47 protein-coding genes, 1 tRNA gene and 1 pseudogene (2 of these 49 cut by a window edge) are annotated in these 57671 nt (G+C 73.5%); 30 read left to right on the top strand and 19 right to left on the bottom strand.

All coding sequences use genetic code 11. The features are described from left to right. Positions 1 to 53, top strand: partial view of a hypothetical protein gene (locus tag AB0927_RS01780; RefSeq protein ID WP_366665465.1) — the 3' end only. Its footprint begins 1300 nt before the window's first position; only the last 53 of its 1353 coding nucleotides appear in the window; the start codon falls outside the window, past its left edge; it ends in the stop codon at positions 51 to 53. Here the strand turns inward: AB0927_RS01780 and AB0927_RS01775 are convergent. Next, positions 20 to 541, bottom strand: coding sequence for an NUDIX domain-containing protein (locus AB0927_RS01775; protein ID WP_366665464.1), 522 nt, complete (start codon positions 539 to 541; stop codon positions 20 to 22). The genes AB0927_RS01780 and AB0927_RS01775 overlap by 34 nt on opposite strands. Positions 542 to 755: 214 nt before the next feature. On the opposite strand from AB0927_RS01775, the gene amcB reads away from it, so the two are divergent. The 4 genes from amcB to AB0927_RS01755 all read left to right on the top strand — a co-directional run bounded on the left by amcB (position 756) and on the right by AB0927_RS01755 (position 3620). After that, positions 756 to 1910, top strand: coding sequence for a cyclophane-forming radical SAM peptide maturase AmcB (amcB, locus tag AB0927_RS01770; protein ID WP_366665463.1), 1155 nt, complete (start codon positions 756 to 758; stop codon positions 1908 to 1910). Further along, positions 1907 to 2098, top strand: a complete 192-nt coding sequence (gene amcA, locus AB0927_RS01765) for a multiple cyclophane-containing RiPP AmcA (protein ID WP_366665462.1) — start codon at positions 1907 to 1909, stop codon at positions 2096 to 2098. The genes amcB and amcA overlap by 4 nt, the downstream gene beginning before the upstream one ends. 76 nt (positions 2099 to 2174) lie before the next feature. Beyond that, entirely contained in the window at positions 2175 to 2861 is a 687-nt protein-coding gene (locus tag AB0927_RS01760; protein ID WP_366665461.1) for a pentapeptide repeat-containing protein, read from the top strand. Between the two features lie 27 nt (positions 2862 to 2888). Next, complete coding sequence (locus AB0927_RS01755) at positions 2889 to 3620, top strand: hypothetical protein (RefSeq protein WP_366665460.1); 732 nt, start codon at positions 2889 to 2891, stop codon at positions 3618 to 3620. Between the two features lie 54 nt (positions 3621 to 3674). Here the strand turns inward: AB0927_RS01755 and AB0927_RS01750 are convergent, their stop codons facing one another. After that, entirely contained in the window at positions 3675 to 3962 is a 288-nt protein-coding gene (locus AB0927_RS01750; protein ID WP_366665459.1) for a hypothetical protein, read from the bottom strand. Positions 3963 to 4109: 147 nt separating this feature from the next. On the opposite strand from AB0927_RS01750, the gene AB0927_RS01745 reads away from it, so the two are divergent. The 3 genes from AB0927_RS01745 to AB0927_RS01735 are packed head-to-tail and all read left to right on the top strand — an operon-like array spanning position 4110 to position 6720. Beyond that, a complete protein-coding gene (locus tag AB0927_RS01745; protein ID WP_366665458.1) occupies positions 4110 to 4643 on the top strand; it encodes a PadR family transcriptional regulator in 534 nt (177 codons plus the stop codon). Positions 4644 to 4660: 17 nt separating this feature from the next. Continuing rightward, positions 4661 to 5359, top strand: a complete 699-nt coding sequence (locus AB0927_RS01740) for an ABC transporter ATP-binding protein (RefSeq protein ID WP_366665457.1) — start codon at positions 4661 to 4663, stop codon at positions 5357 to 5359. After that, positions 5356 to 6720 carry an FtsX-like permease family protein gene (locus tag AB0927_RS01735; protein ID WP_366665456.1) on the top strand — a complete coding sequence of 455 codons (1365 nt, stop codon included), beginning with the start codon at positions 5356 to 5358 and terminating at the stop codon, positions 6718 to 6720. Before AB0927_RS01740 ends, AB0927_RS01735 begins: the two co-directional genes overlap by 4 nt. Before the next feature lie 73 nt (positions 6721 to 6793). Here the strand turns inward: AB0927_RS01735 and AB0927_RS01730 are convergent, their stop codons facing one another. Continuing rightward, on the bottom strand, positions 6794 to 7330 hold the full coding sequence (locus AB0927_RS01730; RefSeq protein ID WP_366665455.1) for an HNH endonuclease: 537 nt from the start codon (positions 7328 to 7330) through the stop codon (positions 6794 to 6796). Between the two features lie 301 nt (positions 7331 to 7631). On the opposite strand from AB0927_RS01730, the gene AB0927_RS01725 reads away from it, so the two are divergent. From AB0927_RS01725 to AB0927_RS01670, 12 genes are all read left to right on the top strand, one after another. After that, positions 7632 to 8759, top strand: a complete 1128-nt coding sequence (locus AB0927_RS01725) for a mechanosensitive ion channel family protein (protein ID WP_366665537.1) — start codon at positions 7632 to 7634, stop codon at positions 8757 to 8759. Positions 8760 to 8911: 152 nt separating this feature from the next. After that, positions 8912 to 9529 (top strand): Uma2 family endonuclease, encoded by a 618-nt coding sequence (locus tag AB0927_RS01720; protein ID WP_366665454.1) that lies wholly within the window; start codon positions 8912 to 8914, stop codon positions 9527 to 9529. A 99-nt stretch (positions 9530 to 9628) separates the two neighbouring features. Then, on the top strand, positions 9629 to 10849 hold the full coding sequence (locus tag AB0927_RS01715) for an ROK family transcriptional regulator (protein ID WP_366665453.1): 1221 nt from the start codon (positions 9629 to 9631) through the stop codon (positions 10847 to 10849). 38 nt (positions 10850 to 10887) lie between these two features. Beyond that, positions 10888 to 12207, top strand: coding sequence for a 6-phospho-beta-glucosidase (locus tag AB0927_RS01710; protein ID WP_366665452.1), 1320 nt, complete (start codon positions 10888 to 10890; stop codon positions 12205 to 12207). Then, positions 12198 to 13196 (top strand): BadF/BadG/BcrA/BcrD ATPase family protein, encoded by a 999-nt coding sequence (locus AB0927_RS01705; protein ID WP_366665451.1) that lies wholly within the window; start codon positions 12198 to 12200, stop codon positions 13194 to 13196. Before AB0927_RS01710 ends, AB0927_RS01705 begins: the two co-directional genes overlap by 10 nt. 253 nt (positions 13197 to 13449) lie before the next feature. After that, on the top strand, positions 13450 to 14820 hold the full coding sequence (locus AB0927_RS01700) for a hypothetical protein (RefSeq protein WP_366665536.1): 1371 nt from the start codon (positions 13450 to 13452) through the stop codon (positions 14818 to 14820). Positions 14821 to 14834: 14 nt separating this feature from the next. Beyond that, entirely contained in the window at positions 14835 to 15860 is a 1026-nt protein-coding gene (locus tag AB0927_RS01695; protein ID WP_366665450.1) for a glutamate ABC transporter substrate-binding protein, read from the top strand. 41 nt (positions 15861 to 15901) lie between these two features. Beyond that, complete coding sequence (locus AB0927_RS01690) at positions 15902 to 17176, top strand: hypothetical protein (protein ID WP_366665449.1); 1275 nt, start codon at positions 15902 to 15904, stop codon at positions 17174 to 17176. Further along, positions 17173 to 19680 carry a tetratricopeptide repeat protein gene (locus AB0927_RS01685; RefSeq protein WP_366665448.1) on the top strand — a complete coding sequence of 836 codons (2508 nt, stop codon included), beginning with the start codon at positions 17173 to 17175 and terminating at the stop codon, positions 19678 to 19680. Before AB0927_RS01690 ends, AB0927_RS01685 begins: the two co-directional genes overlap by 4 nt. Positions 19681 to 19683: 3 nt before the next feature. Continuing rightward, complete coding sequence (locus AB0927_RS01680; RefSeq protein WP_366665447.1) at positions 19684 to 21090, top strand: PP2C family serine/threonine-protein phosphatase; 1407 nt, start codon at positions 19684 to 19686, stop codon at positions 21088 to 21090. An 80-nt stretch (positions 21091 to 21170) separates the two neighbouring features. Next, positions 21171 to 22517: a VWA domain-containing protein gene (locus AB0927_RS01675; protein ID WP_366665446.1), complete on the top strand. Its 1347-nt coding sequence runs from the start codon at positions 21171 to 21173 to the stop codon at positions 22515 to 22517. Positions 22518 to 22575: 58 nt separating this feature from the next. Further along, positions 22576 to 24255, top strand: a complete 1680-nt coding sequence (locus tag AB0927_RS01670; protein ID WP_366665445.1) for an FHA domain-containing protein — start codon at positions 22576 to 22578, stop codon at positions 24253 to 24255. Between the two features lie 18 nt (positions 24256 to 24273). Here AB0927_RS01670 and AB0927_RS01665 read toward each other — a convergent pair whose 3' ends face one another. Beyond that, positions 24274 to 25251: a methyltransferase domain-containing protein gene (locus tag AB0927_RS01665; protein WP_366665444.1), complete on the bottom strand. Its 978-nt coding sequence runs from the start codon at positions 25249 to 25251 to the stop codon at positions 24274 to 24276. A gap of 69 nt (positions 25252 to 25320) precedes the next feature. Here AB0927_RS01665 and AB0927_RS01660 point away from each other — a divergent pair, with 69 nt between their 5' ends. The 4 genes from AB0927_RS01660 to AB0927_RS01645 all read left to right on the top strand — a co-directional run bounded on the left by AB0927_RS01660 (position 25321) and on the right by AB0927_RS01645 (position 32936). After that, positions 25321 to 25725, top strand: coding sequence for a globin (locus AB0927_RS01660; protein WP_366665443.1), 405 nt, complete (start codon positions 25321 to 25323; stop codon positions 25723 to 25725). Between the two features lie 223 nt (positions 25726 to 25948). Continuing rightward, positions 25949 to 29182: an FtsX-like permease family protein gene (locus AB0927_RS01655; RefSeq protein ID WP_366665442.1), complete on the top strand. Its 3234-nt coding sequence runs from the start codon at positions 25949 to 25951 to the stop codon at positions 29180 to 29182. A 1-nt stretch (position 29183) separates the two neighbouring features. Then, positions 29184 to 31913 (top strand): FtsX-like permease family protein, encoded by a 2730-nt coding sequence (locus tag AB0927_RS01650; RefSeq protein WP_366665441.1) that lies wholly within the window; start codon positions 29184 to 29186, stop codon positions 31911 to 31913. An 81-nt stretch (positions 31914 to 31994) separates the two neighbouring features. Beyond that, on the top strand, positions 31995 to 32936 hold the full coding sequence (locus tag AB0927_RS01645; protein WP_366665535.1) for an ABC transporter ATP-binding protein: 942 nt from the start codon (positions 31995 to 31997) through the stop codon (positions 32934 to 32936). 85 nt (positions 32937 to 33021) lie between these two features. Here AB0927_RS01645 and AB0927_RS01640 read toward each other — a convergent pair whose 3' ends face one another. The 3 genes from AB0927_RS01640 to ettA are packed head-to-tail and all read right to left on the bottom strand — an operon-like array spanning position 33022 to position 35807. Then, complete coding sequence (locus AB0927_RS01640) at positions 33022 to 33714, bottom strand: hypothetical protein (protein ID WP_366665440.1); 693 nt, start codon at positions 33712 to 33714, stop codon at positions 33022 to 33024. Further along, a complete protein-coding gene (locus tag AB0927_RS01635) occupies positions 33711 to 34136 on the bottom strand; it encodes a thioesterase family protein (RefSeq protein ID WP_366665439.1) in 426 nt (141 codons plus the stop codon). The genes AB0927_RS01640 and AB0927_RS01635 overlap by 4 nt, the downstream gene beginning before the upstream one ends. A 6-nt stretch (positions 34137 to 34142) precedes the next feature. After that, a complete protein-coding gene (gene ettA / locus AB0927_RS01630) occupies positions 34143 to 35807 on the bottom strand; it encodes an energy-dependent translational throttle protein EttA (protein ID WP_366665438.1) in 1665 nt (554 codons plus the stop codon). A 292-nt stretch (positions 35808 to 36099) separates the two neighbouring features. Between ettA and AB0927_RS01625 the strand changes: the two genes are divergently transcribed. Continuing rightward, positions 36100 to 36651, top strand: coding sequence for an RICIN domain-containing protein (locus AB0927_RS01625; protein WP_366665437.1), 552 nt, complete (start codon positions 36100 to 36102; stop codon positions 36649 to 36651). 45 nt (positions 36652 to 36696) lie between these two features. Here AB0927_RS01625 and AB0927_RS01620 read toward each other — a convergent pair whose 3' ends face one another. The 4 genes from AB0927_RS01620 to AB0927_RS01605 all read right to left on the bottom strand — a co-directional run bounded on the left by AB0927_RS01620 (position 36697) and on the right by AB0927_RS01605 (position 42994). Continuing rightward, a complete protein-coding gene (locus AB0927_RS01620) occupies positions 36697 to 38049 on the bottom strand; it encodes a TQXA domain-containing protein (protein ID WP_366665534.1) in 1353 nt (450 codons plus the stop codon). 263 nt (positions 38050 to 38312) lie between these two features. Then, positions 38313 to 38789, bottom strand: a complete 477-nt coding sequence (locus AB0927_RS01615) for a single-stranded DNA-binding protein (RefSeq protein WP_366665436.1) — start codon at positions 38787 to 38789, stop codon at positions 38313 to 38315. A 236-nt stretch (positions 38790 to 39025) separates the two neighbouring features. Further along, on the bottom strand, positions 39026 to 41137 hold the full coding sequence (locus AB0927_RS01610; protein WP_366665435.1) for a GTPase: 2112 nt from the start codon (positions 41135 to 41137) through the stop codon (positions 39026 to 39028). Between the two features lie 246 nt (positions 41138 to 41383). After that, positions 41384 to 42994: a dynamin family protein gene (locus AB0927_RS01605; RefSeq protein ID WP_366665434.1), complete on the bottom strand. Its 1611-nt coding sequence runs from the start codon at positions 42992 to 42994 to the stop codon at positions 41384 to 41386. Positions 42995 to 43268: 274 nt separating this feature from the next. On the opposite strand from AB0927_RS01605, the gene AB0927_RS01600 reads away from it, so the two are divergent. Next, a tRNA-Arg gene (locus AB0927_RS01600) sits at positions 43269 to 43344 on the top strand. Positions 43345 to 43538: 194 nt separating this feature from the next. On the opposite strand, the gene AB0927_RS01595 is transcribed toward AB0927_RS01600, so the two are convergent. Next, the gene (locus tag AB0927_RS01595) at positions 43539 to 44075 is read right to left on the bottom strand and encodes a hypothetical protein (protein WP_366665433.1); all 537 of its coding nucleotides are present in this window, start codon (positions 44073 to 44075) and stop codon (positions 43539 to 43541) included. Between the two features lie 294 nt (positions 44076 to 44369). Here AB0927_RS01595 and AB0927_RS01590 point away from each other — a divergent pair. Further along, positions 44370 to 44675: pseudogene (locus AB0927_RS01590) on the top strand (hypothetical protein); the annotation flags it as partial. Positions 44676 to 45160: 485 nt separating this feature from the next. Then, a complete protein-coding gene (locus tag AB0927_RS01585) occupies positions 45161 to 46918 on the top strand; it encodes a hypothetical protein (protein ID WP_366665432.1) in 1758 nt (585 codons plus the stop codon). Positions 46919 to 47581: 663 nt separating this feature from the next. On the opposite strand, the gene AB0927_RS01580 is transcribed toward AB0927_RS01585, so the two are convergent. The 4 genes from AB0927_RS01580 to AB0927_RS01565 form a co-directional block, all read right to left on the bottom strand. Next, the gene (locus AB0927_RS01580) at positions 47582 to 49639 is read right to left on the bottom strand and encodes an ABC transporter ATP-binding protein (protein WP_366665431.1); all 2058 of its coding nucleotides are present in this window, start codon (positions 49637 to 49639) and stop codon (positions 47582 to 47584) included. Beyond that, on the bottom strand, positions 49636 to 50439 hold the full coding sequence (locus AB0927_RS01575; RefSeq protein WP_366665430.1) for an ABC transporter permease: 804 nt from the start codon (positions 50437 to 50439) through the stop codon (positions 49636 to 49638). The genes AB0927_RS01580 and AB0927_RS01575 overlap by 4 nt, the downstream gene beginning before the upstream one ends. After that, positions 50436 to 51386, bottom strand: a complete 951-nt coding sequence (locus AB0927_RS01570) for an ABC transporter permease (RefSeq protein ID WP_366665429.1) — start codon at positions 51384 to 51386, stop codon at positions 50436 to 50438. Before AB0927_RS01570 ends, AB0927_RS01575 begins: the two co-directional genes overlap by 4 nt. A gap of 266 nt (positions 51387 to 51652) precedes the next feature. Continuing rightward, positions 51653 to 53257, bottom strand: coding sequence for an ABC transporter substrate-binding protein (locus AB0927_RS01565; protein ID WP_366665428.1), 1605 nt, complete (start codon positions 53255 to 53257; stop codon positions 51653 to 51655). Between the two features lie 93 nt (positions 53258 to 53350). On the opposite strand from AB0927_RS01565, the gene AB0927_RS01560 reads away from it, so the two are divergent. Then, positions 53351 to 54349, top strand: a complete 999-nt coding sequence (locus AB0927_RS01560; protein ID WP_366665427.1) for a zinc-binding dehydrogenase — start codon at positions 53351 to 53353, stop codon at positions 54347 to 54349. A gap of 67 nt (positions 54350 to 54416) precedes the next feature. Continuing rightward, on the top strand, positions 54417 to 55313 hold the full coding sequence (locus tag AB0927_RS01555) for an alpha/beta hydrolase (protein ID WP_366665426.1): 897 nt from the start codon (positions 54417 to 54419) through the stop codon (positions 55311 to 55313). Here the strand turns inward: AB0927_RS01555 and AB0927_RS01550 are convergent. The 3 genes from AB0927_RS01550 to AB0927_RS01540 form a co-directional block, all read right to left on the bottom strand. Then, positions 55262 to 55555: a muconolactone Delta-isomerase family protein gene (locus tag AB0927_RS01550; RefSeq protein WP_366665425.1), complete on the bottom strand. Its 294-nt coding sequence runs from the start codon at positions 55553 to 55555 to the stop codon at positions 55262 to 55264. The genes AB0927_RS01555 and AB0927_RS01550 overlap by 52 nt on opposite strands. Before the next feature lie 148 nt (positions 55556 to 55703). Continuing rightward, positions 55704 to 56723 (bottom strand): MsnO8 family LLM class oxidoreductase, encoded by a 1020-nt coding sequence (locus AB0927_RS01545; RefSeq protein WP_366665424.1) that lies wholly within the window; start codon positions 56721 to 56723, stop codon positions 55704 to 55706. Beyond that, on the bottom strand, positions 56720 to 57671 hold the 3' portion of the coding sequence (locus AB0927_RS01540) for a phosphotransferase family protein (RefSeq protein WP_366665423.1). 137 nt of this gene lie beyond the right edge of the window; 952 of the gene's 1089 nt are visible here — the last part of the coding sequence; its start codon lies beyond the right edge, outside the window — the gene reads right to left on this strand; it ends in the stop codon at positions 56720 to 56722. Before AB0927_RS01540 ends, AB0927_RS01545 begins: the two co-directional genes overlap by 4 nt.

Here is a 57671-nt window from a genome sequence, read left to right as displayed (position 1 = left end):
GCGTGAACGGGGCCGGCGGCTACGCCTGGGCCCGCTCGGAAGCGACCGGATAGTTCAGCAGGGCGAAGCGTGCCAGCGAGCGGACCTGCTCGAAGGTAGGCAACGTGGCGATGTCCTCCAGCCCGAACCACCTGGCCTCGTGCACCTCCTCCAATTGCGCTTCCACCGCCTGCTCGCCGGTATCCTCCTGGCGGCACACGTAGAAGAACTGGACCAGAGCCGGAGTGGCAAACCCCTCTCGCTCGATGTCCGTGTAGAACGGCACCGGCTCAGGGGTGGCGTTGTCGTCGGCAGGATGGATGACGGGCTGGCTGGAGATCGCCTCCACCAGTAGACCGGTCTCCTCTTTGAACTCCCGTACGGCGGTGCCGGCGAACGACTCACCTGGCTCGATGTGCCCGCCGGGAGGAACCCACTTGTCGAAGCGGTTGTGGTGCACAAGGAGAACTTTGCCGCGCTCGACGAGATAGCCCGAGCAGATGTACACCAGGCCGACGTCACGGGCGGTCCAGCCGTCATGGATCAGAATCGAGCGAGGCACGCTCGCCACGATAGCCCACTCTCCGGCTCTCTAACTGATCAGTGAAAACCAGGACTTGGGTGAACGTCAGCCCACTGCGGATGACACGTCATCACCGGTGACATCGCAGTGTCATCGGGTGCACGTCGTAACAGGACGGAGAGTTGGCGCATGCCCGCCGCTGCCAGGACGGCCACGGCGGGCAGAGTCCTGTTCGGCTAGGGAAAGGACCGCGATGCGTACCCGCAGTCCCGGTCGACGCGCCCGCTACGACCGATGGTTCACGGCCCCGCAGACCGTGGTTGTCCAGCCCACGACCTGGTGCAACCTCGACTGCCGCTACTGCTACCTGCCCTTCCGCAAGCGCAAGCACCAGATGCGCCCGGACGTCGCCGCCGCCCTGGCGACGTCGGTCGCCGGACTCACGGCTGACGACAGCCCGCCCATCGGGATCGTCTGGCATGGCGGGGAGCCCCTCTCGATCGGCACGCACACGTTCGCGGCGCTGCTCGCCCCCTTCGAGGACCTGCGCCGAGCGGGCCGCGTGCACCATTACGTACAAACCAACGCCACCCTGATCACCGACACCTGGTGCGAGCTGCTGACCGCGTACGACATCCGTGTGGGCGTGAGCATCGACGGCCTCGCCCGCATGAACAGCGACCGGCTCGACCTGCATGGCAAGCCCGCCTTCGACCGGATCCTCCGTGGCATCCGATGCCTGCGCGAGCACGGCATCCCGTTTTCCGCGATCTCGGTCGTCACGGCCGAGTCCATCACCAGGCCCGAAGAGCTCCTGCAATTCCTGGCCGAGCTGGGCTGTCGCTCGGCGGGCGTCAACATCGAGGAGATCGAAGGCGTCAACACCGGCCGAGCGGCGCCCACGCCCGAACAGGCCGAGGAATTCTGGCGCCGCACCCTCACCTGGAGCCGCTCCCATGGCGGCCGCCTGCGCGTCCGAGAACTCGAACGCCTCGCCGAATATCTACACCTGATCCGCACCGGACAGCGCACCGCATGGGACGAGCGGCGTCTCGATCCGATCCCCACCGTCTCCGTAACCGGGGACGTGGTACTCCTCTCCCCCGAGTTCGCGGACACCACCGACTCCGGCTACGACGACTTCCGCGTCGGCAACGTCCTCCAGATGTCCCTGTCCGAGATCATGAGCGCCGCTCACCGGGTCAGATACGTCCGCGACTTCCTCAGCGGTCTGGACCGCTGCCAGGCGGAGTGCGCGTTCTTCGACTTCTGCCGGGGTGCGCAGGCCGCCAACCGTTACTTCGAGAACGGCAGCCTGCGGTCCACCGAGACCAACTACTGCCGGGTTTCCCGACAGGCCCTGATCACGGCCCTGTCCACCCTTGCCGCCAAGGAGAAAGCAGCATGACGCTTCTCGACGGATTGACCACCTCCGACGCACCCATCGTGGTGGACTTGATCTCTGCCCATGTCGCCCCGGTCTCCGAGGTCACCGGCACAGCGTGGGACAACCGGCCCACATGGGACAACTGGCAGAAGAGCCCCGCGCCCTTCGACAACCGACCCACGTGGGACAACTGGAACAAGACCAAGTGACCTACCGCTCGGGGCGCGCCCGCGCGAAGGCGCGCCACGGGCGTCGTACAGGCCCACCTCGCTGGAAGGCATCTCGATGGGAAACCGCACGATCCGCCGTACGAGCGTGACCCTGCCCTCTCTCGACGAGCCCGGCCTGTACCTGTCCAACGTGACCTCTCTCGAAGGCGGACGCGGCAGGGTCACGGACTTCCACTACGGCGACATCGATCTGCGCGCCCTGGAACTGGCCGACACACACCTCGTCAGCGGACGAGTGACCGGGCTCAGGACCCAGCGCACCCGGCTGGAGGAGCTACGTATCGACTCGGTCGAGTTCACCGGCTGCGACCTGGCCTCCCTGCACTGGTCCGGCTCCAGGGTCACTCGCACCGTCTTCCGTGACTGCAAGCTGATGGGCGCCATGCTGGAGGACGTCACTCTCGGCGATGTCCTGTTCGACAACTGCAAGCTCGACTACAGCACCCTCACTCGCGTCCGGGCCGTCGGGCCGGTGATCTTCTCCCGGTGCTCGCTGCGTGAGGCCGCGATCGACGCGGCAGACCTGAGCACAGCAGTGTTCGACGACTGTGATCTGCGGCTGACCGAGTTCAGCGGCGGCAAGTACCGCGGACTGGATCTGCGGGGCAACGACCTCTCCCAGCTCCGCGGCCTGGCTTCACTCAAGCAGGTGATCATCGACCGCGGCCAGACGCTGCAACTGGCCGAAGCGCTCTCCGCAGAGCTGGACATCACCTACGGCGAAGAACTCGACGGCGAATAGCCCGTCACCGCCCTTGGGAGGCTGGCCATGGGTCCACGACTCCGCTTCCGGACGCTCGACGACATGCGCGGCCGGTGCGCCATCGCACCGGTCTGGCTGACCCGAGGCAAGCCCGGGTATGACGACGGCGCCCTCGTCCCCGGCGACGACTGGACACCCGTCACCGCCGACGAAGCCGAGCAGCTTCGCGCGGACGCTACGGCACCGGACAGCGTCCTGATCGAGCTCGTACACCAGCCGCTGCCCGACCTCGAACCGAACGACCTGGCGTGTCGCCTCGAAACCGCCGTACTTCTCGATCCGCTCAATGGCCGCTGGCCCGCCACACTCCTGGGCTGTGCGGTCGGCCCGGGAAATCGGCCCACCACGACCGAGGACCTCGCCACCGGCCGCCGCATCGGCTTGCACGTCGACAATTTCGACCGGCTTCCGTATGCCACACGTCACCAGGGCCGCCGACGGCTCTGCCTCAACCTCGGCCCAGGCCCGCGATACCTCCTCGTCGGCGACCACGACGTCCAGGAGATCTGCCGGGCACTCCACTCGGACGCCGCCCTGGAGCGGCACTATCCCCACACCGAGGACATACGACGGTACGTCGCCGCAGGACACTCTCTGCGCTGCCTGCGCATCCGCCTCGACCCGGGTGACGGGTACATCGCCCCGACCGAGTTCCTGCCCCACGACGGCTCCACCGCCGGAGTCGACCGGCCGTCCGTCGCCGCCTTCTGGCTCGGACGATCACCGACCGTGGCATGACGACACGTGCAGCCCGGCGAGCCGGGACAGCTCGTCCGCGGGCGCCCCGGTCATCTACGACCCCGCCGCGTAGGCGTCCGACTCGCTGGTCAGGGAGCTGGTGTCGGCGAGCGGGGGCTCGCTGGTCAGGGGCTCGGCGGCGGGCAGCGGGGGTTCGCTGGTGAGCGGCGCGGTGGTGGCGGCGGCCTCCGCGTTGAACGCGTACAGCCTGATCTCGCCGGTCTCGGTCGATTCGATCGACTCGATGGTCTCGGCGGACGGCTCCGCGAGGGGTTTGCGCTCGGGTTTCGCCCGGCCGTGTGTCCACTGGGCGGGGATGGGGGTGCGGGCCGGTGCGGCCACGGGGGCCTCCTTGTCCTGTACGGCGGCCTGAGGCCCGGACCGCGGATCGCGGCGACCGGGCCTTCGAGGGTTATCGCAGCCCTACCCCGCGAACACGCTCCCACTCACTATTCACTCAGTACATGTATCTCGTGCATACTGATCGCCATGAGCACCCGGCACATCCTCCTGGGCCTGCTGGAGGCGGGGCCGAGCCACGGCTACGACCTCAAGCGCCGCCACGACGAACGCTTCCCGCAGGCCCGCCCACTGGCCTACGGGCAGGTGTACACAACGTTGCAACGCCTGGTCAGGGACGGTCTCGCGGAGATCGAGGGGACGGCCGCGGACGGCGGTCCGGAACGCACGCTGTACCGGTCGACGGCCGCCGGCGCGCGGGAACTGGCCCGGTGGGCCGCCGAGATCGCCCCGCCCGCGCCCTTCGTGGCGAACGAGATCTTCGCCAAGGTCGTCGTCTCCATCCTGGCCGGCGGCGATCCGGCCGCCTATCTGCGCGCCCAGCAGGCCGCGCACAAGGCACGGATGCGGGAGCTGACGGCGGTGAAGACGAACCCGGGCGCCGACCTGGCGACCGTGCTCTCGGCGGACTACGCCCTGAACCACCTCGACGCCGACCTCCGCTGGATGAACACCACGGCGGCCCGGCTGACCACTTTGACCTCGGAGGTCGACACGGCATGAACCACAGGGGGGACACGATGAGGGGCACGGAAGACGGCCCGGCGCCGCTGCTGGCGGGCCGGGACCTGGCCAAGACGCACGGCAGGACGCCCGCGCTGCGCGGCGCCTCGGTCACGCTGGACGCGGGCGAGATCCTCGCCGTGACGGGGGCCAGCGGCAGCGGGAAGTCCACGCTGCTGCACCTGCTGGCGGGGCTCGTACGACCGGACGAGGGCGCGGTGACCTACGGCGGGCAGCGGCTCGACCTGCTGCCGGAGCGGCGGCTGACCGAACTGCGCCGCACCGACTTCGGGGTGGTCTTCCAGTTCGGGCAGCTGATCCCGGAGCTGACGGCCGTGGACAACGTGGGGCTGCCACTGCTGCTGGCCGGGGCCTCCCGCGCCGAGGCCCGCGGCCGGGCGGGCGAGTGGCTGGAGCGGTTCGGGGTGCGGGACCAGGAGGGGCTGCGGCCGGGTCAGCTCAGCGGCGGGCAGGCCCAGCGGGTGGCGCTGGCGCGGGCGCTGGTGACCGGCCCGAAGGTGGTCTTCGCGGACGAGCCGACGGGGGCCCTGGACTCGCTGGCGGGCGAGCAGGTGATGACGGCGCTGGTGCGCACGGCCCGCGAGGCGGGCACGGCGGTCCTGCTGATCACGCACGACGCGCAGATCGCGGCGTACGCGGACCGCGAGGTGCGGCTCAGCGACGGTCTGGTGCTCCCGGCGGAGGTGGCCGCGTGACGCGCCGGACGCCGGGCGGCGCGGTGTGGACCGAGGCACGGCTGGCCTGGCGGCTCGGCCGGGGCGCGGACCGGCGGGAGTGGTGGCGGGCCGGGCTGACCGCGGCCGGGGCCGCGCTGGCCACCGGCTTCGCCCAGGCCGCGGCGGTACTGGGCACCCTGCGGGGGCAGTACCAGGTGTCCGTCGGCGGCGGTCTGCTGGACCAGCCGGGCGAGCGCGCGGGAGTCGTCGCGGCCCTGCTCCTGCTGCTGGTGCCGGTGCTGGGCTTCCTCGGGCAGTGCGCCCGGATCGGCGCCGTGCACCGCGACCGGCGGCTGGCCGGGCTGCGGCTGGCCGGCGCGACCCCGGCCCAGGTGCGCCGGATCGCCGCGCTGGAGACCGGTCCGGCCTGTCTGCTGGGCTCCCTGCTGACCACCATCGCGGCCGTCGCGGTCCTGCCGCGGCTGTGGAGCGGCCCGGCACCGGCGGCCTGGGCGGGCCTCGCGCTGGTCGCCCTCGCGGTGCCGGTGCTGGGCACGGCGGTGGCCGTCGCGGCGCTGCGCCGGCTGGTGGCCTCGCCGCTCGGCTGGGTGCGCCGGGTACGGCCGCGCGGCGGGCGGGGTCCCGGTCTGCTGTTCACCGGCGGCCTGCTGATCGTCGTCCTGTCGGCGCCCGCCGTCTTCGGCGGTGCGCGCGGATGGCTGCCGCTGACCGTGTTCGCGCTGGTCGCCGGGGTCGGCGCGGGGGCGGTGTGGCTGGCCGGGGGCACGGCACGGCTGGCCGGGCGGCTGGTGGCGCGGCGGGCCCGGTCCGCGGCGGCGCTGATCGCGGCGGAACGGCTGCGCGACGACCCGTGGGCCGCGGCCCGCGGCCACGCGGCGGTCCTGCTGGTCACGGTGGTCGGCACCGGCTTCGTGGGCGTACGGCAGGCGCTCCTCGCCGACCTGCACCGGATGCGCCAGGACCAGCGGCTCGGCATGCCGATGTCCTTCTACACCACGGGCATCGACCTGACGGGCGCCGCGATCCTCGTCGCCCTCGGGATCACCCTGTGCGGCCTCGCCGTGGGCACCGCCGAGTCCCTGGCGAACCGGCGCCGGGGGCTGGCCGCGCAGACCGCCGCCGGGGTGCCGCGGCCGGTGCTCGGCCGGGCCCTGCTCCTGGAGACCGCCCTGCCGCTGCTGCCCGCGCTCGTCCTGGCGGGCGCCGGAGGCATGGCGATCGGCACCTGGTACGCCACGCTGACCGGCGGCGCCGTCACGGTCCCGTATCCCGCCCTGCTGGTGCCGGTCCTCGTCTACGCCTGCTGCCTGGCGTCGGCGGCCACCGCGCTCCCGCTGCTGCGCCGCTCGGTGGATCCGGGGGGGCTGCGGTACGCCTGAGGGGCATGCCGCCGGGCCCCGCGTCCCGGCCGTGGCGGGCGGGACGCGGGGCGGATACGCGAAAGCCCGGACCTCAGGCGGAGATGCCGTCGATCCGGGCCATGGCGTCGTCCGCGCCGTACGGCTGCAAGTAGGGCAGCCAGCGCGGATCCCTGTGGCCGGTGCCGATGATGCGCCAGGCCAGACCGGTGGGCGGGGCCGGTTTGTGGCGCAGGCGCCAGCCCAGTTCCACGAGGTGGCGGTCGGCCTTCACGTGGTTGCAGCGGCGGCAGGAGGCCACCACGTTGTCCCAGACGTGTTTGCCCCCGCGACTGCGCGGGATGACGTGGTCGACGCTGGTTGCGACGCCACCGCAGTACATGCACCGGCCCCCGTCCCGCGCGAAGAGCGCACGACGGGTGAGCGGGACGGGCCCCCGGTACGGGACCCGGACGAATCGCTTGAGCCGGACCACGCTGGGTGCGGGGAGTGTGACGGTCGCGCTGTGCATAAAGGCGCCGGATTCCTCAAGGGAGACGGCCTTGTTCTCCAGGACGAGGACGAGCGCGCGGCGGAGCGGTACGACGCCGAGCGGCTCGTACGACGCGTTGAGGACCAGGACATGCGGCACGGGTGCCTCCTTGGGCGTCGGCGGCGCGTGGCTCGCGCCGGGACGATCTGCAGCCAGTCTCCCCTCATGCCTGGTGGCGGCGCCACCATGTCCCGGTAACGGGCTGGGAGTGTTTTCGAGCACAGGTGATACATCCCCCGGATCACGGGCCCTTCAAGCCAGGGTGAGCCGTGTCTCTCCCGCGCCCCTCCTTGGCGGATCCGCACAGGGCACCCACAATGCCCCGTTAGTGTGGTGGTGCTGGCCGTCCGGTGATCTTTTCGTGACCTCGCAGACCTTGCCCGCCCCACCGGTACGGACCATGCAGCACCTGGAGGTACCTGCCGTGTCGTCCTTGCCCGTGGTCCTGACGGCCGTCGGTGCGTCGCCGTCCCCCTCGCCGTCGGATTCGGCGCGTCCGGTGCCGACGCTCCAGGACGCCCAGGAGAGCGCGACGAACGCGGCGAGCTGGGTCGAGCAGAACTGGTCGACCTGGCTCGCCATGGGCCTGCAGATCCTGCTGATCATCGTGGTGGCGGTCGCGCTGAGAGCGGTCGTGCGGCGGGCGATCACCAAGCTGATCGAGCGGATGGCCCGTACCGCGCAGGCCGTGGACGGCACCGCGCTGGGCGGGCTGCTGGTCAACGCGGAGCGGCGGCGGCAGCGGTCGGCGGCCATCGGGTCCGTGCTGCGGTCGGTGGCGAGCTTCCTGATCCTCGGCACGGCGGCGCTGATGGTGCTGTCCACCTTCAAGATCAACCTGGCGCCGCTGCTGGCGTCCGCCGGTGTCGCCGGCGTCGCGATCGGTTTCGGCGCCCGGAACCTGGTCACGGACTTCCTGTCCGGTGTGTTCATGATCCTGGAGGACCAGTACGGCGTCGGTGACGTGATCGACGCGGGCGTGGCCACCGGCGAGGTGATCGAGGTCGGGCTGCGCGTGACGAAGCTGCGCGGCGCCGAGGGCGAGATCTGGTACGTCCGCAACGGCGAGGTCAAGCGGATCGGCAACCTGTCCCAGGGCTGGGCGACGGCCGGCGTCGACGTGACCGTGCGCTCCGGCGAGGACCTGGACAAGGTCAAGGCGACGCTGGACGAGGTCGCCGAGAAGACGAGCAAGGAAGAGCCCTGGAACGAGCTGCTGTGGGGCCCGATCGAGGTCCTCGGCCTGGACTCCGTGCTCATCGACTCCATGGTGGTCCGCGTCTCCGCCAAGACCATGCCGGGCAAGTCCACCACCGTCGAGCGCGAGCTGCGCTGGCGCATCAAGCGCGCCTTCGACGCGGCGAGCATCCGCATCGTGGGCGGCGCGACGGCGGTCGAGGACGTGGCCGGGCTGCCCGACACCACCGCCGCGGTCGCCGCCCCCTCCGCCTTCTCCGACGCCGACTCCCCGCAGTCGATGGCCGCGACCCCGATCACCACCCAGCGGACGGCCCCGCCGAAGAAGTAGGAGAGCCCGGAAAGCGGGGGAACGGTTCAGCACGCTCGTTCGAGTGAAGGGGTGGGGCATTCCGGCGCGGGAGCGCCCGGGGTGCCCCACTGTTGTGCCGGGGCACCCGACGCGGGCTTAGCCTGGCATCGATGCGACAAGGAGAACGAGCGATGAGCGCCGGACCTCTCGTGGAGCCGATGATGACGCAGGACCCCATCGATCTGCTGATCGCGTTCGAGAAGGCGTCGGTGGCGCCGATTCGACCCGAGTACGTCGAGGGGACGGTCATCGTGCCGCCGCAACCGGACTACAACCACAGCAAGGGCGCAGTCAAGCTCACCTTCCAACTCCACATGGCCGGACTCGATCTGGCGGGTATGGGTATGGGCTTCCGCGCGGCCCATCAGGACGGCAGCACCATGGCACTGGTGATTCCCGACTTCTACGTCCTGCGCCGCGAGCCGACCGAGCTGGACAGCTCATATCTCAAGGTCCACAAGGGCTGGTACCCGATCGGCATGATCGCCCTGGTCGGCGAGGTCACGTCGTCCAACCACGCCATCGACACGGGCGCCAAGTTGGCCGCCTACGCCACCGCCGGAATCCCGGTCTACGTTCTGATCAACCGCGAGACCAGGACGGCCCACTGCTACACCGGCCCGACCCTGCCCGGCGACGACCCCACCGACGCCTACTACGAGAACGACACCAAGGTCGACCTGGGCGACCCCCTCCCCCTCCCCGCGCCGTACCCCGCCCTCGACACCACCCCCTTCCTCCAGGGCTGAGCCCGGGACGACCACCGCGTATTGACGCCTCCTCCGTGCCGGACTTACGTTCGCCTCGAACAGGAAAGTTTCCTGACAGTGAGGCGGGGGTCGGGACCCATGGCAGGAACGGCCGGTACACCGGGCACCCCTCGTGTGCTGCGCGCCATGAACGACCGCGCGGCCCTGGACCTGCTGCTGGAGCACGGGCCGTTGTCCCGGGCGCGGATAGGCAAGCTGACGGGACTGTCCAAGCCCACCGCCTCGCAACTGCTGGCCCGGCTGGAGGCGGCGGGGCTGGTGCGGGTCACCGGGACCACCGAAGGGCGGCCGGGGCCCGGCGCGCAGCTCTACGCGGTCGAGCCCGGCGCCGCGTACGCCGCGGGGCTCGACGTCACCCCGGGCCGCATCCGCGCCGCCGTCGCCGACCTCACGGGCCGCACGGTCGGCCGGTACGAGCTGCCCACCCCCGCCGAAGGACCCGAAGGACCCGCGCACTCCGTCGTGCGCCAGGTCACCGACGCCCTCGACGGCGCCGTGCGGTCGGCGGGGCTCACGCGCGGCGCGATACGCCGGCTCGTCATCGGCACGCCCGGCGCGTTCGACCCGAACACCGGCCGGCTGCGCTACGCCTCGCACCTGCCCGGCTGGCACTCCCCCGCGCTGCTCGACGAACTCGCCGCCGCGCTGCCGATGCCGGTCGGATACGAGAACGACGTCAACCTCGTCGCCCTCGCCGAACAGCGCCTCGGCGCCGCCCGCGGCCACGGGGACTTCGTGCTGCTGTGGAACGAGGCGGGCCTCGGCGCCGCCCTCGTCCTCGGCGGCCGGCTGCACCGCGGCTGGACCGGCGGCGCCGGCGAGGTCGGCTTCCTGCCGGTGCCGGGCACGCCCCTGGTGCGCCAGGTGACCCGGGCCAACCGCGGCGGCTACCAGGAGCTGGCCGGCGCCCAGGAGCTGCCGGGGCTGGCCCGTGCACTCGGGGTCCCGGACATACCGTCGGGGCCGTACCCCGAGGTGGCGCGGGAGCTGCTGGCCCGCGCCGCCGACCACGCGGGCGGCCCGCACCGGGAGCTGCTCCGGAGCTACGCGACCCGCCTCGCCACCGGGCTCGCCGCGCTCGTCTCGGTCCTCGACCCGGAACTCGTCGTGCTCGGCGGCTCCGCCCTGACCGCCGGCGGCGAGGTGCTGCGCGCCCTGATCCAGGCCGAGCTGGCCGAGCTGGCGGCGGCCCGGCCCCGGCTCGTCCTCGGCGACATCCGCGAACAGCCCGTCCTGCGCGGCGCGTTGGAGGCCGCGCTCGCCGCCACCCGCGACGAGGTCTTCGACACCGCGCGCTAACCGCGTCCCACTCACCGCAGTGAAGGGTTGATCTCTGCATGAAAATCACCGTGGTCGGCGGCGGCTCGACCTACACCCCCGAACTCGTCGACGGCCTCGCCCGGCTCAGGGACACCCTGCCCGTCGCGGAGCTGGTCCTGGTGGACCCGGCCGCCGAACGCCTGGAACTGGTCGGCGGACTGGCCCGGCGGATCTTCGCCAAGCAGGGGCACGGCGGCCGGATCGTGACCACCGCCGACCTGGACGCGGGCATCGACGGCGCCGACGCCGTGCTGCTCCAGCTGCGCGTCGGCGGGCAGGCGGCCCGGCAGCGGGACGAGACCTGGCCGCTGGAGTGCGGCTGCGTCGGCCAGGAGACCACCGGCGCGGGCGGCCTCGCCAAGGCGCTGCGCACCGTACCGGTGGTGCTGGACATCGCCGAGCGGGTCCGGCGCCGCAACCCCCGCGCCTGGATCATCGACTTCACCAACCCGGTCGGCATCGTCACCCGCGCCCTGCTGCACGCGGGGCACCGCGCGGTCGGCCTGTGCAACGTGGCGATCGGCCTCCAGCGCAAGTTCGCCGCCCACCTCGGGGTGACCCCGGCGGACGTGCACCTCGCGCACGTGGGGCTCAACCACCTCACCTGGGAGACCGCCGTCCGCCTCGGCGGCCCCGAGGGCGAGGACGTGCTGCCCGCGCTGCTCGCCGGGCACGGCGACGCCATCGCCGGTGACCTGCGCCTGCCGCGCGCCCTCCTCGACCGCCTCGGCGTCGTCCCCTCCTACTACCTGCGCTACTACTACGCCCACGACGAGGTCGTACGAGAGCTGCGCACCAAGCCGTCGCGCGCCGAGGAAGTGGCGCGGATGGAGCGGGAGTTGCTGGCGATGTACGGCGACCCGGCCCTGGACGAGAAACCGGCGCTGCTCGCCGGGCGGGGCGGGGCGTTCTACTCGGAGGCCGCGGTGGACCTGGCGGCGGCCCTGCTCGGAAACGAGAGCGGCGGGCCCGCTGGGCCCTCGGTCGGGGGTGGTGGCGGGCGACGGGCGGGCGGAAGCCCGTACCAGGTGGTGAACACGCTCAACGGGGGCACGCTGCCCTTCCTCCCCGACGACGCGGTGATCGAGGTGCAGGCGGCGGTCGGCCCGACCGGTCCCGTGCCGCTGCCCGTACCGAAGCTCGACCCGCTGTACGCGGGCCTGATCGCGAACGTGACGGCGTACGAGGAGCTGGCCCTGGAGGCGGCGTTGCGCGGCGGCCGGGACCGGGTCTTCCGCGCCCTGCTCGCCCACCCGCTGATCGGCCAGTACGACGCCGCCGAGGCCCTCACCGACAGCCTGGTCGCACACAACAGGGAGCATCTGGCGTGGGCCTGACCGAGACCGGCACCGCGACCGGCACGGCGAGCGTGCTCGCCATCGACGCGGGCAACAGCAAGACCGACGTGGCCGTGGTCAGCGCGGCCGGGGAGGTGCTCGCCACGGCGCGCGGCGGGGGCTTCCGGCCGCCCTCGGTGGGCGTGCCGGCGGCCCTGGACGCGCTCGCCGAGCCGGTGCGGCGGGCGCTGGCGGAAGCGGGCCTCGACTCCGTCACGCATGTCTCCGCCTGTCTGGCCAACGCCGATCTGCCCGTGGAGGAGGAGCGGTTGGCGACCGCCCTGCACGCGCGCGGGTGGGGCCGGGCGGTGGAGGTGCGCAACGACACCTTCGCGATCCTGCGCGCGGGCGTCGCCGAGCCCCGGGGCGTGGCGGTGGTCTGCGGCGCGGGCATCAACTGCGTGGGGATGCGGCCCGACGGCCGTACCGCCCGCTTCCCCGCGCTCGGCCGGATCTCCGGTGACTGGGGCGGCGGTTGGGGGCTCGCGGAGGAGGCGCTGTGGTGCGCGGCGCGGGCGGCGGACGGGCGGGGCGAGGCCACGGCGCTCGCGGACGCCCTGCCCGCCCACTTCGGGCTGCCCTCCATGTACGCGCTGATCGAGGCGCTGCACCTGGGGGACCTCGCGCCCGAGCGGCGAGGCGAGCTGGCCCCGGTGCTGTTCGCGACGGCGGCCGACGGCGACCCGGTGGCCCGCGCGATCGTGGACCGGCTGGCGCAGGAGGTGACGGTCATGGCCACGGTGGCCCTGACCCGCCTGGGCCTGCTGGACGAGCGGACCCCGGTGCTGCTCGGCGGCAGTGTGCTCACCGCCGGGCATCCGCAACTGGACGACGGGGTCCGCGCCCTGCTGGCGTCCCGTGCCCCGAAGGCCGCCGTCCGCGTCGTCCGCGCGCGCCCGGTCCTCGGCGCCGCGCTCCTCGGCCTGGACCGGCTGGGGGCGGCGGCGGGGGCGCGGGAGCGGGCGCGAAGGTACTGGGAGGCGCCCTGAACCCGCCCGCGCGGAAACGGTTTCCCCCGGTCGTGCCAAGTCCCGCCCGAGGAACCGAACATGTGCTCCGTGCGTGTATACGGACAGCGCGCACTGAGATCCGCGCAAGATCCAGTGAAGGCCGGTGCGGAACGGCACTCCGTGCGGCGATACTTGGCTGCGTACGGATGACCATGGGGGAGGTCGAGTGACACACCCGCCGCAGAGCGCAGCACCACCGGTCGTGGGTTCCGCCGCGCCCGCCGCCCCCGGCATCCCCGCACAACCCGGACCGCCGTCCCCCGTGCCCCACCCGCCGCACCCGCCGCAGTCCCGGCGCTCCGCCTTCGCCGAGGGCGCCGAGAAGCTGCGGGCCGCCGCGACCACCGAGCCGGGCCGGCTGCGCCTCATCGGTGCCGTGCTCGCGCTGCTGGTCGTGGCGTTCGGGGCGGTCACCGCCTGGCAGAGCAGCGAGCGCGCGGCCGCCGCGGACGACGTGCTGCACCGCAGCCAGCCGCTCAGCTCCGGCGCCGCCGACATCTACCGCGCGCTGGCGGACGCCAACACCGCCGCCTCCAGCGGCTTCCTGGCGGGCGGCCAGGAGCCGGCCGCCACCCGCGACCGGTACGAGAACGACATCCGCGCGGCCGCCTCCGGACTGGTCACGGCCGCCGCCAACGCCGAGCCCGGCTCCGCCTCCAAGGCCACCATCGCCCGCCTGAACCGGCTGCTGCCCGAGTACAAGGGCCTCATCGAGCAGGCCCGCACCTACAACCGGCAGGGCTACCCGGTCGGCGGCGCCTACCTCAGGTACGCCGACGAGAAGATGCAGCAGATGCTCAAGGACGCGGAGGACCTCTACACCAGGGAGAACGCGCGCCTGGACGCCGACTACGGGGACGCGACGCCGTACCCCTGGGCGGCCATCGCGCTCGGCGTGCTCAGCCTCGCCGCGCTCGGCTGGGCCCAGCGCCGCGACTACCGGCGGACGAACCGCGTGCTCAACCACGGCCTGGTCGCCGCCGGTTCCGCGACGGTGATCGCCCTGCTGTGGCTCACCGTCGGGCACACCGTCGCCCGCACCGAGCTGAACGGCTCGTACGACCACGGCATCCGCTCCCTGACCGTCCTGCACGACGCCCGCATCGCCTCCCTGAAGGCCCGGGGCAACGAGAACCTGGGCCTGGTCGCGCGCGGCGCCAAGACCATCACGGTCGACGGCAAGCAGTACGACGCCTACTACTACGGCTTCGACGAGGACATGACGGTGCTCGGCAGGGGGCTGGGCCGGGCGGAGCGGCTCGCCGACGACTCCGACGGCACCGCGCACGTCAAGGCGGCCGAGGCCAGCACGACGCTGTGGAAGCAGCGGCACGTCGCGGCCCGCGCCGAGGACGAGAACGGCAACTACCGGCAGGCGCTGGAGAAGGTGATCGGCGCCAAGGGCACCACCGGTGAGTGCTTCGACGACGTCGACAGCGAACTCGTCGACGCGATAGGCCATGAGCAGGCCGAGTTCCACCGGGCCGCGACGGCCGGGCGGGACGCCATGACCGGGCTGCCCGCCGGGGCCGGTGCCCTCGCGGTGCTCGGCGCGGCGGGCGCGCTCGCAGGGCTCGGTCGCAGGCTTTCGGAGTACCGGTGAGAAGGGGCGGAGCGATGGACGCGAGCCGGCTGCGCGGCTGGGGCGGGGTCGGCACGATGGCGGCCCTGTGCGCCCTGGCGCTGGCATTCGTCCTGCTGCTGCCGTGCACCCAGACCCCGCACCACCGGCCCGCGCCGGACCGGGCCGGGCAGCAGCTCGCCGAGGGCAGCCAGGTGCGGGCCGACGCCTGCCAGGACTCCGAGGCGCACGAGCAGACCCTCGCCCCGTCGGGCGCGGACGGTCCCACCATCGACGCCATCAAGGCCCGCCAGGGCGACCGGCGCAAGCTGATCGTCGGCGTCGACCAGGACAGCTACCGCTGGGGCTACCGCAACCCCAACGCCGAGGGCGCCCAGCTGGAGGGCTTCGACATCGACCTGGTGCAGCGCATCGCCGAGGACATCCTCGGCGACCCGCACGCGGTCCAGTTCAAGGCGATACCGACCAACCAGCGCATCTCGGCGCTCCAGGGCGACCGCGTCGACATGGTCGTGCGGACCATGACCATCAACTGCGAGCGGCTCGGCGAGGTGGCGTTCTCGGCGCCGTACTTCAAGACCGGCCAGCAGGTGCTCGCGCCCAAGTCGTCCTCGATCACCGGGTACAACGACACGCTGGCGCACAAGAAGGTGTGCACGGCGGCCGGTTCGACGGGGTACACCAAGCTGGTCGCGGACCAGAAGGCCGGGCAGCTGCCCGCCTCCACCGACATCTCCACCACGGTGCCCAACCAGCTCGACTGCCTGGTGCGGCTCCAGCTCGGCGAGGTGGACGCGGTGGTCACCGACGGCGCCCTCGCCGCGAGCCAGGCCGCCCAGGATCCGACCGTGGAGCTCAAGGGCGCGCCGTTCACGACCGAGTACTACGGAGTGGCGATGAAGCAGGACGCCTCCGATCTGGTACGCCGGGTCAACCAGATCCTGGTCGGCTACCGCGCGAACGGCTGGCAGCGGTCGTACGACACATGGCTGTCGGCCACACTGGGCAGGGACTCCTCGCCGTCCAAGCCACCCAGGCCGCGGTACCTGCGCACCAGTTGAACCCCAGCCGACCGGAACACACAGCAAGCGAGAGGTGATCGATGGGCGTCACGGACCCCGCCGGGCCGGTGATGGACCGGGACGAGGTGGACCGTGCGCTGGCGCGGCTCGGCCAGGAGCACGAGGCGATCGAGACCTCGCTGCTCGCCCTTCAGGACCACGCGGGCCGCAGACTCCTGGAGGGCGCCGAACTGACCGGCGTCACCCAGGAGCGCTGGCAGGCCACGGAGACGCGGATCACCCTGCTGTGGTCGTACTTCGACGCCTACACGGCCGCGCTGCGCGGCGCCCGTGAGATCCGGGCCCGGCGCCGCTGGGCCAGCCGTGAGGACCTGGCCGAGCTGACCGAACTGCTGCGCGGCACCTCCGTGGCGGTCCCCGGGTCCCCGAGCGGCAGGCTCAGCGAGAGCTTCTCGCTGGCCGAGCTGGTGGACCGGATGAACGACCTGTACGCGACCAGCCTGGACCTGGTCGTCACCGCCGACGCGGTCTGGTCGGCGCTGCCCGCGCGGATCGACCTCCTGGCCGCCGAGCTCCAGCGCACCCGGCAGCTCGCGCACTCCGTCGGCGTGCGCCCCGGCGAACACCCGGCCGGGGACGACCTGGAGCGGATCACCCGCACCCTGACCCGGCTGCGCGAGGACGTGATCCGCGACCCGCTCGCCTTCTGGGTGCCCGCCCAGGGCAGTTCGGCGCCCGGCGGCGGCCGCCCGGACACCCGGGTGTACGACCGCGAGGCGCGCGCCCTGGAGGACGTGCGGCGGGAGATCGACGCGGTGCTGACCGTGCGCCAGGACGCCGAGGCCCGGCTGATCCGCCTCCGGGACGTCCTCTCGCGCGCGGACCGCACGCTCGCCGAGGCCCGGACCGCGCGCGGCGAGGTGCTGGCGAAGATCGCCGCCACCGAGGTGCCGGTGGTCAGCGGCCCGCCGACCGTGCTCCAGGAGCAGCTCGCGACGGCGGCCGAGTACCGGCGGGCCGCCCAGTGGCACCGGCTGTCCCCGCTGCTGGAGTCCCTTGAGCAGAAGGCGGAGGACGAACTGCTGCGCGCCCGCGAACAGTTGACGGCGGTGACCGCGCCGCTCGCGGTCCGCGCCGAACTGCGCGGCCGACTCGACGCCTACAAGGCGAAGGTGGCCCGGCACGGCCTGGCCGAGGACCCGTTCCTGGTGGAGCGGTACGACGCCGCCCGGCGGATGCTGTGGAGCGCGCCCTGTGACCTGCGCGTGGCCGAGGGCGCGGTGCTGCGCTACCAGCGGGCGGCGGCCGAACTGCTGGACACCGCGCCCGAGGACCGTGAGGGGGGCCGGCGATGAGCGGAACCGGGCGGGCCTGTCAGCGGCCGGGCTGCGAGGGGTCGTACGAGGACGTCGGCGGCGGCGAGCTGTACTGCGACACCTGCGGCCTGGCGCCCGTGGTGTCGGCCGGGGGTCTTCCCTCCGGGGGCGGGATGGTCGGCTCGCTGCCCACCGGGCTCACCCGGGGCGCGCCGGACAGCCGCGGCTCCGGCAGCGCCCGCAGCGCGCGGACGTCCTCGCAGTCGGCCAGGTCGCGGCGCTCGGTGTCCGGGCGCCTCTCGCGGTCCCTGTCGGGCGGCGCCACCGCCCCCTCGGTGTCGGTGCGCAGCTCCGGCTCCGCGTCGGGGTCCTCCGGCCGGGGGCGGCTGGGCGCGGGCCTCGTGCAGGTGCCGCAGGTGCCGCGGCCCGACCCGCGCACCATGGTCCTCGACCACCCCGAGGTGCCCGAACGCAAGCGGTTCTGCTCCCGCTCGGACTGCGGGGCGCCGGTCGGCCGGGCCCGCGGGGAGCGGCCGGGCCGCACCGAGGGCTTCTGCACCAAGTGCGGCCACCCGTACTCGTTCGTGCCCAAGCTGAAGGCCGGGGACATCGTGCACGGCCAGTACGAGGTCGCGGGGTGCCTCGCGCACGGCGGCCTGGGCTGGATCTACCTCGCCGTGGACCGGGCCGTCTCCGACCGCTGGGTGGTCCTCAAGGGCCTGCTGGACACCGGCGACCAGGACGCGATGGCCGCGGCGATCTCCGAGCGGCGCTTCCTCGCGGAGATCGAGCACGCCAACATCGTGCGGATCTACAACTTCGTGGAGCACCTGGACCAGCGCACCGGCTCCCTCGACGGCTACATCGTCATGGAGTACGTCGGCGGCAAGTCCCTCAAGGAGATCGCCAACGCCCGCCGCACTCCGGAGGGCAGGCGCGACCCGCTGCCGGTGGAACAGGCGTGCGCGTACGGCATCGAGGCGCTGGAGGCGCTCGGCCATCTGCACAGCCGCAACCTGCTGTACTGCGACTTCAAGGTCGACAACGCCATCCAGACCGAGGACCAGCTCAAGCTGATCGACATGGGCGCGGTGCGCCGCATGGACGACGACGAGTCCGCGATCTACGGCACGGTGGGCTACCAGGCGCCCGAGGTCGCCGAGGTCGGCCCGTCGGTGGCGAGCGACCTCTACACCGTGGGCCGCACCCTCGCCGTGCTGACCTTCGACTTCCAGGGCTACACCAACGTCTACGCCGACTCGCTGCCCGACCCCGACACCATCGAGGTCTTCCGCCGCTACGAGTCCTTCTACCGCTTCCTGGTCCGCGCCACCGACCCCGACCCGGCCCGCCGCTTCGGCTCCGCCCAGGAGATGGCCGAGCAGTTGACGGGGGTGCTGCGGGAGGTCGTGTCCCTCCAGACGGGCCAGGCGCGGCCCGCCCTGTCGACCTTGTTCGGGCCCGAAGCGCGGGTCACGGACACGGAGTTGTTCCCCCGGCTGGAGGGGGACGTGTCGCGCCTGGGCGCGCGGGAGACCGCGGGACGCGGGCGGGGGCGGACCGGCCGGCCCGCCCCGGCCGCGGCTCCACCGGCCGCCCTGGTCAAGCCGCTCGACTTCGCCGCCGTGGCGCTCGCGCTGCCCATGCCCCTGGTCGACGCGAACGATCCCAACGCCGGGTTCCTGGCGGGGCTCGTGGCGTCCGCGCCCGGGGAGCTGATCGGGGCGCTGGCGGCGGCGCCCGCGCAGAGCGTGGAGACGCGGCTCAGGCAGGTGCGGGCGCGCCTGGAGACCGGGGACCACTACGGCGCCGCGGCCGTCCTCGCCTCGCTGGACGAGGAGCGGCCCGAGGACTGGCGGGTGGTCTGGTACCGGGGCCTGGCCGCGCTGGTCACCGGCGACTTCCAGGGGGCCGCGCTCGCCTTCGACGCCGTCTACGACGCCTTCCCCGGCGAGGCCACGCCCAAGCTGGCGCTCGCCGCCTGCGCGGAGGTGCTGGGCCAGTTGGACAACGCGGCCGAGTACTACCACCTGGTGTGGGCGACCGATCCCAGCTATGTGAGCGCCGCCTTCGGACTCGCCCGGGTGCATCTCGCCGCCGGGGACCGGCAGGCCGCGGTGCGCACGCTGGAGTCGGTGCCGGAGTCGTCCATCCACTACACGGCCGCCCGGGTCGCCGCCGTCCGGGCCCGGCTCAGACAGCGCACCGCGGGCGCGGGCGACCTGCCGTTCCTGGACGACCTGACCGCCGCCGCCGGGCAGGTCGAGGCGTTGCAGGCGTACGGTCTCGACCCGGCGCGGCGCGAGGTGCTGTCGGCGGAAGTGCTCGGTTGTGCGCTGGACTGGATACTCTCCGGGGGCCAGGACACCGCCCGGCCGGCCGCCGGCGGGCGGGTGCTGCTGGGCAGCGGGCTGGACGAGCGGGGTTTGCGCTTCGGCCTGGAGCGCGCCTACCGGGCGCTGGCCCGGCTGGCGCCCGGCGGCGAGGAGAGGATCGAACTGGTGGAACGGGCCAACCGTTACCGCCCCCGGACGTGGGTGTAGTTGATGTCGCAGATGCCCCAGCAGGCCGCACCGGCCACGTGCCCGAGCTGCGCGGAGCCCGTCGAGCCGGACGACCTCTTCTGTGGTGCGTGCGGGCACGACCTCTCGGTGGTGCCCGCCCCGCCCCAGGACCACCCGACGCTGACCATGACCGGACCACCGGCCCCCGGCACCCCGGCTCCCGGCACCCCGGCTCCGGGCACCCCCGGGCCCGGCTCCCCGGCGCCCGGGAACGGCGTGCGGTGGCCCGCCCCCGAGCCGCCCGGCACCGGCTCCGCCTCCCCCGCGACGCATCTGCCGACCGACCTGCCCGGCACCGACTCGGGCGGCCACCCGCTGCACCCCGGCGAACCGGAGGCGCCCGCCGCACAGCCCGCGTCCGGCGTCCGCTTCGACCGCCCGGCGGAACCCGAGGAGTACCCCTTGCAGGCCCCCGATCCCCGCGCGGCGAACGAGACCCCCGCACCGGAGCGGTCCGCCGAGCACGCGCAGCCCGCCACGACCTGTGTCGCCTGCCGGGACGGCCGCGTGGACAGCGACGGCTACTGCGAGAACTGCGGCCACGCCCAGCCCCGCGAACGCGACCACATGGAGCGGGAGTCGGGCCCGGTGGCCGCCGTCAGCGACCGCGGGCTGCGCCACCACCGCAACGAGGACTTCTTCGCCCTCGGCCACACCGCGCTGCCCGACGGCAGCCCCGCCACGCACGCCGTCGTCTGCGACGGCGTCTCCTCGGCGACCCGCCCCGACGAGGCCTCGGCCGCCGCCGCGCGCGCGGCCGGTGACATCCTGCTCGCCGCCCTGCCGCGCGGCACGCACCCGCAGACGGCCATGCACGAGGCGATCGTCGCCGCCGCCCAGGCCGTCAACGCGCTCGCCGGGGAACCGGACGCGGCCCGCGAGCACGACCCGCACCAGAACGCGCCGGCCTGCACCATCGTCTCCGCCGTGGTCGCCGCCGGGCTCCTGGTGGTCGGCTGGGTCGGCGACAGCCGCGCCTACTGGGTGCCGGACGACCGCAGCGCGCCGCCCGCGCGGCTGACCGAGGACGACTCCTGGGCCGCGCAGATGGTCGCCGCCGGACTGATGAGCGAGGCCGAGGCGTACGCCGACGAGCGCGCCCACGCGATCACCGGCTGGCTCGGCGCGGACGCCTACGAACTGGACCCGCACACCGCGTCGTTCAAGCCGGACCGGCCCGGCGTCGTGGTGGTGTGCACCGACGGGCTGTGGAACTACGCCGAGACGGCCCAGGAGATGGCCGAGACGATCCCGGCGGACGCCGCCGTCCGGCCGCTGCACAGCGCCCGCGTCCTGGTCGGCCACGCCCTGGACGGCGGGGGCCACGACAACGTAACAGTGGCGGTCCTGCCGTTCCCGGCGGCGCCGCAGGGGGCAGGATCGGCCTGAGGCCACGGGTCGGAGGGGACCGGCCCGGACACAGCCATCGCCGTGCGTAAGCGCGGCGGTCGAGGGGGATTTGAGTACGTATGGCCAATTTCGCGAAACCGAGCGTGCCACGGTTCTCGGTGGACGTGTACCAGAACGAGTACCTGCCCGAGGGGGGCCGCGAGGTCAACGCCATCGTCACGGTGACGTCGACGGGCGGCGGCACGCTCGGCGCCGGCATCGGCCCGGCCACCTCCGGCGGGCGGCCCTCCGCCGCCGTGGCGATCATGGTGGACTGCTCGGGCTCCATGGACTACCCGCCGACGAAGATGCGCAACGCCCGGGACGCCACGGCCGCCGCCGTCGACACCCTGCGCGACGGCACCCACTTCGCGGTGATCGGCGGCACCCACACGGCCGCCGAGGTCTACCCCGGCGGCGACCGCCTCGCGATCGCGGGCCCCGCCACCCGGGCGGAGGCCAAGCAGGCGCTACGACGACTCGCCGCGGGCGGCGGCACGGCCATCGGCACCTGGCTGCGCCTCGCCGACCGGCTGCTGTCCTCGGCGGACGTCACCCTGCGGCACGGCATCCTGCTCACCGACGGGCGCAACGAGCACGAGTCGCCCGAGGACCTGCGCGCCGCCCTCGACGCCTGCGCCGGACGGTTCACCTGCGACGCGCGGGGCGTGGGCACCGACTGGGAAGTGAAAGAAGTCACAGGGATCGCCTCCGCGCTCCTCGGCACCGCCGACATCGTCGCCGATCCGGCGGGCCTCGCCGCCGACTTCACGCGCATGATGGAGGCGGCGATGGGCAAGGAGGTCGCCGACGTCGCCCTGCGGGTGTGGACGCCGGTCGGCACCGCCATCCGCTTCGTCAAGCAAGTCGCCCCCGCCGTCGAGGACTTGACCGCCCGCCGCACCGAGGCCGGGCCGCGCGCCGGGGACTATCCGACCGGCTCCTGGGGCGACGAGTCCCGCGACTACCACCTGTGCCTGGAGGTCCCGCCGGCCGGCCTGGGCCGCGAAATGCTGGCCGCGCGGCTGTCGTTGGTGGTTCCGCAGGCCGGGGAGACCTCCGGTGCGGCCCAGAATCTCGGCGCGCAGGGTCTCGTACGAGCCGTATGGACCGACGACATGACGGCCTCCACCGCGATCAGCCCCCAGGTGGCCCACTACACAGGACAGGCTGAACTGGCACAAGTCATCAAGCAAGGGCTCGACCTTCGCAAAGTGGGCGATTTCGACGGAGCAACGGCCAAACTGGGGCGGGCCGTTCAACTGGCGAGCGCCTCGGGGAACGCGGATACTGCGAAACTGCTTTCGAAGGTGGTGGACGTGGTCGACGCCGCGACAGGTACTGTGCGGTTGAAGACGAGGGTCGCGGAGGCCGACGAGATGACTCTGGAGACCCGGTCCACAAAGACTGTTCGTGTAAAGAAGTGACCCTGGAAGCGACCCTAGCGATCCAGCCGGACCCGTAGGAAGAAGGGGAAGCACCGACATGCCGACCTGCCCGAACGGACACCAGTCGGGTTCCGACGACTGGTGCGAGGTCTGCGGTCACCGCATGGCCGGTGCCGTACCTCCGCCCCCTCCGCCTCCGCCGCCCGGCGGTTACGGCTTCCCGCCCCCGGGGGCCGGCCGGCAGGGCACCCGCCCGCCGGCCGCCGCCGCGGAGGCGGAGCTGTGCCCGCAGTGCCGCACGCCCCGTGAGGGCGGCGCGCCCTTCTGCGAGGAGTGCCGGTGGAACTTCCTGACCAACACCGCGACCTCGTACACCCCGGCGGCCCCGCGCCCCTCGGGGCCGCACTTCCAGTCGCCGAACGCGCCGTTCGGCGGCGGCGGTGACGGATACGAGTACCAGGGCTCGCGGCCCTCGCAGGTGAACCGTCCGGCCGAGCCGATCCCGCCGTTCGGCGGCGAGCCGTCGGGGCCGACCCCGTTCGAGCGCACGCCGCCGAGCCCGCCGACGTCGCCCGGCCCGCCGCCCCCGCCCGCCTTCGGGCGGATCCCGGGTCAGGGGGCGCCCGGCGCGCCGTCCGGTCCCGGTCAGGGCCCCGGCGGCCAGAACCAGGGCGGCTACGGCTACCCCCAGCCCGGCACCCCGGGCGCCCCGAACGGCTTCCCCGGCCCCGGCGGCCCGGCCGGCCGCCCCTCCCCCTTCGGCAACAACGGTCCGGGGCAGGGTCCGGGTGCCGGTGGTCCGGCCGGTGGTCCGGCAGGCGGCCCCGCCGGTCCCGGCCAGGGCCCCGGCGGCCAGAACCAGGGCGGCTACGGCTACCCCCAGCCCGGCACCCCGGGCGCCCCGAACGGCTTCGGCGACCGGGGTCCCGGTGCCGGTGGTCCGGCCGGCGGCACCTCGCCCTTCGGCAACAACGGTCCCGGCCAGGGCCCCTTCGGCGGCGACCCCTCCCGTGCCGTCCCGCCCCCGCCCGGCCCGACGCCGCCCGCCGGTCCCGGCGGTCCCGGTGGCGCCCCGCAGGCGTTCCCGTCGGCCGGCGGCCCGCCCGCGCCCCCCGCGTTCCCGCAGGAGACCGGCCGGCCCCCGGTCGGCGGCCCGCCCGGCGGTCCCGCCGGTGGCCCGGCCTCCGGCGGTCCCTCCTTCGGCGGCGGTGACGACGACTGGGTGATCTCCCCGCCGTCGTCCGCCGACCCCACCGGTCCCGGCCAGGGCGGCGGCTACGGCTACCCCCAACCCGGCGGCACCCGGGCCCCCTCGGGCCCCGGCTTCCAGAAGGCCCCGGCGGGCCCCGGCTTCCCGGACGCGCCGGGCCAGTCGACCTGGACCGCGACCATCGGGCCGGACCGCGAGTACTTCATGGCGATGATGCAGCGCTCGGGCCCCGAGGCCACGGGCCTGAACCTGCCCGCGTACTCCCCCGAGCAGCAGCGCACCCTCACCGGTGACCAGGTGACGATCGGCCGCCGCCGGCACTCCACCGGCGACACCCCGGACATCGACCTGGCGGTGCCGCCGGAGGACCCGGGCGTCTCGCACCAGCACGCGATGCTGGTGCAGCAGCCGGACGGGAGCTGGGCGGTGGTCGACCAGAACTCGACCAACGGCACCACGGTCAACATGTCGGAGGAGCCGATCCAGCCGTTCGTGCCGGTTCCGCTGCGGGACGGCGACCGGGTGCACGTGGGCGCCTGGACGACGATCACCGTCCGCCGGGGCTGAGCACCGGCGGCGGGGCGGTCACGGCAGGGGCCAGGTGTACGGCCCCCGCGGGTCGTCCAGCCAGGCCCGGCCGCTGCCGCCGGCGAGCGTGACGCCGTACCGTTCGCGCTCCGGCTGCTCCGCGCGCTCCCACAGCGCGTACGCCTCCCGCGGGTCGAGCGCGCCCCGGGTCAGCGCCAGCAGGAAGAGGAAGGTGTCCTGCTCGCGGGCCCGGCGCGGCAGCCCCGCGACGGAGAGGTCCGCCGGCTCGGCCCGCTCCTGCCCGCGCAGCGGCACGAAGTAGGCGGCCGTGGACAGGAAGCGGCCCTCGGCGTGCTCCGCGTCCCGCACGGTGAGCAGCAGCAGTCCGGTGGCCAGCGGGATCAGGACGCGGCCGCCGGGGCGGCACTGGGCGAGCCAGGCGCGCGGCACCGTGGGCAGCGCGCAGGTCGCGATGATCCGGTCGAAGGGGGCGCGTTCGGGCACTCCGCGCGCCCCGTCACCGGTGACGACCCTCGGGTGGTAGCCGGCGGCGGCCAGATGCAGGCGCGCGGACTCGGTGATCTCCGGCTCCAGATCGACGGTGGTGACGAGATCGTCGTCGCCGAGCCGCCGGGCGAGCAGGGCCGCGTTGTACCCGGTGCCCGCGCCCACCTCCAGGACCCGGTCGCCGTCCTCGACGCGCAGCGCGGCCAGCATCCGGGCCATCAGGGAGGGCTGGCTGCTGGAGGACACCAGCTCGCCGTCGCGCAGCCGGGTGGCCAGCGGCTCGTCCGCGTAGGCGCCGCGCACCCAGCAGGCGCGGGCGCGGGGATCGGGACTCTCGCCCCAGCGCCGCTCGTAGCCGCGGGGCCCGGCGACGAAGTAGTACGGCACGAACAGGTGCCGGGGCACCTCCGCGAACGGCTCCCGCCACCGCGGGTCCGCCGCGAAGGCACCCTCCGCCGCGATCTCCCGCACCAGCGCGGCCCGCGCGGCGGCGGCGAGTTCCTCGGTCCGTGCGTCGTAACCGGCCATACGACCACCGTAGGCACCTCTGTGCCCAAGGCCTGAATCCCCGGCCGCTCCGTCTGAGACCATGGACGGGTGAATGAGATTCGGCGCGGCACGCTTCAGGAGCAGACCTTCTACGAGCAGGTCGGCGGGGAGGACACCTTCCGCCGGCTCGTCCACCGTTTCTACGAGGGGGTCGCCGAGGACCCGGAGCTGCGGGCGATGTACCCGGAGGAGGACCTGGGCCCGGCCGAGGAGCGCCTCACGCTCTTCCTGATGCAGTACTGGGGCGGCCCCACCACCTACAGCGAGCGCCGCGGCCACCCCCGGCTGCGGATGCGGCACGCCCCGTTCACGGTGGACCGGGCGGCGCACGACGCCTGGCTGCGGCACATGCGGACGGCCGTGGACGAGCTGGGGCTGTCCGAGGAGCACGAGCGGACGCTGTGGAACTACCTGACGTACGCCGCCGCGTCGATGGTCAACACCCCCGACTGATCGGGCTGATCGCTCTGACCGGTCTGATCGCTCTGATCGCTCTGATCCGGCTGATCCGGCTGATCCGGCTGATCCGGCTCTCGCGAACGCCGGATTCCGGTCGACCGTTGCCGGAATCCGGTCACGATCCGGTATAGACCGGTCGACGACGGCTTACCCCGCCCCCGTCCGCTCTGTCACCATCGCCCGAAGTCCTGGAGCTTGTCCGGACGACGGGGGCCGGATGACGGGGTTCGTCTTCGCACGCGCGCGTGCGCACCGCCTGCTGCTGGGCGCCGCGCTGCTCACCGTGGTGCTGACCACCACGGTCCTCGCGACGCTCACGGCGTACGCGGGCGCGATCGGCGACGCGGCCGTGCGCCACGCGCTGGCCGACCCGGGCACGGCGGCCGACGCGGCGCTGATCGTCAAGGCCGACGTGCCGCCGGATGAGCGCGCCGCCGCCGACCGCGCCGTACGCGAGGAGGCCGGGCGGGCCTTCGACGGCCTGCCGCTGACGGTACGGACGCTGCGCCGCTCGGGACCGTACGCGCTGCCCGCCTCGCTGCGGCCGCCCGCGCACCGCTCCGGCGACCCGGACCTCACCTACCTCGCGGCCCTCGACCGCACCCGGCTCCGCCTGACGGAAGGCCGCTCACCGCGCCCGGCGGGCTCCGGCGGCACCATCGAGGTCGCCCTCCCGGGGACCGCCGCGCGCCTCCTGCGCCTGCGCCCCGGCGACCGGCTCACCCTCCCCGACCGGCTGGGCGGCCCGGCGCTGCGGGTGCGGATCAGCGGGCTGTACCGGCCGGTGTCGGCGACGGCGCCGTACTGGCGCCTCGACGATCTGCTGGGCCGGGGGGTGAAGGAGTCCGGCTTCACGACGTACGGCCCGCTGCTCGCCGACCCCTCGGTGTTCACCGGCGGCCGGGTCAGCGCGGGCACGACGGCGTGGCTGGCCTCGGCGGACTTCGCGGGGATGACGACGGGGCGGATCGGGCGGCTGCGGACGGCGGCGCGGGCGGGCGGCACGGCCCTGCGCGCCCGCGCGGAGCTGCACGGCGCGACGACGGTGCGGACCGGGCTGCCGGAGGCGCTGGACCGGATCGACCGCTCGCTGCTGGTCGCCCGCTCGACCCTGCTGATCGCCGCCCTCCAGCTCGTGGTGCTCGCCGGGTACGCGCTGCTGCGGGTGGCCCGGCTGCTCGGCTCCGAACGGGCCGCCGAGACAGGCCTGTTGCGCGCCCGGGGCGCTTCCGGCGCGCGCCTCGCGCTGCTGGCCGCCGCGGAGGCGCTGCTGCTGGTGCTGCCCGCCGCCGTCCTCGCCCCGCTCCTGTCCACCCCGCTGGCCAGGGTGCTGGCCGCCCATGGTCCGCTGTCCCGGCTGGGCCTCCACCTCACGCTCCCGGTCACGGGCCGGCCCGCCGTCTGGCTGGTCGCCGTGGTGGTGTCCTCGGGGTGCGCGGTGGCGATGGCGGTCATGGGGGGCGGGGCGCGCGCCGTCGCACCACGGCGCGCCCGTTCCGGCGCGCTTCCCGCCTCCGTGCGCGCCGGAGCCGACCTGGCGCTGCTCGCCGTGGCGGCCGTCGCGTACGCGGAGTCGAGGCGGGAGGGCGCCGGCGGGGTGGCCGCGGACCGCTCGGGGGCGCTCGGGGTGGATCCCCTGCTGGTGGCCGCGCCCGCGCTGGCGCTGCTCGCCGGGACCGTGCTGACGCTGCGGCTGCTGCCGTCGGTGGCGCGGCCGGCGGAGCGGTGGGCGGCGCGCGGGCGGGGACTGTCCATGGCGCTGGCGGCCCTGCGGTTCAGCCGGCGCACCGCGCGCGGCGCCGGTCCGGTGCCGCTGCTCGTCCTCACCGTGGCGCTCGGGGTGCTCGCCCTCGGACAGGCCGCCTCCTGGCACCGCTCGCAGGACGACCAGGCCGACTTCCGCGCGGGCGCGCCGGTCCGGCTGACGGCCGCCGGGGCGGGCGGGCTCGGCAGCACGGACGGGTACGCGCGCCTGCCGCACGTCCGCGCGGCTGCCCCGGCCTTCCGTGCCGAGCAGCCACTGTCCGGCGACCGCACGGCGACGGTGCTGGCCCTGGACACCCGGCGGGCGGCGGACGCGGTGCTGCTGCGCCCCGACCTCGCGGACACCCCGACCCGTCCGCTGCTCGCCCGGGTGGCCTCCGACGGCTCCCCGGCCGGCACCCGGGTGCCCGCGGGCACGGCCGGGCTGCGGCTGACGGCGACCCTGGGCAGCTCGGCCGGGCCGGGGCTGGACACGGACGTGACGGTGACGCTGACGGACGCGTACGGGGTGTCGTACCGGATGCCGTTCGGGCAGCTCCCCGCCGACGGCAGGCCGCACACGCTGCGTCTCGACGTGAGCGCGGCCCGCGGGGCGCTGACCCTCACGGGCCTCCAGCTGGAGCTGATCCAGCCGCCCGCCCGCGCCCGGCACCGGCTCGTGCTGAGCGGGCTGACGGCGACGGGCGCGGACGGCCGCGCACACGGGCTGGCGCTGCCGGCCCGCTGGACCACGGCCGCGGACGCCGGGGGCGACGCCGTCCCGAACTCCGCCACCAGCCCGACCCGCCCCCGGCTGGCCGGCACCCGTCCCCCGACCTTCACCTACGGCACCGGTTACCTCCCGGCGGCCGACGAGTGGCGCGTCGCCTCCGTCACCATCCGCCTCCAGGTCCCGCAGCCCGCGCCCGCCGCGATCCCGGCCCTCGTCACCGACCGCTACCTCGCCTCGGCCGACGCCCGCCCCGGACAGCGCGTCGACCTGATGCTCGCCGGCCACCCGGTGCCGATCCGGATCGTCCGCGCGGTGCGGGCCCTGCCGACCACCGGCGACGACGGCGGCGCCGTCCTCCTCGACCTCCGCGCCCTGAACCGGTTCCTCCAGTCCCGCTACGGCGACGGCGCGCCGCCCACGGAGTGGTGGCTGGCCACGGGCGACGCGCGCCACGTCGCCTCCGCGCTGCGCGCGTTGCCGGACATCGACCCGGCGCAGGTGGTGGTCCGCGACGAGATCGCCGCCCGGCTCCGCGACGACCCCTTCGGCGCGGGCCCCGCGGCCGCGTGCACGGCGACGGCCGTGGCGGCGGCCGTCCTGGCGGCGCTGGGCTTCGCGGTGGGCGCGGCGGCGACCCGGCGCGCCCGCGAGGCCGAGTCCGCCGTGCTGCACGCCCTGGGCGCCCCGCGCCGCCGGCTGACCCGCGCCGTCGCCGCCGAACAGACGGTCCTGGTGGCGCTGGCCCTGGGATTGGGCCTCGCCCTGGGCACGGCGGTGGCCCACGCCGTCCTCCCCCTGATCACCCTGACCGCCGACGCCACCCGCCCCGCGCCACCGCTGCTGGTCCGACTCCCGCTCCTCCAGGTGGGGTTGCTGCTCGTGGCGGTCGCCGCGCTTCCCCTGGCCCTGACGGCTCTGCCGGCGCTCCGCCGCCCGGACCCGAACCTGGTCCTGCGCACACCGGGAGGTGAGTGAGATGGCCCGGCCGCCACGAGGCGTCGTCGCCCCCTGGGTGCGGACGCGGCTGCGGGCCGCTCCCGCGGCCGCCGGAGCGCTCGCGCTGCTGGTGGCGCTGGCCGCCTGCCTGGCGGGGGCGTATCCGCGGGCGGTCGACCGGTACGAGGACGCGGCGCTGCGCGGGACTCTCACCCGGGCACCGGCCGATCGCACCACCGTGCAGGTGGTGGCGCCCCAGCCGGACCTGGGGCTGCCGGCCGACCGACGGGCCGCCGCGCTGCGCCCCGTCGCGCTGGAGCGGCAGTACGCCGAGCTCCTCACCACGCCCACCGCCCCGCTGGCCGTCGACCGCGCGCAGTCGATGTACGGCGTCGCCGGACGCCTGGAACTGCCGGTGCCCGACCCCTGGCTGCCGCGGCCGAGCGGACTGCCCGCCCGGATCTCGCTGTTCGCGCCGAGCGGTCTCGCCGACCACGCCCGCGTCCGCACCGGCCGGCTGCCGCGCGCCGCGCGCCCGGTGGACGCGGCCACCCCCGAGGTGGAGGCCGCCGTGACCGCCGCCACCGCCGCCGACCTGCACATCGAGGTGGGTTCGGTCCTCCACGTACCGGCACAGGACCGGCCCCCGCTGCGCGTCCGCGTCACCGGCATCCTCCTCCCCCGCGACCCCGGGGGCGCCTACTGGTCGACCGTCCCGCGCCTGCGCACCCCCGCCCTGATGACCGTCGCGACCCCCGGCGGGGACCCGCCGAGGTACTGGCTCGGCACCCTGCTCCTCCCCCAGGAGGCCGCGCCCGCCCTGCTCGGCACGGGCATGGACCCCATCCGCTACTGGTTCCTCGCCCCCGACCTCGCCGCCCCGCACGCCCACGAGCTCGGCCGGCTGACGTCGGCCGTGGCCGCCCTGGAGTCCGGCCCCGGTCTGCGCCGCGCCCGCGCCACCACCGGCAGCAACAGCACCGACATCGCCACCCGGCTGGACGACACCCTCGCTTCCTTCGCCCGGCTCCGGGCCGGCACCGCCCCGCTGGTCGCCCTCGCCGCGGCGGGCGCCGCCACCGTCGTCGCCGTCGTCCTGCTCATGGCCGGCGCCCTGGCCGCCGACCGCCGCCGCGCCGAACTCGCCCTGCTCCGCGCCCGCGGCGCCGCCCTCCCCGCGCTCGCCGGGCGGCTGCTGGCCGAGACCGCCGTGATCGCCGTACCGTCCGGCGCGCTCGGCCTGGCCGCGGCCCTGCTCGCGGTGCCCGCGAGCCGCACCGCGTACCCCGTCGCCGCCGCGACCGCCGTCACCCTCACCGCCTGCGCCGCGCTCCCGCTGCGCGCCGCCTGGGCCCACCGCGCGGTACGGTCGACCGCCCCGCGCACGGACCTCGCGACCGTACGGCCCTCCCGGCGCCGTACGGTCGCCGAGCTGACGGTCCTGGTCCTGGCCGCCGGCGCGGCCTGGGCCCTGCGCCGACGGGGCGTGACCGGCGACCAGTTGACGGCGCTGGCCCCCGTCCTGGTCGGCGTCGTCGCCGCCCTCGTCCTGCTGCGTCTCCACCCCTTCCTCCTGCGCCGCCTCATCGGCCCGGCCGCCCGGCTGCGCGGCGTGGTGGCCCCCCTCGCCCTGGCCCGCGCGAGCCGCGCCCAGACCTCGGCGGTACTGCCCCTGCTCGCCCTGCTCACCGCGCTGACCACGGCCGCGTTCGGCGGCTCGGTGCTGGCGGGGGTGTCCGCGGCGCGGGACCGCGCGGCCCTGCTCACCGTCGGCGCCGACGCCCGCGTGGACGCCGACGCCCCGCTCCCCGCGACCGCGCCGGCCCGGGTGCGGGACGTGCCGGGGGTACGGTCCGTCGCCCCGGTCGGCATCGACTACCAGGCCAAGCCGATGGACGGGCAGGACCCGGTGCCCCTGGTGGGCGTGGAGCCGTACTCCTACGGCGTGTTGACCACCCGTACCGGCCTGGGCCCTTTCCGTGGCGCCGAGCTGAGACCGGCCGGGAGCGGCAGGACCGCGCTCCCCGCCGTCGCCTCCCCCGCCGTCGCCGCGGAGTTCGGCACCCGGCGCCCCTTCGCGGTCCGGCTGGCGGACGGCAGCACGGTCACGGTCCGCATCACCCTGGTCCGCGACAGCACCCCGGCGCTGCCCGGCGCGGACTTCCTCGTCGTCGACAGAGCGGGCCTGCCCGCCCCCGCGAACCGGCCGACCGCCCTGTTCCTGACGGGTGAGGGACTGGACGGGGCCGCGCTGCGACGCGCGGCCGGTTCCTCGGCCGCCGTCCACCTGCGCACCACGGAACGCGCCCGGTACGAGACCTCCCCGCTCCAGTCCGGCGCCGAGCACGTCTACACGGCGGCGGTGGCGGCGGGCGCGGTCTTCGCCGTACTCGCCCTCCTGCTGGCCCTGTCGCGGGCCGCCCCCGAACGCGCCGCCCTGCTCGCCCGGCTGCGGACCATGGGCCTCACCCGGGCCGAGGGCCGCCGCCTGCTGATCCTGGAGTCGCTGCCCCAGTCCGCCCTCGCGGCGGCCGCGGGCGCCCTGACCGGCTGGTCCACGACGCGCCTCCTGTCCCCCGCGATCGACCTCACCGCCGTGGCCCTGCCCGACACCGCCCTCACCTCGGCCCGCCTGCGCCCCGACCCCTGGTCTCTGACCGTCCCGGCCCTGCTGGTCCTGGCCCTGACGGCCGGCGTGGCCGCGGCTCAGGCCTGGTGGACGAGCCGCCGGGGCTCGGTGCCCGAACTCCGGGCGGGCGACGCGCGATGACCGCACGCACCCGCGGTGAGCCGCGCCGCCCCGGCCGCGGGCGACAGCGGCGCGGGACACCCCTTCACCGAGGAGCACCTCATGACCACCGCCACCGCCACCGACTCCGGCCCCGGCCCCGGCCCCGGCCCCGCCCTGATCACCTGCGACCGCCTCGTCCGTGTCTTCAGCACCGCCGGTGTCGAGGTGCAGGCCCTCCAGGGCCTCAACCTCGTCGTCCGCGAGGGGGAACTCATGGCCCTCGTCGGGGCGTCCGGCAGCGGCAAGTCCACGCTGATGAACATCCTCGCCGGCCTGGACACCCCCACCGCCGGCGCCGCCCGCGTCGCCGACCGCGACCTGCTCACCATGACCGCCGCCGACCGCCTGTCCTACCGCCGCGAAACCGTCGGCTTCGTGTGGCAGCAGACCTCCCGCAACCTGCTCCCCTACCTGACCGCGGCCCAGAACGCCGCCCTCCCCCTCCAGCTCGCGGGCTCCCGAAGGCACCGCGGCCGCCGCATCCGCGCGCAACGTGCCCTGGAACTGCTGGAGTTGCTGCACGTCGCCGACTGCCGCGACCGCCACCCCCACGAGCTGTCCGGCGGCCAGCAGCAACGTGTCGCCATCGCCGTGGCCCTCGCCAACAACCCCGCCGTGCTCCTCGCCGACGAGCCCACCGGCGAACTCGACTCCGGCACCGCCGCCCAGATCTTCGACGCGTTCCGCACGGCGAACGAGACCCTCGGCACCACCATCGTGATCGTCACCCACGACCAGGCCGTGGCCGGCGAGGTCCGCCGCACGGTCGCCATCCGGGACGGCCGCACCTCCACCGAGGTACTGCGCCGCAGCGAGGTCGACGCCGGCACCGGCCGCGAGACGGTCGTCGCCCGCGAGTACGCCATGCTCGACCGCGCCGGCCGCCTCCAGTTGCCCGCCGACTACGTCCGCGCCCTGGACATGCGCGACCGCGTCGCACTGGAACTGGAGACCGACCACATCGCCGTACGCCCCGACGACAGCGGGGAGGGCAGGGCCTGAAAAGGGGCCTTGGAAGGAGAAAACCGAAAGGAGAAGGCCGGAAGGAGAAGGCCGGGGAAAGAGGCCGGGGGCAGAGGCCGGCGGCTCAGCCGCTCACGCTGACGCCCAGCGCGCCGAGGGAGCCGAGCGTCCCCGCCCGCCGCACCGCGATCGAACCGTACGGCGTGCGCAGCCGCAGCCACGTACCCGAGGACAGCAGCCCGATGCCGGCCGCCGCCGTGCCCGGTCGCAGGAAGCCCAGGGAGTGCGCCGCGTGCACGGCGCGCACGGGCAGCCCGGTGCGCCCCAGCTCGCGGGACCAGATGTCCCGCCCGATCCGGTCCAGCTCCGCACGGGTACGCCGCTCGGGCGCCAGTTCCTCGGTACGCGCCCGGAACTCACCGACCGCCGCGGCGACCGTCGCCCGCAGCGCGTCCGGCGCCGGCAGCCCCGGCTCGGCCCGCCAGCCACCGCGCGGCGGCAGCACACCGGCCCACGGCGGCCCGGTGACCGCGCCCGGCACGGCCGCGGTGGCCGCCCGCTCGCTCACCGACTCCAGCAGCTCACCCGCGGAGACGGTGACGTCGAGGGTGGCGTCGAGACCGTGCTCGTACGGCTTCACGAGCCGTACCGCGCGCACCGCGAGCACCTCGAAGGACGGCGGCCGGCCGAAGACGGCGAGCGCGGTGCCGGTCGCCTGGAGGCGCACCGCGGCACCGCGGTCGTAGTGGAGCAGCCGGGAGAGGAAGGCGGCGAGGTCCGCCGCCTCCGTCTCGTCGACGAGGTGCAGCACCGTCATGCGGCGACGGCCTCGCCCTCTTCGGCGGCCTCGGCCGTCTCCTGGTACTGCTGGAGGAACTCGCGCTCCTCCGGGGTGATCCGGCGCGGCCGCTGGGCCTCGAAGTCGAACGGCACGACGACCGTCGAGGCCCGCACGTACACCACGTCCGCGTCCTTCACCTCGTAGGCGATGGTGAAGGACGCGGCCCGGATCTCGGTGATCCACAGCTCGATGTCCACCGGATGGTGCCGGTGGACGAGCTGGCGCTTGTAGTCGATCTCATGGCGCGCCACCACGGAGCCCTGCTGGAACTCCTTGTCCGGACGGAACAGGAAGTTGATCCGGGCCTCCTCCAGGTAGCGGAGGAAGACCACGTTGTTGACATGGCCGTAGGAATCCATGTCGGACCAGCGCAGCGGGCACGGGTAGATGTGGCGCAAGACCGATCAGCCCCGGGTGAGCTTCTTGTAGGTCGCCCGGTGCGGACGCGCTGCGTCCGCACCGAGACGCTCGACCTTGTTCTTCTCGTACGACTCGAAGTTGCCCTCGAACCAGAACCACTTGGAGTCACCCTCGTAGGCGAGGATGTGGGTGGCGACGCGGTCGAGGAACCAGCGGTCGTGGGAGACGACCACGGCGCAGCCGGGGAACTCCAGCAGGGCGTTCTCCAGGCTGGAGAGCGTCTCGACGTCGAGGTCGTTGGTGGGCTCGTCGAGGAGCAGCAGGTTGCCGCCCTGCTTCAGGGTGAGCGCGAGGTTGAGGCGGTTGCGCTCACCGCCGGACAGGACGCCGGCCGGCTTCTGCTGGTCCGGGCCCTTGAAACCGAAGGCGGACACGTAGGCGCGGCTGGGCATCTCGACCTGGCCGACGTTGATGTAGTCGAGCCCGTCGGACACGACCTCCCACAGCGTCTTCTTCGGGTCGATGTTGGCGCGGCCCTGGTCGACGTAGGAGACCTTGACGGTCTCGCCGACCTTGATGGTGCCGGAGTCGGGGGTCTCCAGGCCCTGGATCATCTTGAAGAGCGTGGTCTTGCCGGCGCCGTTCGGGCCGATGACGCCGACGATGCCGTTCCGCGGCAGCGTGAAGGACAGGCCGTCCACCAGGACCTTCTCGCCGAAGGCCTTGTTGAGCTTGTCGACCTCGACCACCACGTTGCCCAGGCGCGGGCCCGGCGGGATCTGGATCTCCTCGAAGTCCAGCTTCCGCATCTTGTCGGCCTCGGCGGCCATCTCCTCGTACCGGGCGAGGCGCGCCTTGGACTTGGCCTGACGCCCCTTGGCGTTCGACCGCACCCACTCCAGCTCGTCCTTGAGGCGCTTCTGCCGCTTGGCGTCCTTCTGGCCCTCGACCTTGAGGCGGGCGGCCTTGGTCTCCAGGTACTTGGAGTAGTTGCCCTCGTAGCCGTGCAGGCGGCCGCGGTCGACCTCGCAGATCCAGCCGGCGACGTTGTCCAGGAAGTACCGGTCGTGGGTGACGGCCACGACGGTGCCCGGGTACTTGGCCAGGTGCTGCTCCAGCCAGTTCACCGACTCGGCGTCGAGGTGGTTGGTGGGCTCGTCGAGGAGCAGCAGGTCGGGCTGCTCCAGGAGGAGCTTGCAGAGCGCGACGCGGCGCTTCTCGCCACCGGAGAGGTTGGTGACCGGCCAGTCGCCCGGGGGGCACCCGAGCGCGTCCATGGCCTGCTCCAGCTGGGCGTCGAGGTCCCAGGCGTTGGCGTGGTCCAGCTCCTCCTGGAGCTTGCCCATCTCCTCCAGCAGCGCGTCCGAGTAGTCGGTCGCCATCTGCTCGGCGATCTCGTTGAACCGGTCGAGTTTGCCCTTGGTCTCGGCGACGCCGTCCTGGACGTTCTCCAGGACCGTCTTGTCCTCGTCGAGCGGGGGCTCCTGCAGCAGGATGCCGACGGTGTAGCCGGGTGACAGGAACGCGTCACCGTTGGACGGCTGCTCCAGCCCCGCCATGATCTTCAGCACGGTCGACTTACCGGCACCGTTCGGACCGACGACGCCGATCTTGGCACCCGGAAGGAAGTTCAGGGTGACGTCGTCGAGGATCACCTTGTCGCCGTGCGCTTTGCGCGCCTTGCGCATGGTGTAAATGAACTCAGCCAAGAGAAACCGTCCGGCAACTTGAAATCTGGCAGTGGGCAGATACACCCCATCTTGCCGTACGGCCACCCCTGTGCGGAAACCCATTGCGGCGGGGGGCGCTGACCTGGGGTTTCCCTCCCGCCCTGGTGCCGAAGCCGTCACCGTCGGTCGTCATCGATCACCCTCAGCCGCGCTCACACGGCCCAGGACCGGGCCTCGCCCGGCGGGTCGCGGTCGGCGTGGACGCGTGCCATGGTGAAGACGACGCGGCGGATCGTGAGGGCCATCACACACGTCCCCACGGGAGAGCACCATGCGAAGACGACGAACCGTGCTGCTGACCACGCTCACCGTGTTCTTCTCCTCAGTCACCGTCCTTGGTCCCTGGCAGGCACAGGCCGAAACCTGGCACGTGTCGACCTATCTCACGAACAGGGCCTCCGGACTCGACGTCAGGCTGGAACCGAACACCTGCCAGAACCAGCCCTGCCTCAACGGCAAGGGTTTCGTACTGGGCTCCCGCGGCGACGACATGAACGTCGTGGACGTCACCGGCGGAAGCCAGATCAGGTGGTCCTCGACCAAGTGCCTGGACGCACAGGGCTCCACGAACGGGACACCTGTGGTCCTGGCCGACTGTGACGGCACGGCCAGCCAGTTCTGGAAGATCGAGGGCTTCTACGGCTCGGGCGCGGACCTCGGCGCATACCTCCTGGTCCACAGCAACAGCGGCCGCTGCCTCGACGCCCGGAACCCCGCCTTCCCCACCCCTCCGCCTGCCGGTGCGCGCCTACAGATCTGGGACTGCATCACCAAGCCGAACACCCCGTGGCACGTGAACCAGGATTGGGCCCTCGACTTCTGACCCGAGCAGGGGCTTGGTGCTCGGAATCAGCGAGCGGCGGAGACCTCAGTCGCTCGGTTGGTCCCGCCTGCGCAGGATGACCAGGACCGCGCCGCCGATGACCACCAGGCCTATGGCCGCGCCGGCGATCAGGGGGGTGAGGGCGGAGCCGCCGGTGGCGGCGAGGTCGGTGTCGTCGGGGGTGGGGGTGGCCAGGGGGGAGGGTTCGCCGACGGTCTGGGTGGTGGTCTTCGAGACGATCGTGCCCTGGATCTCGCAGTCCAGGACGCCGGTGAAGCGGCGGCTGAAGCCGTTCGGGCCGGTGATCGTGAAGTCGTAGCTCTGGTCCTCCTGGACGGGTACGGCGGTGGTACGGGTGGCGCCGGCCGGGACGGTGTGGTCGGTGCCCGTCAGGCGGAAGGTGAAGGGCTGGTCGCCCTTGTTGACGGCCGTGATGTCCACTGCGCCCTTGGCGCAGTCCTTGCGGGCCGACACGGCCGGTATCGCGCCCTGCGCCGCCCAGTCGGCCGTCGCGCTCGCGGAGACCGCGGACTCGCTGGAGCCCGCCAGGATCTGGGTCTGGCCGCGGCTGTCGGAGGCGAGGGCGCGGCCCACCGGGACGGTCGTCGACGCCTGCACCGTCAGCCGGGCGGAGCCGTCCGCCGCGTCCTTCGGGATGTCGAAGTAGATCCGGCTGCCGTTCTTCGCCGTCGTGAGCGGCTTGCCGGTCTTGTCGGTGATCCGCACGCCGCTGGTGGCCGCGTCCGCGGGCGGTATCACCGCGACGGCGCCCGCGTTGGTGTGCACGGTCACCGGTCCGACCACGGCCCCGGGGCGGCCGGAGACCGCGGACGGATCCAGGGTCAGCGACGCCCCCGGCTCGGCGGCGCTGCGGGCGTGGCGCTGGAGGTAGCCGGCGAGCTTCTGGGCCCCCGGGTCCACGGCGTCGACCTTGGCGTGGTCCGAGTACCGCCAGATGGCCACCTGGGTGCCGGCCGCCGCGTCCTGCTCGGTGAGGCCCCGTACTCCGGCCCGGCGGGCGAGCGCGGCGAGATCGTTGACCTGCGGGTAGGAGTGCTGGAGGATCCAGCGGATCCTGCCCGCGTCCCGGTTGGTGCCGAGCGAGGTGCCGCTCCAGGACGTCTCCTGGTAGCGGGCGTCGCGCTGGACCGGGCTGTGCAGGTCGACACCGTACGTCTGCAGGGTGCCGCCGCCGTCCACCGACATCTCGAACAGCCCCGCCGACACCCGCTGGTCGCCGCCCGCCCCGTGGACCACGGCCTCGCCGAAGGTCTTCAGGCCGTCCAGGGTGGCGCTCGCCCCGCCCTCGGTCTGCGGGGTCACATCGGCCGCGGCCGTACCCGCGCCGGACAGCACGCCGGCCGCCACGAGCCCGGACACCGTGGCGGTGGCGGCCAGGCGCGCCACGACGGTGGACCGGCGGAAACCGGAGAGCGCAGCAAGCACAGAATCCCCCTTCGAGCAGGACCCGTTGGACGCAGTCAGGCGGTCCCACCAGCAGAATCGACGGCCCCGAGGGGCACGCCCGGCATCCTATGGAGTCGGGCGAGGCCTCCCCCGTCGGTCGGATGATCCGATGGCGTTTCCGATCCGGAATCGTTATCGCCGGACCGCCCTTGAGCAGCGCTTATCGATAAATCCACCTGGGTGGACGGCTGATATCACGTCACTGTGGCTGGTTCTGCCGCCTGTTGGGCGTCGATGCCCTCCCCGGTGTCCGCGGGCCGCGGTGTCTCCCAGTCGGGCTCGGGCCGGTTCGCCGCGGCGGGGGTCTCCGGTTTCCCCGTGCGACGGAAGACCGCCGTACCCCGGGAGAGGTCATGACCGATCGCCGTGGCGTCGATGTCCGCCGACGCCCACTGCTGCTGCCCGTCGCGCACTTCCGTACGCACCCTCAGCCGGCCCTGGACGACCAACGGCTGCCCCACCTCCACCGACGCCATCGCGTTGGTGGCGAGCTGGCGGTTGGCCCACACCGTGAAGAAGTTGGTGTGCCCGTCCGTCCAGGCGCTCTTCTCCCGGTCCCAGTAGCGCGCGGTGGCCGCGAGCCGGAACCGGAGCGACGGCCCCGCCGCCAGCTCCCGGTACACCGGCGCGGTCGCCACATTGCCCACCACACAGACCACGGTCTCGTTCATCTTCTCGCTCCCCCTTCCCCGCCCGGCGCCTCCGGCCGGGCGGGCAGACGTACGGGCCCGTCCCGTACGGCGGCGTCTGCCACGCCCTCAGACTGCCTCCGCCGGGCCGGGCCCGCTGAGCGCTGTGGACCGTCCCCACGCCTGTGGAAAACTCCGCCACCCACACGAGCGACCACCCCGGGCAAAGACACCGGCCGACTCGATGTGCCACCAACTCACCGCCGTCGCCGTCGAGTTCACCCCATCGCGGCCTCCGCCCGCACCACCCTCACGTACTGCTCCCGCACCTCCCCGTACCGCAACAGCTCCGACGCCACCGGATCCAGCACCCGCGCCCGGCCGCAGCTCGCGGCCGACTCGCGCAATCGCCGTTCCGCGTCCTGGCCGTACCGCCGCGCGGGCCCCCGCGCGGCCATCCGGCAGCCCCACTCCACCAGCGGACCGCCGATGATCCCGCACGCCATCAGCAGCACCGGAACCCCCAGGTTGGGCGCCATCACCCCGGCGATCTGCCCGATCAGCCACAGCCCTCCCGCGATCTGGAGCAGTGTCATCGCCGCCTGGACCAGTACCGCCGCCGGCCACCAGCCCGGCCGTGGCGGCCGTCCGGAGGGGCCCCCGGCCCGTACCGCCAGTTCGTCCAGCGCCTCCGGCAGCCCCTGCGCGCCGCGCACGGCCGCCTCGCGCACCGCCTGCGCCCACGGCACGGGCAGCCCGGCCGAGGCCCGGTCGGCCACCGTACGCACCGCCTGTTCCACGCGCTGCCGCGCCGTCGCCTCCTCGTCGGCCTGGGCGCGCGCCAGGTGCCGGCCGGTCGGTGCCGTGCCCCGCCCCTGGTACCAGCGCCACAGCCGCAGCCAGGGTGTGCCGCAGGCCCGGTTGGCGTTGCGCAGCCAGGCCCGTTCGGCGGCCTCGCCCGCCGCGGTGGCGCCCACCGCGTCCGCGAGCCGCGCGGCGAACTCCTCGCGCGCCTCCTCGCTGAGCCCGACCCGGCGCCCGGCGGCGTAGACGGGCCGCAGCCCGGCCGCGGCCGCGTCCACATCGGCGGAGACCCGGCGGGCCGCCGCGCCCCGCTCGGCCACGAACTCGCCGAGTGCCTCGCGCAGTTCGCCGACGCCGTCGCCGGTGAGCGCGGACAGCGCGAGCACGGTGGCACCCGGCTCCCCGTGCTCGCCGAGCGCCACGCCGTCCTCGTCCAGCAGCCGCCGCAGATCGTCCAGGACCTGGTCGGCCGCCTCTCCGGGCAGCCGGTCGACCTGGTTGAGCACGACGAACATGACCTCGGCGTGCCCGGCCATGGGGCGCAGATACCGCTCGTGCAGCACGGCGTCGGCGTACTTCTCCGGGTCGACCACCCAGATCACCGCGTCGACCAGCTCCAGGATCCGGTCGACCTGTTCCCGGTGCTGAACGGCGGCGGAGTCGTGGTCGGGCAGATCGATCAGGACCAGCCCGCGCAACTGCTCCTCCGACTCCGGGTTGTGCAGCGGACGGCGACGCAGCCGACCCGGGATGCCGAGCCGGTCGATGAGGGCCGCGGCGCCGTCGCTCCAACTGCACGCGATCGGGGAGGCGGTGGTCGGGCGCCGTACTCCCGTCTCCGAAATGGCCACTCCGGCAAGGGAGTTGAACAACTGCGACTTGCCGCTGCCGGTGGCGCCCGCGATGGCGACGACCGTGTGCCGGCCGGACAACTTGCGCCGGGCCGCCGCCTCGTCCAGTACCCGGCCCGCCTCGGCGAGGGTCTCACCGTCCAGCCGCGTCCGGGAGAGACCGACGAGTTCGCGCAGCGCGTCGAGGCGGGAGCGGAGGGGGCCCTCGTAGGCGAGGGGAACGGGGGCACTGGCGGCGGCGCCGCGGGCCGGGGCCGGGGCCGGCTCCAGGGGGGCGGCGAGCGCGGCGGAGGCGTCGGTGAGGCGGCGGGCGATGAGGCCGTCGTCCCAGGAGCCGGAGGAGCCGGAGGGAGCGGAGGGGGCGGAGGAGTCCGTGGAGGTCGGCGAGTCGGGGGAGTGAGCGGAGTCAGGGGGGGTCGCGGCGCCAGGGGTGGTGGTGCGGTCGGCGGCGGCGGTTCTGGGGGCCGGGGCTCCTTGGGGAGGGGACGTGCGGGAGGCGCGGGAGGAGGCGTCGGCTTCACCCTCGATCGGAGCCGCCGTTTCATCGTCTTCGGCGCCGGCCTCCGAATCCCCTTCGGCACCGGTCATCGGCGCACCTTCCACCTCCTCCGCCTCACCAGGATCCGCGTCGACCGCCGTACCGCCGTCGTCCCCCTCGGCCCTCTCGGCCCTCTCCGCCTCCTCGGCCTTCTCCCCCCGCTTCCCGAGATCGATGACCTCCGCGACCGCCCCCATGTGACCGTTGTAGCCACTTTGGCTGTCGTGACTGGTGTGACTGCTGTGACTGCTGGGGCCGGCGCGCTCAACACGATCCCCGGGGTCACCGTGATCCCCGGTCTCAGCGGGACCAGCGGAACCGACCGCATCGGCAGGCTCGACTGAATCGACGGGACGCCCGGAATCCACGGGACGCACGGAATCCACGGACTCGACGCGATCTGTGTGATCCATGTGCTCCTGGTCAGTGACGGCGGTCACCGGTCACCTCTCCTTCTGCAGTACGGACAGGGCGGCGATGAGTTCGGCCTGGGGTTCGGGATGGATGTCGAGGGCGTCGAGCGGGGCGAGGCGGCGCTCCCGTTCGCGGTGGATGACGCGGTCCACGTGCTCGGTGAGCAGTCGTTCGGCGCGGTCGCGCAGGCGCAGCGCGCCGTGCGCGCCGACCCGGTCGGCCAGCCGTTCGCCCGCGTGGCGCGCCCGGCGTCCGCCCAGCAGGGCGGTGGCGACGAGGGCCGCCACGGCCTCGGGGTCGGGCGCGACGCTGCGGTCCAGTTCCCGCACCTCGTCCTCGGCGTACTCCTCCAGCTCGCGCCGCCAGCGCCGTACCGCGAGGCCGATACGGTGCTCCGCGCTCTCCGGGGAGGGATCGTGTCCGGCGAGCCCGGGAGCCTCCGCGGCGGGCTCGCGGCGCCATGCCTCGGCCACCCGCTCGTCGGCGGCGGTGACGGCGCACAGCAGCAGGGCGGCGAGGCTCTCCACGAGGGCGTCGAGGAGTTCCCCCGCGCTGCAGTCCAAGGGGAAGGCGTGCCAGCGTTTGAGGGCGCCCCCGGCGAGTACGGCGCCGGACTGGAGGCGGTCGCGCAGGCGCGCGTGCTCGCTGTCGTACGCCCCCTCGACGGCGGTGGTGAGCCGGAAGGCGGCCGCGTACTGGGCGGCGGCGGCGCCGGCCAGCTCGGGCATGCGGGTCCTCAGCGAGTCGAGGAGGCCGTGGGCGGTACGGGCCATGACGTACTGCCGGGCGCCGGGGTCCTGGGCGTGCTGGACGAGCCAGGTGCGCAGGGGCGCGACGGCGGTGGTGGGCAGCAGGCCCGCGCTCCACACGGACTCGGGCAGCTCGGGCACGGTGAAGCGGGGTACGTCGCCGAGGCCGGCCTTGGTGAGCAGGGCGGCGTACTGCCGGGAGACCTCGGAGACGACCTGGTGGGGCACCCGGTCGAGGACGGTGACGAGGGTGGCGTCGTACTCCTTGGCGGTGCGCAGCAGGTGCCAGGGGACGGCGTCGGCGTAACGGGCGGCGCTGGTCACCATGACCCAGATGTCGGCGGCGCAGAGCAACTCGGCGGCCAGGACGCGGTTCTCGGCGACCAGGGAGTCGACGTCGGGGGCGTCGAGGAGGGCGAGGCCGCGCGGCAGGGTGTCGGCGGTCTCGATGCGCAGGGCACGGGCGGGATGCTCGCCGGGGAGCAGGAGATCGTCGTCGCGGGGGTCGTGGTGGGGCACCCAGACGCGCGCGAGGTCGGGCAGTACGCGCATGCCGCTGAACCAGTGGTGATCCGCCGGGTGGCAGACCAGCACCGGGGTGCGGGTCGTCGGCCTGAGCACGCCCGCCTCGCTCACGCGGCGCCCGACGAGCGAATTGACGAGGGTCGACTTCCCCGCGCCGGTCGACCCGCCGACGACGGCCAGCAGCGGCGCCTCGGGTGCCCGTAGTCTGGGTACGAGGTAGTCGTCCAGCTGGGCGAGGAGTTCGTCGCGGTTGGCACGCGCGCGTGGGGCCCCGGCAAGGGGCAGCGGAAAGCGTGCGGCGGCGACACGGTCGCGCAGAGCGGAGAGTGTGTCGAGCAGCTGAGGCCGTACGTCCAAGGTCACCACATGCGAAGAATGCCCAATTTTAGGGGAATTCTGAAGCATATGGACATGTCTGCGCGCCGACGGAACAGAAAGGGCGGATGGGGCGACTGGGACACGGGCGGGAGCCAGGCATAACGAGTGCACAACACCCGGTGGCGTCGGATGCCAAAAGCGCTGCACGATTCGTACCTGCCTGCGATTATCAGGACCGCTTCACCGAACCTCCACATCGAGCCACGGAGGCGAAGCGACAGGGTCGGCGAGCAGGGACCTTTATCCTTGGACGCGCCACCAGGCCCCCGTAGCTCAGCGGATAGAGCAGGCGCCTTCTAAGCGCTTGGCCGCAGGTTCGAGTCCTGCCGGGGGCGCCATCCGTTGCCCTCCCCTCGGGGAGGGCTTTTTGCTGGTCGGGGTGAGTGCGGCCGGGCGCGCGTCAGCCCCGGAAGCGCCTCTGACGATCAAGGGCGGACTCCGGGGCTGTCCGGCTGTCACCGGGTTCTCGCGGGTGGCCGTGTCGAATACGTGTCGAAGTTTCTGGGCCACCGAACCGGCCGGCGTACGACTCCTAGGGAAGATCTCCAGCCGCTTCGAGCCGCCTCTTCAGATCGGGCAGCTGTCCGTCGACACAGCGGGCGTAGGTGGCCAGGAGCACCGCGACGCTGTTCCCGGCCCACTCCGCCACCTGGGCGGGCGGGACGCCGTCGTTGAGCCACTTGGTCAGACGCGTGTTCCGGTTGTCGTACACGCGCCGCCCGGTGGGCGACTCGAAGACGTGGGGAGGCAGTACGGCCTTACGCGCACCGCGCCACGCCCGGCGGATGACGGAACCGGCGAGGATGCCGCCCGATTCGCCCTGGAACAGCAGATCACCCGGCTGGAGCTGTTCGTCCTCGATGTGCTGCCGCAGGATGCACGTCAGGGCCGGGTGCCTTGACACCGTGCGCGTCTCACCCACCGCACGGCCCTTCAGGTCCCGCTGCTCGTGGATCTCCCCCGTGTCGGTCCATTGCTTCCCGACCTCCGGAGTCGCCGTGTGGATCAGCAGCTCGCACCACTGGTCGTCGGCGCCGGGCTCGGGCAGGATCACGTCCTCCACTCGCATGGCCACGGCTTCCTCGGGTCGTGGACCGCAGTAGTACAGCGTGGCGAAGAAGGCGTGGAGCCGCTTGCCTCCGCGTGCCGGCGCCGGATCCAGTCGAGGATCGCCGCGGCCTGCTCCGGATTCAGCAACGAGCGTTCGTCCACACGAAGGCGTTGATGGCCGGGGCGAGGACGCTGTCGGCGAGCAGGAAACCGCCGAGCAGGAGTACGGCGATGAGCCAGGCGGGCGGGCGGATCAGCCTGACGCCGAGGTAGCCGACGGCGAGCAGCGCGAACCAGAGCGGGACCTGCAGGGCAGCAGGCGCCTGCCGAGGAGGCGTCGATACTCGGCATCCAGAAGGCCGCGCTCGTCACAAACATCCGGCGGACGTACTACAGCGACCAGGGGCGGCCCGCGGAGACAGCGGACATCGTGGTGCCCGCCGCCCATTGCGAGATCGTCTATGAGATCCCGATCAATTCTTGGCCGCTGCTCACAGCCCGACTTCTGACATCCACGACTGACATCAACGAGGCCGGACGGCAGTACACAGGGCGCCCCTGGGCGACCCTCGGATCAGCCGACGGCGGCGCCAGGGGCGGGCGTAGATCGAATTCCTGAAGCGGTGCTCAAAAGCGAGACACTCCGTTTCAGTCTTCGCCGTTTTGGAGAGAAGCCGGAAGCTCCCACCAGCCCGGATGCGACATTCGGCAAAGGCAGCCCTGGCAAGCGGGCCACTCGACGCGGTCAGTTCCACCATGACCAGTAGCGCACCAGCCGCCCGTGTTCTCAGTGCCTTCATACGCCCAGCCTGACGCGCTGACAGCTGGACATCGTGGCGCCTCGGCGATCGGTCTCGTCGCGGCCATCGCCGTGGACTGACGAGAGCAAAAAGTTGATCAAGGACCGTCGGGGCCGTCCTAGACGGCGCTACGCTCGGCGCGCTCTACGGCTCCATGCCGCAGCATCGGGGGAAGTGGCCGGGCGCGCCGGTCAAACGCATGCCGTTCTGGAATACGCCGCGCGCACTACTGGATGCACGCGCTGACCCCGTGGCAAGCATAGGCACTCCACGCGGACGGGCCCGCCCCGGAAAGAAGACACCTGTGAATCGAATCGCGCGCAGACGCGGCTGGCTCCCGATTCTCCTGGCCGGCGCGTTCGTGGCAGCGCTCCCGGCGGCAGCGGTCGCCGACGGGACCCCGATCGACCCGGCACTGCCGGCCCCCACCGTGCCGACAGGCACGGACTGCGGCAACGACAGCAGCCCGGCCTGGCATGTGCCGTCCGCCAACACCCCCGAGGGCATGACCGTCTACATAGGCATACCGCGGTCCACAGTCAACGGGGTGACCAATCAGGGAGTCGTCCACGCGTGGGACGTGGACGGTTCACAGACGGCGGACGGATCCGTCGACGGGGCGCCGGTGAGCTACCAATCCGTTTACGTCCCACTGTCGTTGACGGATGGGCACACCTACGCCTGGGACGCGTCGACGTACAACGGGACTGCGTACTCGGAGGCGACCGCGCCCTGCTACTTGAGGACGGACGCAAGCCGGCCCGTCACGCCGGTCGTAACCAACCCGGACTTCCCCCCGGCAGGCGACCCGGGGACGCCCACGAAGGCTGCCGGGCAGCCCTCCACCTTCAGCTTCAGCTCCAGCGACCCCCTGCCCGCCGGATGCACCCAGGCGGGAGCTCCGGACTGCCAGTCCAGCGGATTGGATCACTTCGAGTACGCCTGGGACCAGGAGCCCGGCATCGGAGCCGCCAGGGTTCCAGCGGACGCACAGGGCAAGGGCAGTGTGACAGCCGCCCTGACCTGGGGAACTCACACCCTCTACGTCGTCGGCGTTGATGCGGCCGGGAACGAGTCTCTGCCGTCGGCTGCCTACACGTTCTACGTTCCGTGGCAGCTCCCGCCGCCGAACCCCACCACAATCGACCTCACCGCCCCGGCGACAGCGGCCCGAGCGACCCAACTGACCGTGTCCGGCCAGTTGTCGGCAGCTCCGTACCCCTCTGGTGAGGCAGTCCACGTGGTCAAGAGCGACCTGGCCCACCCCGCGGGTGTGGCACTGCCAGATGCGCTGCTCGCCGCCGACGGCACCTTCCGCATCACCGATGTCCCGCAGGCCGGGGGAGCCAACATCTACACCGTGACCTACCCGGGTGACTCCACCCACCAGACTGTCACCGCATCTACGACCGTCCAGGTCTCCCGCAGCACCACTGCGGTGTCCATGACCACCAACGCCCCTTCGTACGCGTACGGTGCGACCGTCAAGGCCACCGCCCATCTCGGCACGACCTACAACGGCCGAACCCTCGCGATCTACGCCCAGCCCTACGGTGGCCAGAAGGCGCTGATCAAGACCGGCACGGTGGACAGCCACGGCAACCTCGCCACGAGCTACAAGATCACCCGCAAGACAACGTTCACCGCAGCATTCGCCGGGGACGACCGCTACGCCCCGGCCACGGCCGCCAGCACCGCGTCCAGCTATGCACAGGTATCCGAGTCGCTGAGCGGCTACTACGGGAGCACCCACTACGGCAGCATCTTCTACCGGGTCTACCACCACACCGCCAAGGCCACATTGAACGCTACGGTCGCCCCCAACAAGGCCGGCCAGTGCGTGCAGTTCCAAACTCAGCGGTACTACGGCGGCACCTGGCACACGCAGAGCACCTCCTCATGCCGCACGCTCAGCACCAAAAGCACCGCCAACGCGACCCTGAGCCTGACCATGACGGTCAACAGCAAGTTCCGTGTACGGGCCGAGTACGTCCACAGCAGCAAGGACACCGGCAACCTCAGCACATGGGGTGCCTGGCAGTACTTCACCGCCAGGCAGTGAGAAGCTGCCGCCTGAGCATTGCTTGACATAGCGTTACGAGGCCAGGCGGCGACACCAGCCAACAACGACAGAAGCCCACGGCTCCGACCTGGTCGGAGCCGTGGGCTTCTGTCGTCCCGCCGGTTGGCGAGACAGGTGATCAGTGGACCGGCAAGTCAGGCAAGGTGGCCCGTAAAGGAGCCCGGGTTCTTTCCCCTGAAGGGGAGCGGAACCTCACTGCCAGCAGTCACCAAGCTCAGCCGTCCCCGTCAGGGGGCGTTGGGGATCACTCACCGCTAGGAGGTCACCGCGACTGGCCACAACGCGGGGCCGCCGTTCCCAGTTGTCGCATGTGCTGGCAAAGCTCCACGTCCGGGACGTCGACTGGAGTGTCACCAGACCGGCGAAACGTTTCCGGTCGCTGCACTGGCCCTGCCGCTATCACGGTCGATTGCGTGTCGAGGGCCGTTTGACGGGAGGCCTTGCCAGGGAAGAGAAGCAGGTCAGCAGGGGTGCACCACCCGCCCCACCCAGCACCTTCCAAGCGCTTGGCCGCAGGTTCGAGTCCTGCCGGGGGCGCCGCGCGGGGCCCTCCCTCAGGGGAGGGCTTTTTGCTGTCGGCGTGCGGCGACCGTGAGTGCGAGCCGACTCCGGCGTACTGGTGATAACCGGCCGGCGCCTGCGTCAGCCCTTCAGACCGCCGCTCCCGGGCGGCGCCGCCGCAGCCTCCGGATCTGGGGGCGTACGGGAGCCGCGCGGCCGGAGCCGGGGGGCCGCGGTGAGCAGTTGTCGGGTGAAGGGGTGGGCGGGGGTGTCGAAGACGTCGGTGGTGCGGCCGGACTCGACGATGGCGCCGTCCTTCATCACGGCCACCCGGTCGCACACCTGCCGGATGACAGCCAGGTCGTGCGAGACGAAGAGCATCGCGAGCCCGCGCTCGGCGCGGATCCGCGCGAGCAGGTCGAGGATCTGCGCCTGGAGGGACACGTCCAGGGCGGAGACCGGCTCGTCGCACACCAGCAGTTCGGGCGCCGAGGCCAGGGCCCGGGCGATGGCGACACGCTGGCGCTGGCCGCCGGAGAGTTCCAGCGGCCGACGGGAGAGGACACCGGCGTCGAGCCCCACCTCGGCGAGGAGCTCGGCGACCCGGGTACGGCGCTGCGCCCGGGTGGTCGCGGGCAGGGCCTCGGCGATGATCCGCCGCACCGGGTAGCGCGGGTCGAAGGAGCTCAGGGGGTCCTGGAAGACGGCGGCCAGCGCCCGGCGGCGCGGTCGGCGGGCGCGTTCCGGCAGCGGGCTCCACGGCCGGCCGGCCAGCCGGACGGTGCCCGCGTCGGGCTCCCGCAATCCGAGCACGATCCGGGCCACGGTGCTCTTGCCGGCGCCGGACTCCCCCACCAGGCCGAGCGCTTCGCCGGGCGCCACCTCGAAGCCGACGCCGTGCACGGCGTCGCTGCCGCTTCCCGGATAGCGCAGCCGCAGCCCTTCGGCCGACAGCACCGGCGGGCCGGCCGGACCGGCCGGACCGGCCGGCCTCGCGGCTGGGGCCGGGGCCGGGGCGGGAACGGCCGAACCTGTGGCCGTCGCAGCCGGAACAGTGACCGGGGCAGCCGGACCAGGCGGCCTCGCGGCCGAACCATTAGCCGAGGCCGGGGCCGTCGAACCCGAGGCCAGGACCGTCGGAGCCGTGACCGGGGCGACCGAACCCGAGGCCGAGGCAGCCGAACCCGAGGCCGGGACAGCCGGACCCGAGGCCGGGACAGCCGGACCATGCGACCTCGCGGCCGAACCCGTAGCCGAAGCGACCGAACCCGTAACCAGGCCAGCCGAACCCGAGGCCGAGGCAGCCGAACCCGAAGCCGGCGCAGCCGAACCCGTGGCCAAAGCCGCCGAACCCGTGACCGACGCGGCCGAACCCGAAGCCGGAGCCGGAGCCGTCGGAGCCGAAGCCGACGCAGCCGAACCCGAAGCCGGAGCCGTCGGAGCCGAGGTGAGGAGTCGGGACGTGTACGGGTGGCTGGGCGCGTCGAGGACGTCGGGGGCCGGGCCCTGTTCGACGATCCTGCCGTCGTGCATGACGGCGATCCGGTCGGCGATACGGGCGACCACCGCGAGGTCGTGGCTGATCAGCAGCAGTCCGGTGCCCTTGTCCCGCAGGCTCTCCAGCAGGGTCAGGAGCTGTGCCTGGACGGTCACGTCGAGGGCCGTGGTGGGTTCGTCGGCGATCAGCAGCCCCGGCCGGCCGGCCAGCGCGGACGCGATGAGCGCGCGCTGCCGCTGGCCCCCGGACAGCTGGTGCGGGTAGCGCGCGGCCACCGTCGCCGGGTCGGAGATCCCCGTCGAGGCGAGCAACTCGTACACCCGTGACGTCAGTTCGGCTCGGGTCGCAAGGCGGTGCGTGCGCAGCACCTCGGCGATCTCGGCGCCCACGGTCCGCAACGGGTCGAGGGACACCAGGGCGTCCTGGAGCACCAGTCCGATGCGGCGGCCGCGGATCCGGCGCCAGCGGCGCTCGTCCGCCCGGCGCAGGTCCTCGCTCCCGAGGGCGAGCCGGTCCGCCGCGACCTCGGCCCGCCCGCCGGCCAGCCCCAGCAGGCTGCGAGCCGTCACGCTCTTGCCCGAGCCCGACTCGCCGACCAGGGCCAGGCATTCGCCGGGCGCGAGGTCGAAGGAGACACCGCGGACGGCCGCCGTCCGCCCGAACCGCACGCTGAGCTCCCGTACCGACAGCGTTTCCGTCATCCCCACCCCTCAAGACGGCGTTGCACCCGGCGTCCGACGACCGTCACCGTCATCACCAGGGCCGTGATCAGCAGGCCGGGAAACGCGGCGACCCACCAGGCGCTCGTGTAGTGGTCGCGCCCCGCCGCCAGCATCGCCCCCCACTCGGGCGCCGGCTGGGGCGCGCCGAGCCCCAGGAAGCCCAGCGAGGAGCCGATGATGACCGCCTCGCCGATGCCGAGGGTGGCCAGGACGATCAGTGGCCGCAGCGCGTTGGGCAGCACGTGCCGCCAGATCACCACGGGCCTGGACACGCCCATGACCACCGCCGCCGTCACGTAGTCCGAGCGCCGCACCACCTGCGCCTGAGCACGGACCATCCGCGCGTAGCCGGGCACCGAGGCGATCGCGATGGCGGTCAGGGCGCCCGCGGCACCGGGCCCGGTCACCGCGACGACGAGCAGGGCGAGCAGCAGCCCGGGGAAGGCGAGCAGCACGTCGAGCACCCGGATCAGCAGGGAGTCGACGATCCGGCCGCCGACCACCATGAGCAGGGCGAGCGCCGTGCCCCCGGTCCCGGCGAGCGCGGTCGCGGCCAGGCCGGTGAGCAGGGAGAAGCGCGTGCCGTGCACGGCCCGGGACCACACGTCCCGCCCGAGCTGGTCGGTGCCGAACCAGTGCCGGCCGCTGGGCGGCTGGAGGACCGCCCCGAGATCGACCTCGGTGGGCGAGTGGCCCGCGAACAGGCCCGGCGCGGCGGCCGCCAGCAGGAGCAGGCCGAGGATCCCCAGCGCCAGGGGAAGGACCAGCGACCTCCTCATGCGGCACGCAGCCTTGGGTCGGCGATCCTGCACACGGCGTCCACCAGGGTGTTCACGGTGACGAAGACCAGGGCGAGGAGCATGACCAGCGCGCTCACCACCGGGAAGTCGCGGCCGGTCACCGCCTCCAGGGTCACCCGCCCCAGGCCCGGCCGGGCGAACACGGTCTCCACCAGCACCGCCCCGCCCAGCAGACCGCCCAGCAGCCAGCCGGAGAGGGTCGCGACGGGAACGACTCCGTGGCGCACCAGATGGCGCATCCGCAGGGCCGACGGCCCGACCCCCCGGGCCCGCACACTCATGGCGAACGGCTGGCGCAGCGCCGTCTCGATCTCCGTGCGCAGCACCTGGCTGAGCACCGCGCCCAGTGGTGCCCCCAGCGTGACGGCGGGCAGCACGAGCCCCCGGACGCCGGTGGCGCCCGCGACGGGGAACAGATGCCACCTGAAGGACAGTACGGCCAGCAGCATCATCCCCAGCCAGAACCCCGGAGTGGAGATGAGCAGCAGCTCCGCCCCCTGCACCAGCCGGCCGAGCCGCGGCCACCGGCCCGCGGTGAGCCCGGCGGTGAGCAGGGCGGCCACCAGCGCGAACCCCAGGGCGGCGAAGGCCAGTTGCGCGGTCGGCACGATCTGGTCGCCGATCACCGTGCTGACCGGCTCCTGGAGTTGGTAGGACCGGCCCAGGTCGAACCGGGCGAGCCGGCCCAGGTAGTGCAGGTAGCGCAGCGGCAGCGGCAGGTCGAGGCCCATCTCGTGGCGCACCGCGGCCATCGTCTCGGGGGTGGCGGGCGCGCTGCCGACGAGGGCGCGCGCCGGGTCGCCGGGGATGAGCTGCATGGCGACGAAGGAGAGGGTGGCGGCGCCGAGCAGGACGGCCAGGGCGCTGACGCCCTTGCGGACCGTCCAGCCCAGCACACCCGCCCAGCGCGTGCCCGCCCAGCGCACGCCTGCTCCGCCCGCACCCGCCCCGCGCCCGTCCGCCCAGCCCGCGCCCGCCCAACGTGCACTCGCCCCACGCACACCCGCCCCGCGTACACCCGCGACTGCCCCGCGCGCACTCGCCCCGCGCCCGTCCGCCCCGCTCACACCCGCCCCACGCACGCCCGTCCCACGCACGCCCGTCCCACGCACGCCCGCGCCCGCCCCGCGCGTACTCACCTCGCGCCCGTCCGCCCCACCCGCACCACCACCCGAACCCGCCCCGCGCCCGCTCATCCGGCGATCCACGCGTGCTCGAACCGCGGGAACCCGGCGGGGTCGGCGGTGAGGCCGCGTACGTTCTTGCGCGTGGCGACCAGATAGGCGGGCACGAACACCGGTACCACCGTGGCCTGCTGGATCACCCACCGCTGTGCCTGGGCGTAGTCCTTGTCGCGTTCCCGCTCGTCCGCGGTGGTCACCGCGCCGTCCACCCAGCGGTCCACCCGCGGATCCTGGACCCGGCTCATGTTCTGCCCGGTCATGGGCAGGCTCTTCGAGTCCAGGAAGGTGCGCAGGATGTCGGGGTCGGCGCGGCCCCAGGACTGGTCGAGGATGTCGTACGTGCCCTTCGCCGCGGCCTCGTAGAGCGGGCCGTTCTGGAGGACGGGCCGGACGACCTCGATGCCGGCCTTCTTCGCCGCCGCCTGGATGCCCTGCCCGAGCACCCCGCGCTGCTGGGCGTCCAACTGGGCCTGGGTCGCCGGCCAGACGACGCGCAGCCGTCTGCCGTCCTTGGTGCGGTAGCCGGCGGAGTCGCGGCCGGTCCAGCCCGCCTGGTCGAGGAGCCGGTCGGCGGCGGCGAGGTCGTAGGACCAACTGCCCCGCGTCTTCGCGTCGTAGTTCCGGCTGGTCGGGGTGAGGATGCTCCACGCGCGCGTGAAGGTGCCGCCGTAGACGGATCGGACGAGCGTGTCCACGTCGAGGGAGCGCTGGAACGCCTGCCGCACCCTGCGGTCGTCGAACGGGGCCCGGGCGGTGTTGAGGTAGAGGCCGTAACTGGCGCCCTGGGCCTCGGTCCTGACCAGTGTGAGCGAGCTGTCGGCGGTGACCGCCGGGACGTCCGGGGTCGGGACGGGCGAGATGCCGTCGACCTGCCCGCTGCGCAGCGCCCCCACCCGGGTGGCGGCCTCCGGCAGGAACCGGAAGGTGAGCGTGGGGATGCGGGCCTTGCCCGTGGCATCGCCCTCGGGGCCCCAGGCGTACTTCGGGTTCGCGTGCAGCGTGACCTGCTGCTGGTGGACGTGTTTGTCGAAGACGTACGGGCCGGAGCCGACGACGTGGTCGCACAGGGATCCGGCGTAGGTGGTGAACGCCTTCGGGGACTGGATGCCGAGATAGGCGGTGCTGACGGCCTGGAGGAAGGGCTGGAACGGCCGGCTCAGCCGGACGCGGACGGTACGGGCGTCGAGGACGGTGGAGTCCCGGTAGGGGCCGATGAGCGAGCGGGCGTACAGCGACTTGGTCGCCGGGGCCACGATCCGGTCGAAGCTCGCCTTGACCGCGGTGGCGTCCAGGGGCGTCCCGTCGTGGAAGGTCACGCCCGCGCGGAGGTGGAAGGTGTACGTCCTGAGGTCACTGGAGGTCTCCCACCGGGTGGCCAGCCAGGGGTGGAACAGCCCCTTGCGGTCCTGGCTCACCAGGGAGTCGACGACGCCCCGGGTGATCAGTGCCGTCGCGTCGGCCATGCTCACCTGGGGGTCGAGGCAGCTTGGCTCCGTGTCGAGGGCGAAGGTGAGGCCGCGGTCGCCGGACGCCGTCCCACCGGAGCCGGAACACGCGGCGGTGAGGAGAACCATCGCGGTCAGCATGGCGGCCAGCACTGGTCTGTACGACACCGGGCATCCCCTCTGTCGGCAGGCGATCACTGCGGCCGAAGCTAGGAGGCGGCGCTCGAGCCCTTCTATAGGCGTCGTTCATAAGGTCGGCGTATGCAGATCACGGAGATACGGGTCCCCGCCTTCTCGACCCCGCCGGGCGCGCTGCGGCCCGCGCGCCGGGAGCTGGAGCCGCCCGCCGCCGGAGAGGTGACCATCGGGGTGGAGGCCGCCGGGGTGTCCTTCGACGACATGCTGATGCGCCGGGGGACCTGCCCCGGCCAGGAGGGCCCGCCGCTCGTGCCGGGGCGCGATGTCGTCGGCGTCGTCACCGCCGCCGGGGCGGACGGCGCCGGGGCCGATCTGGTGGGGCGGCGGGTGGCGGCCGTCGTCGGCGCGGGCGGCTGGGCGGACGGCGTCAACGCGCCGCTCGGTTCGGTGGTGCCGGTGCCGGAGGGCCTGTCGCCGGTGGCCGCGGTCGGCATCGGGTATGCGGGGGTGCTGGCCTGGTACATGGTCCACCGCCAGGCGCGGGTCGCCGCGGGGCAGACCGTGGTGGTGCCCGGGGCGCCCGGCTGGGTGGGGACCGTCCTGGTGCAACTGGCGGAGCTGGCCGGCGCCCGGGTCATCGGGGTGTCCAGCACCCGGCAGCTGGCCGAGGCGACCCGGCTGCGGTTCGAACCGGTCGACCACTGGGTCGAGGACGTCCCCTCGCGGGTGGCGAAGCTGGCCCCGGACGGCGTGCACGCGGTCTTCGACCCCATCGGCGGTCCCAACCTCGCCGAGTCCGCCGGGTTCCTGCGCGAGGGCGGCGCCTTGATCAGTTACGGGAACTGGTTCACCCGCGACGAGCCGGCCGCCCGGCACACCACCGACCTCGCCGCTCTGGGCGGCCGGGCCGTCGCCGTCGACCTGTTCCAGGGGCAGTGGCGCGAGGAGCTGGCGGGCATGCTCGGCGAGGTGCTGACGCTCGCCGCCGCCCGGCGGATCGAGCCGTACATCGCGGCGGCCCGCCCGCTGACCGAGGCGGGCGGCGCGCTGGCCGAGTTCGAGCAGGGGGGCCTCGTGGGCCGGGTGGTCCTCACCACCGAGCGGCTGCCCTCGGCGGCCTGACCGCGGGCGTGCGGGGTGCGTGAGCGTCTCGACCGGTCCTCCAGCGTCCGTCCGTAGCCTCCCGGCCATGACGGAATTCACCGCATTCGACGGCACCCGGCTCTCCTACGAAACCCTCGGCTCGGGCCCGGTGCTGGTGCTTGTGCCCGGCGGGCCGCGGGACTCGGTGTATCTGGAGGATCTCGGCGGGCTGAGCGAGCACTTCACCCTGATCAGGTACGACGCCCGGGGCACCGGCGCCTCGCAGGCGCCCGCCGAGCCGGGCGCGTACGCCTATCCCGTACTGGCCGAGGACATCGAGGCGCTGCGCCGGGAGCTGGGCGAACAGACGCTGGACCTGCTCGCCCACTCCAGCGGGACGGTGGTGGCCCAGGCGTACGCGGCGGCGCACCCCGAGCGGGTCGGCCGACTGGTGCTGGTCGGCCCCGGACCCGACATGTACGGCGCGGGCGGCGGGGACATCCCCGAGATCCTCGGGCGCCGCGGCGACGAGGTCTGGTTCGCCGAGGTGTCGCAGGCCGCGCGGGAACTGGTCGCGCTCGGCCCGGACAGCCCGCCCGAGCAGGTCTTCGACGTCCTGAGCCGGTACACGCCGGCCGGGTACGGCCGCTGGGACGAGCGGCAACGCGCGCACGCCGAGGCCCAGTTGGCCACCTTCTCGCTGACCGCCTGGTCGGGCTTCTGGGCGGCCGAGTCGGGGCCGAAGGCCGTGCTGGACGGGCTGGCCGCGGTCAAGGGGCCGGTGCTGGTCGTCACGGGCGAGCGGGACGCGCTGACGGGTGTGGCGGTGGGGGACGTGGCAGCGGGCCACTTCCCCGACGCCCGCCATGTGACCGTGGCGGGCGCCGGGCACTTCCCGTGGGTGGACGCGCCCGACGCCTTCGTCACCGCGATCCGGGAGTTCCTCGGTGATCAGCCGCCGATCTCGTCCGGCGAGAAGTCGTCGACCTCCACCAAGGGGTAGATCGTGAACTGAAGGTGGGGGCTGATCGGGTTGCCGTAGAGCGCGCCGAGGAGTTCCTCGTGGGATTCCACGTCGAAGATGTTGAGGCCGCCCGACTCACCGATGCGGACCCAGGAGTGCTTGATGGTCCCCTTCTCGATCAGCCCCTTCATGTACGCGTAGCCCTTCGGCAGCCGCTCGAAGAACTCGTCGGCGCTGATTCCGGTCGGCGTTGCGTTGATCAGCACGGCGAACAGGGCCATGTCTACCTCGCTTGGCTCGGTTTGGTAGGGCGCCGTCCAGGCTGCCGTCCGCCGGTCGAGGCTCCCTGGAGGGCGATCGAGGCTCCCTGGAGGGCGGTTGGCGCCTATGGGAGGACGGGGCGACGCCCACGGGAGGACGGGTCGACGCCTACCGCGGGAGGACGGCCGGATCCTCTCGTGGCGCCAACTCAAGGGCCTCCGCGAGCAGTTCGTAGCAGCGCCGCCGGTCCGCGTGGTCGTGGATCATGTTCATCGCGATCAGCTCGTCCACCCCGAGCTCCGCCTCCAGGCTGCCCGCCAGTTGCCGGATCCGCTCGGGCGTACCGGCGAAGTAGCGGGGCCATTCGGTCTCCTCGCCCGCCAGGGGATGGGGGCCGCGGGCCAGCTCGGCGACGGCCTCGTCCGCGTCCGGGATGGCCCGGATGTCCCCGGCGAACAGCCGCTTGCGCACCAGCAGGTGGCTGGCCAGCATCCGCTGCGCCCGCGCGTCCGTCTCCCCGCAGTACATGCCGAGCCCGACGATCACGCGCGGCTCGGTGCCCCGGAACTTTGCCCGGTAGGTCTCGACGGCCCGCCGGGTGTCCGCCGGGTTGATGAAGTGCGCGTAGGCGTACGGCAGTCCGAGCTCGGCCGCGGACGCGGCGCTGCGGACGCTGGAGCCGAGCAGCCACACCGGCGGCACCTCGGGCACCGTCGGCATCACCTTGATGGTGCTGTACGGGTGGTCGGCGGCGAAGCTCTCGTGCAGATGGCGCTGGAGCGCGCTGATCCTCGCGTCGAAGTCGTCGGCCGCGGCGGGGGCGTCCCAGCGCATCGCCCGGTTCTCCAGCGGGTTGGCGCCGCCCGCGCGGCCGATGCCGAGGTCGATCCGGCCCGGATACAGGGCCTGGAGCACATGGAAGACCTCGGCGACCTTCATGGGGCTGTAGTAGGTCAGCAGCACCCCGCCGGACCCCACCCGGATGCCTTTCGTCTCGGCGGCTATCCGGGCTATCAGTATCTCGGGGGCGGTGCCCGCGTGGGACGGGATGCCGTGGTGCTCGGCCACCCAGTAGCGTTCGTAGCCGAGCCGGTCGGCCAGGCGCGCCAGTTCGAGCGTGTTGTGCAGCGCCTCGGCCGGCGGCCGTCCCTCGGCCACGGTGGACTGGTCCAGGACGGAGAGTTTCATCGGCGTACTCCTTCGAGGGTGCGGGCCAGCAGTCGCGCGGTGTTGCGGGCGAGCGGGAAGTCCGTGCCCGGCGGGACCATGCCGTGGGCCAGCACGAGGCCGGTCAGCCTCGCGGTGATGAGCATCAGCCGGAAGCCGGCGAAGACCTCGTAGTAGTCGAGGTGGTGGACCGTGCGGCCGGAGAGTTCCTCGTAGCGGGCGACGGTTTCGTCGCGGCCCGGGAGTCCGGGCAGCCGGTCGGCGCCGATGCCCTCGCTGAGATGGCGGTCCAGGTACAGGAACCAGGCCAGGTCGGTCTCGGGTGCGCCGAGCGAGGCCATCTCCCAGTCCAGCAGGGCGGCGGGGCGGCCGGCCGCGCTGAAGATGATGTTGCCGAGCCGGGCGTCGCCCCAGAGCAGGCTGGGGCGGGCGGGCTCCGGTGGCCGGTGGGCGCGCAACCAGGCCAGGGTGCGCAGCGCCAGGGGGTCGTCCGCCCGGTCGAAGTGGTCCAAGTAGCGCTCGTAGTAGTCGAGTTGATGGTCGAGGTGGCTGCCGTGGCGCGGGGTCCGGTGGCCGGTGAGAGCCGCGAAGTGGAGGCCGAGGGCGTGGACGTCGAGGGCGTGCAGTCGGCTCAGCGCCTCGATCCCGCCGTGCCACAGGCGGGCCCGTCCCGGCTCGTCCAGCTCCGCCACCCAGCCCTCGCGGTGGTACGACGGCAGATCAGCGGGTACCTGCCCGGCCACCTGTTCCATCACGTAGAAGGGGGCCCCGAGCACGGCCGGGTCGCGTTCGAACCAGTGGACGCGGGGCACCGGCACCACCCCCGTGCCGTACAGGACGCGTTGCAGCCGGCACTGCGTGCCGAGGCGGGCTTCGGGATAAAGCTGGTACGACCGGCCCGCGACGCGGGCGGCGAAGCGGCCCCCGGCCGGTGTGCGGCCGGTGCGCCAGGCCGCCCGGAAGAGCAGC

The organism is Streptomyces sp. NPDC048106 (genome assembly GCF_040706415.1).
In the GTDB taxonomy this organism is placed as follows: domain Bacteria; phylum Actinomycetota; class Actinomycetes; order Streptomycetales; family Streptomycetaceae; genus Streptomyces.
The sequence above is the reverse complement of the archived record's forward strand: the minus strand, read 5'-3'. Positions and strand labels throughout refer to the sequence as shown.

What these genes read in the sequence shown, in the direction of transcription:
- amcB (WP_366665463.1), top strand. Translation starts at nt 756, where the DNA reads ATGCGTACCCGCAGTCCCGGTCGACGCGCCCGCTACGACCGATGGTTC.
- amcA (WP_366665462.1), top strand. Translation starts at nt 1,907, where the DNA reads ATGACGCTTCTCGACGGATTGACCACCTCCGACGCACCCATCGTGGTG.
- AB0927_RS01760 (WP_366665461.1), top strand. Translation starts at nt 2,175, where the DNA reads ATGGGAAACCGCACGATCCGCCGTACGAGCGTGACCCTGCCCTCTCTC.
- AB0927_RS01755 (WP_366665460.1), top strand. Translation starts at nt 2,889, where the DNA reads ATGGGTCCACGACTCCGCTTCCGGACGCTCGACGACATGCGCGGCCGG.
- AB0927_RS01745 (WP_366665458.1), top strand. Translation starts at nt 4,110, where the DNA reads ATGAGCACCCGGCACATCCTCCTGGGCCTGCTGGAGGCGGGGCCGAGC.
- AB0927_RS01740 (WP_366665457.1), top strand. Translation starts at nt 4,661, where the DNA reads ATGAGGGGCACGGAAGACGGCCCGGCGCCGCTGCTGGCGGGCCGGGAC.
- AB0927_RS01725 (WP_366665537.1), top strand. Translation starts at nt 7,632, where the DNA reads ATGCAGCACCTGGAGGTACCTGCCGTGTCGTCCTTGCCCGTGGTCCTG.
- AB0927_RS01720 (WP_366665454.1), top strand. Translation starts at nt 8,912, where the DNA reads ATGAGCGCCGGACCTCTCGTGGAGCCGATGATGACGCAGGACCCCATC.
- AB0927_RS01715 (WP_366665453.1), top strand. Translation starts at nt 9,629, where the DNA reads ATGGCAGGAACGGCCGGTACACCGGGCACCCCTCGTGTGCTGCGCGCC.
- AB0927_RS01710 (WP_366665452.1), top strand. Translation starts at nt 10,888, where the DNA reads ATGAAAATCACCGTGGTCGGCGGCGGCTCGACCTACACCCCCGAACTC.
- AB0927_RS01695 (WP_366665450.1), top strand. Translation starts at nt 14,835, where the DNA reads ATGGACGCGAGCCGGCTGCGCGGCTGGGGCGGGGTCGGCACGATGGCG.
- AB0927_RS01690 (WP_366665449.1), top strand. Translation starts at nt 15,902, where the DNA reads ATGGGCGTCACGGACCCCGCCGGGCCGGTGATGGACCGGGACGAGGTG.
- AB0927_RS01685 (WP_366665448.1), top strand. Translation starts at nt 17,173, where the DNA reads ATGAGCGGAACCGGGCGGGCCTGTCAGCGGCCGGGCTGCGAGGGGTCG.
- AB0927_RS01680 (WP_366665447.1), top strand. Translation starts at nt 19,684, where the DNA reads ATGTCGCAGATGCCCCAGCAGGCCGCACCGGCCACGTGCCCGAGCTGC.
- AB0927_RS01675 (WP_366665446.1), top strand. Translation starts at nt 21,171, where the DNA reads ATGGCCAATTTCGCGAAACCGAGCGTGCCACGGTTCTCGGTGGACGTG.
- AB0927_RS01670 (WP_366665445.1), top strand. Translation starts at nt 22,576, where the DNA reads ATGCCGACCTGCCCGAACGGACACCAGTCGGGTTCCGACGACTGGTGC.
- AB0927_RS01665 (WP_366665444.1), bottom strand. Translation starts at nt 25,251, where the DNA reads ATGGCCGGTTACGACGCACGGACCGAGGAACTCGCCGCCGCCGCGCGG.
- AB0927_RS01655 (WP_366665442.1), top strand. Translation starts at nt 25,949, where the DNA reads ATGACGGGGTTCGTCTTCGCACGCGCGCGTGCGCACCGCCTGCTGCTG.
- AB0927_RS01650 (WP_366665441.1), top strand. Translation starts at nt 29,184, where the DNA reads ATGGCCCGGCCGCCACGAGGCGTCGTCGCCCCCTGGGTGCGGACGCGG.
- AB0927_RS01645 (WP_366665535.1), top strand. Translation starts at nt 31,995, where the DNA reads ATGACCACCGCCACCGCCACCGACTCCGGCCCCGGCCCCGGCCCCGGC.
- AB0927_RS01640 (WP_366665440.1), bottom strand. Translation starts at nt 33,714, where the DNA reads ATGACGGTGCTGCACCTCGTCGACGAGACGGAGGCGGCGGACCTCGCC.
- AB0927_RS01625 (WP_366665437.1), top strand. Translation starts at nt 36,100, where the DNA reads ATGCGAAGACGACGAACCGTGCTGCTGACCACGCTCACCGTGTTCTTC.
- AB0927_RS01615 (WP_366665436.1), bottom strand. Translation starts at nt 38,789, where the DNA reads ATGAACGAGACCGTGGTCTGTGTGGTGGGCAATGTGGCGACCGCGCCG.
- AB0927_RS01610 (WP_366665435.1), bottom strand. Translation starts at nt 41,137, where the DNA reads ATGGGGGCGGTCGCGGAGGTCATCGATCTCGGGAAGCGGGGGGAGAAG.
- AB0927_RS01595 (WP_366665433.1), bottom strand. Translation starts at nt 44,075, where the DNA reads ATGCGAGTGGAGGACGTGATCCTGCCCGAGCCCGGCGCCGACGACCAG.
- AB0927_RS01580 (WP_366665431.1), bottom strand. Translation starts at nt 49,639, where the DNA reads ATGACGGAAACGCTGTCGGTACGGGAGCTCAGCGTGCGGTTCGGGCGG.
- AB0927_RS01575 (WP_366665430.1), bottom strand. Translation starts at nt 50,439, where the DNA reads ATGAGGAGGTCGCTGGTCCTTCCCCTGGCGCTGGGGATCCTCGGCCTG.
- AB0927_RS01560 (WP_366665427.1), top strand. Translation starts at nt 53,351, where the DNA reads ATGCAGATCACGGAGATACGGGTCCCCGCCTTCTCGACCCCGCCGGGC.
- AB0927_RS01555 (WP_366665426.1), top strand. Translation starts at nt 54,417, where the DNA reads ATGACGGAATTCACCGCATTCGACGGCACCCGGCTCTCCTACGAAACC.
- AB0927_RS01550 (WP_366665425.1), bottom strand. Translation starts at nt 55,555, where the DNA reads ATGGCCCTGTTCGCCGTGCTGATCAACGCAACGCCGACCGGAATCAGC.
- AB0927_RS01545 (WP_366665424.1), bottom strand. Translation starts at nt 56,723, where the DNA reads ATGAAACTCTCCGTCCTGGACCAGTCCACCGTGGCCGAGGGACGGCCG.